General features: G+C 59.0%; 57 protein-coding genes (2 of these 57 running past the window's edge). 32 read left to right on the forward strand and 25 right to left on the reverse strand.

Annotation, left to right across the window (positions count from 1 at the left end; all coding sequences use genetic code 11):
• The 3 genes in view from WA922_RS07720 to WA922_RS07730 are tightly spaced (each overlapping or abutting the next) and all read right to left on the reverse strand, a layout consistent with a single transcriptional unit that may run on beyond the window.
• Nucleotides 1–80 carry the beginning of an N-succinylarginine dihydrolase gene (locus WA922_RS07720; RefSeq protein ID WP_424771118.1) on the reverse strand. It extends 1,168 nt beyond the left edge of the window, so the window shows 80 of its 1,248 coding nt (coding positions 1–80); it begins with the start codon at nt 78–80; its stop codon lies off the left edge, out of view.
• Nucleotides 77–1,093: an arginine N-succinyltransferase gene (locus WA922_RS07725; protein WP_424771119.1), complete on the reverse strand. Its 1,017-nt coding sequence runs from the start codon at nt 1,091–1,093 to the stop codon at nt 77–79. The genes WA922_RS07720 and WA922_RS07725 overlap by 4 nt, the downstream gene beginning before the upstream one ends.
• Nucleotides 1,090–2,301, reverse strand: coding sequence for a hydrolase (locus WA922_RS07730; protein WP_424771120.1), 1,212 nt, complete (start codon nt 2,299–2,301; stop codon nt 1,090–1,092). The genes WA922_RS07725 and WA922_RS07730 overlap by 4 nt, the downstream gene beginning before the upstream one ends.
• Before the next feature lie 187 nt (nt 2,302–2,488).
• Here WA922_RS07730 and WA922_RS07735 point away from each other — a divergent pair, with 187 nt between their 5' ends.
• Nucleotides 2,489–4,588 (forward strand): malate synthase G, encoded by a 2,100-nt coding sequence (locus tag WA922_RS07735; protein ID WP_424771121.1) that lies wholly within the window; start codon nt 2,489–2,491, stop codon nt 4,586–4,588.
• A 269-nt stretch (nt 4,589–4,857) separates the two neighbouring features.
• Here WA922_RS07735 and rsmA read toward each other — a convergent pair whose 3' ends face one another.
• The 4 genes from rsmA to WA922_RS07755 all read right to left on the reverse strand — a co-directional run bounded on the left by rsmA (nt 4,858) and on the right by WA922_RS07755 (nt 10,607).
• Nucleotides 4,858–5,685: a 16S rRNA (adenine(1518)-N(6)/adenine(1519)-N(6))-dimethyltransferase RsmA gene (gene rsmA, locus WA922_RS07740; protein WP_424771218.1), complete on the reverse strand. Its 828-nt coding sequence runs from the start codon at nt 5,683–5,685 to the stop codon at nt 4,858–4,860.
• Nucleotides 5,678–6,685 carry a 4-hydroxythreonine-4-phosphate dehydrogenase PdxA gene (gene pdxA / locus WA922_RS07745; protein ID WP_424771122.1) on the reverse strand — a complete coding sequence of 336 codons (1,008 nt, stop codon included), beginning with the start codon at nt 6,683–6,685 and terminating at the stop codon, nt 5,678–5,680. The genes rsmA and pdxA overlap by 8 nt, the downstream gene beginning before the upstream one ends.
• Nucleotides 6,682–8,046, reverse strand: coding sequence for a foldase protein PrsA (locus WA922_RS07750; protein ID WP_424771123.1), 1,365 nt, complete (start codon nt 8,044–8,046; stop codon nt 6,682–6,684). The genes pdxA and WA922_RS07750 overlap by 4 nt, the downstream gene beginning before the upstream one ends.
• Nucleotides 8,047–8,273: 227 nt before the next feature.
• Nucleotides 8,274–10,607, reverse strand: coding sequence for an LPS-assembly protein LptD (locus WA922_RS07755; RefSeq protein ID WP_424771124.1), 2,334 nt, complete (start codon nt 10,605–10,607; stop codon nt 8,274–8,276).
• A gap of 113 nt (nt 10,608–10,720) precedes the next feature.
• Between WA922_RS07755 and WA922_RS07760 the strand changes: the two genes are divergently transcribed.
• The 4 genes from WA922_RS07760 (at nt 10,721) to ndk (ending at nt 13,321) form a co-directional block, all read left to right on the forward strand.
• A complete protein-coding gene (locus tag WA922_RS07760; RefSeq protein WP_424771125.1) occupies nt 10,721–12,181 on the forward strand; it encodes a leucyl aminopeptidase in 1,461 nt (486 codons plus the stop codon).
• Nucleotides 12,182–12,202: 21 nt separating this feature from the next.
• On the forward strand, nt 12,203–12,364 hold the full coding sequence (locus WA922_RS07765; RefSeq protein WP_424771126.1) for a DUF2256 domain-containing protein: 162 nt from the start codon (nt 12,203–12,205) through the stop codon (nt 12,362–12,364).
• Nucleotides 12,325–12,798: a DNA polymerase III subunit chi gene (locus WA922_RS07770; RefSeq protein ID WP_424771127.1), complete on the forward strand. Its 474-nt coding sequence runs from the start codon at nt 12,325–12,327 to the stop codon at nt 12,796–12,798. Before WA922_RS07765 ends, WA922_RS07770 begins: the two co-directional genes overlap by 40 nt.
• Before the next feature lie 100 nt (nt 12,799–12,898).
• A complete protein-coding gene (ndk, locus tag WA922_RS07775; protein WP_424771128.1) occupies nt 12,899–13,321 on the forward strand; it encodes a nucleoside-diphosphate kinase in 423 nt (140 codons plus the stop codon).
• Between the two features lie 79 nt (nt 13,322–13,400).
• Here the strand turns inward: ndk and WA922_RS07780 are convergent, their stop codons facing one another.
• Genes WA922_RS07780 through purM form a run of 3 tightly spaced genes read right to left on the reverse strand, consistent with a single transcriptional unit; the run spans nt 13,401 to nt 16,735 of the window.
• Nucleotides 13,401–14,627, reverse strand: coding sequence for a sulfotransferase (locus WA922_RS07780; protein WP_424771129.1), 1,227 nt, complete (start codon nt 14,625–14,627; stop codon nt 13,401–13,403).
• Between the two features lie 7 nt (nt 14,628–14,634).
• Nucleotides 14,635–15,624 (reverse strand): phosphoribosylglycinamide formyltransferase, encoded by a 990-nt coding sequence (gene purN / locus WA922_RS07785; protein WP_424771130.1) that lies wholly within the window; start codon nt 15,622–15,624, stop codon nt 14,635–14,637.
• Nucleotides 15,617–16,735: a phosphoribosylformylglycinamidine cyclo-ligase gene (gene purM / locus WA922_RS07790; protein ID WP_424771131.1), complete on the reverse strand. Its 1,119-nt coding sequence runs from the start codon at nt 16,733–16,735 to the stop codon at nt 15,617–15,619. The genes purN and purM overlap by 8 nt, the downstream gene beginning before the upstream one ends.
• Nucleotides 16,736–16,806: 71 nt before the next feature.
• Here purM and WA922_RS07795 point away from each other — a divergent pair, with 71 nt between their 5' ends.
• The 4 genes from WA922_RS07795 (at nt 16,807) to WA922_RS07810 (ending at nt 19,902) form a co-directional block, all read left to right on the forward strand.
• The gene (locus WA922_RS07795; protein WP_424771132.1) at nt 16,807–18,105 is read left to right on the forward strand and encodes a heavy-metal-associated domain-containing protein; all 1,299 of its coding nucleotides are present in this window, start codon (nt 16,807–16,809) and stop codon (nt 18,103–18,105) included.
• Between the two features lie 19 nt (nt 18,106–18,124).
• A complete protein-coding gene (locus WA922_RS07800; protein ID WP_424771133.1) occupies nt 18,125–18,736 on the forward strand; it encodes an HdaA/DnaA family protein in 612 nt (203 codons plus the stop codon).
• Between the two features lie 87 nt (nt 18,737–18,823).
• Complete coding sequence (epsC, locus tag WA922_RS07805) at nt 18,824–19,528, forward strand: serine O-acetyltransferase EpsC (RefSeq protein ID WP_424771134.1); 705 nt, start codon at nt 18,824–18,826, stop codon at nt 19,526–19,528.
• Nucleotides 19,528–19,902, forward strand: coding sequence for a DUF2794 domain-containing protein (locus WA922_RS07810; RefSeq protein ID WP_424771135.1), 375 nt, complete (start codon nt 19,528–19,530; stop codon nt 19,900–19,902). The genes epsC and WA922_RS07810 overlap by 1 nt, the downstream gene beginning before the upstream one ends.
• Here the strand turns inward: WA922_RS07810 and WA922_RS07815 are convergent, their stop codons facing one another.
• The 3 genes from WA922_RS07815 to WA922_RS07825 form a co-directional block, all read right to left on the reverse strand.
• A complete protein-coding gene (locus WA922_RS07815) occupies nt 19,903–21,045 on the reverse strand; it encodes a hypothetical protein (RefSeq protein ID WP_424771136.1) in 1,143 nt (380 codons plus the stop codon). It lies immediately after the preceding gene.
• 72 nt (nt 21,046–21,117) lie between these two features.
• Nucleotides 21,118–22,053, reverse strand: coding sequence for an SDR family NAD(P)-dependent oxidoreductase (locus WA922_RS07820; protein WP_424771137.1), 936 nt, complete (start codon nt 22,051–22,053; stop codon nt 21,118–21,120).
• A 139-nt stretch (nt 22,054–22,192) separates the two neighbouring features.
• Nucleotides 22,193–22,897, reverse strand: coding sequence for an HAD hydrolase-like protein (locus tag WA922_RS07825; protein WP_424771138.1), 705 nt, complete (start codon nt 22,895–22,897; stop codon nt 22,193–22,195).
• 62 nt (nt 22,898–22,959) lie between these two features.
• On the opposite strand from WA922_RS07825, the gene glmU reads away from it, so the two are divergent.
• From glmU to WA922_RS07840, 3 genes are read left to right on the forward strand one after another with little or no spacing between them, the layout of a single operon-like run.
• Complete coding sequence (glmU, locus tag WA922_RS07830) at nt 22,960–24,315, forward strand: bifunctional UDP-N-acetylglucosamine diphosphorylase/glucosamine-1-phosphate N-acetyltransferase GlmU (RefSeq protein ID WP_424771139.1); 1,356 nt, start codon at nt 22,960–22,962, stop codon at nt 24,313–24,315.
• Nucleotides 24,315–24,983: a hypothetical protein gene (locus tag WA922_RS07835; RefSeq protein WP_424771140.1), complete on the forward strand. Its 669-nt coding sequence runs from the start codon at nt 24,315–24,317 to the stop codon at nt 24,981–24,983. The genes glmU and WA922_RS07835 overlap by 1 nt, the downstream gene beginning before the upstream one ends.
• Complete coding sequence (locus WA922_RS07840; protein WP_424771141.1) at nt 24,980–25,270, forward strand: HNH endonuclease; 291 nt, start codon at nt 24,980–24,982, stop codon at nt 25,268–25,270. Before WA922_RS07835 ends, WA922_RS07840 begins: the two co-directional genes overlap by 4 nt.
• Nucleotides 25,271–25,320: 50 nt before the next feature.
• Here the strand turns inward: WA922_RS07840 and WA922_RS07845 are convergent, their stop codons facing one another.
• From WA922_RS07845 to WA922_RS07865, 5 genes are all read right to left on the reverse strand, one after another.
• The gene (locus WA922_RS07845; protein ID WP_424771142.1) at nt 25,321–25,578 is read right to left on the reverse strand and encodes an ATP synthase F1 subunit epsilon; all 258 of its coding nucleotides are present in this window, start codon (nt 25,576–25,578) and stop codon (nt 25,321–25,323) included.
• Nucleotides 25,579–25,583: 5 nt separating this feature from the next.
• Entirely contained in the window at nt 25,584–27,041 is a 1,458-nt protein-coding gene (atpD, locus tag WA922_RS07850) for a F0F1 ATP synthase subunit beta (protein ID WP_424771143.1), read from the reverse strand.
• A gap of 128 nt (nt 27,042–27,169) precedes the next feature.
• On the reverse strand, nt 27,170–28,039 hold the full coding sequence (locus tag WA922_RS07855) for a F0F1 ATP synthase subunit gamma (RefSeq protein ID WP_424771144.1): 870 nt from the start codon (nt 28,037–28,039) through the stop codon (nt 27,170–27,172).
• 26 nt (nt 28,040–28,065) lie between these two features.
• Nucleotides 28,066–29,592, reverse strand: coding sequence for a F0F1 ATP synthase subunit alpha (gene atpA, locus WA922_RS07860; protein WP_424771145.1), 1,527 nt, complete (start codon nt 29,590–29,592; stop codon nt 28,066–28,068).
• 30 nt (nt 29,593–29,622) lie between these two features.
• Entirely contained in the window at nt 29,623–30,192 is a 570-nt protein-coding gene (locus WA922_RS07865; protein ID WP_424771146.1) for a F0F1 ATP synthase subunit delta, read from the reverse strand.
• Nucleotides 30,193–30,487: 295 nt separating this feature from the next.
• Here WA922_RS07865 and WA922_RS07870 point away from each other — a divergent pair, with 295 nt between their 5' ends.
• Nucleotides 30,488–31,318 carry a TauD/TfdA dioxygenase family protein gene (locus WA922_RS07870; protein ID WP_424771147.1) on the forward strand — a complete coding sequence of 277 codons (831 nt, stop codon included), beginning with the start codon at nt 30,488–30,490 and terminating at the stop codon, nt 31,316–31,318.
• Nucleotides 31,319–31,743: 425 nt separating this feature from the next.
• On the opposite strand, the gene WA922_RS07875 is transcribed toward WA922_RS07870, so the two are convergent.
• Nucleotides 31,744–33,315 carry a trypsin-like peptidase domain-containing protein gene (locus WA922_RS07875; RefSeq protein WP_424771148.1) on the reverse strand — a complete coding sequence of 524 codons (1,572 nt, stop codon included), beginning with the start codon at nt 33,313–33,315 and terminating at the stop codon, nt 31,744–31,746.
• Between the two features lie 116 nt (nt 33,316–33,431).
• Here WA922_RS07875 and WA922_RS07880 point away from each other — a divergent pair, with 116 nt between their 5' ends.
• Nucleotides 33,432–34,499, forward strand: a complete 1,068-nt coding sequence (locus WA922_RS07880) for a bifunctional transcriptional activator/DNA repair enzyme AdaA (RefSeq protein WP_424771149.1) — start codon at nt 33,432–33,434, stop codon at nt 34,497–34,499.
• 122 nt (nt 34,500–34,621) lie between these two features.
• A complete protein-coding gene (locus WA922_RS07885; RefSeq protein ID WP_424771150.1) occupies nt 34,622–35,518 on the forward strand; it encodes a CPBP family intramembrane glutamic endopeptidase in 897 nt (298 codons plus the stop codon).
• A 19-nt stretch (nt 35,519–35,537) separates the two neighbouring features.
• Here the strand turns inward: WA922_RS07885 and WA922_RS07890 are convergent, their stop codons facing one another.
• From WA922_RS07890 to WA922_RS07900, 3 genes are read right to left on the reverse strand one after another with little or no spacing between them, the layout of a single operon-like run.
• Entirely contained in the window at nt 35,538–37,103 is a 1,566-nt protein-coding gene (locus WA922_RS07890; protein ID WP_424771151.1) for a cryptochrome/photolyase family protein, read from the reverse strand.
• 35 nt (nt 37,104–37,138) lie between these two features.
• Nucleotides 37,139–37,777: a glutathione S-transferase family protein gene (locus tag WA922_RS07895; protein ID WP_424771152.1), complete on the reverse strand. Its 639-nt coding sequence runs from the start codon at nt 37,775–37,777 to the stop codon at nt 37,139–37,141.
• Between the two features lie 12 nt (nt 37,778–37,789).
• Nucleotides 37,790–39,955 carry a primosomal protein N' gene (locus tag WA922_RS07900; RefSeq protein ID WP_424771153.1) on the reverse strand — a complete coding sequence of 722 codons (2,166 nt, stop codon included), beginning with the start codon at nt 39,953–39,955 and terminating at the stop codon, nt 37,790–37,792.
• A 57-nt stretch (nt 39,956–40,012) separates the two neighbouring features.
• On the opposite strand from WA922_RS07900, the gene WA922_RS07905 reads away from it, so the two are divergent.
• The 10 genes from WA922_RS07905 to WA922_RS07950 all read left to right on the forward strand — a co-directional run bounded on the left by WA922_RS07905 (nt 40,013) and on the right by WA922_RS07950 (nt 50,789).
• On the forward strand, nt 40,013–40,702 hold the full coding sequence (locus WA922_RS07905) for a DUF4197 domain-containing protein (RefSeq protein WP_424771154.1): 690 nt from the start codon (nt 40,013–40,015) through the stop codon (nt 40,700–40,702).
• A 95-nt stretch (nt 40,703–40,797) separates the two neighbouring features.
• Nucleotides 40,798–41,451 carry a fructose-6-phosphate aldolase gene (gene fsa / locus WA922_RS07910; protein ID WP_424771155.1) on the forward strand — a complete coding sequence of 218 codons (654 nt, stop codon included), beginning with the start codon at nt 40,798–40,800 and terminating at the stop codon, nt 41,449–41,451.
• Nucleotides 41,452–41,460: 9 nt separating this feature from the next.
• Nucleotides 41,461–43,284, forward strand: coding sequence for a cobaltochelatase subunit CobT (gene cobT / locus WA922_RS07915; protein ID WP_424771156.1), 1,824 nt, complete (start codon nt 41,461–41,463; stop codon nt 43,282–43,284).
• Nucleotides 43,285–43,836 (forward strand): hypothetical protein, encoded by a 552-nt coding sequence (locus tag WA922_RS07920; RefSeq protein ID WP_424771157.1) that lies wholly within the window; start codon nt 43,285–43,287, stop codon nt 43,834–43,836.
• Nucleotides 43,837–43,840: 4 nt separating this feature from the next.
• A complete protein-coding gene (locus WA922_RS07925; RefSeq protein ID WP_424771158.1) occupies nt 43,841–44,515 on the forward strand; it encodes a nitroreductase in 675 nt (224 codons plus the stop codon).
• 26 nt (nt 44,516–44,541) lie between these two features.
• A complete protein-coding gene (gene cysS / locus WA922_RS07930) occupies nt 44,542–46,011 on the forward strand; it encodes a cysteine--tRNA ligase (RefSeq protein ID WP_424771159.1) in 1,470 nt (489 codons plus the stop codon).
• The gene (locus tag WA922_RS07935; protein WP_424771160.1) at nt 46,008–46,466 is read left to right on the forward strand and encodes an RES family NAD+ phosphorylase; all 459 of its coding nucleotides are present in this window, start codon (nt 46,008–46,010) and stop codon (nt 46,464–46,466) included. Before cysS ends, WA922_RS07935 begins: the two co-directional genes overlap by 4 nt.
• Entirely contained in the window at nt 46,463–47,401 is a 939-nt protein-coding gene (locus tag WA922_RS07940) for a D-2-hydroxyacid dehydrogenase (protein WP_424771161.1), read from the forward strand. Before WA922_RS07935 ends, WA922_RS07940 begins: the two co-directional genes overlap by 4 nt.
• A gap of 133 nt (nt 47,402–47,534) precedes the next feature.
• Entirely contained in the window at nt 47,535–49,193 is a 1,659-nt protein-coding gene (locus WA922_RS07945; protein ID WP_424771162.1) for an acetolactate synthase large subunit, read from the forward strand.
• Between the two features lie 153 nt (nt 49,194–49,346).
• Nucleotides 49,347–50,789 carry an aldehyde dehydrogenase family protein gene (locus WA922_RS07950; RefSeq protein ID WP_424771163.1) on the forward strand — a complete coding sequence of 481 codons (1,443 nt, stop codon included), beginning with the start codon at nt 49,347–49,349 and terminating at the stop codon, nt 50,787–50,789.
• Between the two features lie 9 nt (nt 50,790–50,798).
• Here the strand turns inward: WA922_RS07950 and WA922_RS07955 are convergent, their stop codons facing one another.
• Together WA922_RS07955 and WA922_RS07960 are read right to left on the reverse strand one after the other, a co-directional pair.
• Nucleotides 50,799–51,191: a hypothetical protein gene (locus tag WA922_RS07955; protein WP_424771164.1), complete on the reverse strand. Its 393-nt coding sequence runs from the start codon at nt 51,189–51,191 to the stop codon at nt 50,799–50,801.
• Nucleotides 51,181–51,327: a hypothetical protein gene (locus WA922_RS07960; protein WP_424771165.1), complete on the reverse strand. Its 147-nt coding sequence runs from the start codon at nt 51,325–51,327 to the stop codon at nt 51,181–51,183. Before WA922_RS07960 ends, WA922_RS07955 begins: the two co-directional genes overlap by 11 nt.
• Nucleotides 51,328–51,512: 185 nt before the next feature.
• Between WA922_RS07960 and WA922_RS07965 the strand changes: the two genes are divergently transcribed.
• The 3 genes from WA922_RS07965 (at nt 51,513) to WA922_RS07975 (ending at nt 53,644) form a co-directional block, all read left to right on the forward strand.
• The gene (locus WA922_RS07965; protein ID WP_424771166.1) at nt 51,513–52,172 is read left to right on the forward strand and encodes a S24 family peptidase; all 660 of its coding nucleotides are present in this window, start codon (nt 51,513–51,515) and stop codon (nt 52,170–52,172) included.
• A gap of 10 nt (nt 52,173–52,182) precedes the next feature.
• On the forward strand, nt 52,183–52,917 hold the full coding sequence (locus WA922_RS07970; RefSeq protein ID WP_424771219.1) for a class I SAM-dependent methyltransferase: 735 nt from the start codon (nt 52,183–52,185) through the stop codon (nt 52,915–52,917).
• Nucleotides 52,918–53,002: 85 nt separating this feature from the next.
• Nucleotides 53,003–53,644 (forward strand): MBL fold metallo-hydrolase, encoded by a 642-nt coding sequence (locus tag WA922_RS07975; protein ID WP_424771220.1) that lies wholly within the window; start codon nt 53,003–53,005, stop codon nt 53,642–53,644.
• A gap of 18 nt (nt 53,645–53,662) precedes the next feature.
• On the opposite strand, the gene WA922_RS07980 is transcribed toward WA922_RS07975, so the two are convergent.
• Nucleotides 53,663–54,055, reverse strand: coding sequence for an MAPEG family protein (locus WA922_RS07980; RefSeq protein WP_424771167.1), 393 nt, complete (start codon nt 54,053–54,055; stop codon nt 53,663–53,665).
• Nucleotides 54,056–54,301: 246 nt separating this feature from the next.
• Between WA922_RS07980 and rpmF the strand changes: the two genes are divergently transcribed.
• The 4 genes from rpmF to WA922_RS08000 all read left to right on the forward strand — a co-directional run.
• The gene (gene rpmF, locus WA922_RS07985) at nt 54,302–54,481 is read left to right on the forward strand and encodes a 50S ribosomal protein L32 (RefSeq protein ID WP_424771168.1); all 180 of its coding nucleotides are present in this window, start codon (nt 54,302–54,304) and stop codon (nt 54,479–54,481) included.
• 24 nt (nt 54,482–54,505) lie between these two features.
• The gene (plsX, locus tag WA922_RS07990) at nt 54,506–55,552 is read left to right on the forward strand and encodes a phosphate acyltransferase PlsX (protein ID WP_424771169.1); all 1,047 of its coding nucleotides are present in this window, start codon (nt 54,506–54,508) and stop codon (nt 55,550–55,552) included.
• On the forward strand, nt 55,549–56,514 hold the full coding sequence (locus WA922_RS07995) for a beta-ketoacyl-ACP synthase III (protein ID WP_424771170.1): 966 nt from the start codon (nt 55,549–55,551) through the stop codon (nt 56,512–56,514). The genes plsX and WA922_RS07995 overlap by 4 nt, the downstream gene beginning before the upstream one ends.
• A gap of 164 nt (nt 56,515–56,678) precedes the next feature.
• Nucleotides 56,679–56,877 carry the 5' portion of an integration host factor subunit alpha gene (locus WA922_RS08000; protein ID WP_424771171.1) on the forward strand. It continues 104 nt past the right edge of the window, so only the first 199 of its 303 coding nucleotides appear in the window; its start codon is at nt 56,679–56,681; its stop codon lies off the right edge, out of view.

Raw genomic sequence — 56,877 nt, forward strand, 5'->3', positions numbered from 1 at the left:
GCCAGATTGCCCAGGCTTAACCCGGCGTAATTATGGCTGGGGCCGACAATACCGTCAAAATTTATTTCAACCGCGTTCACCGGGCAATGCTCCAGACCGTATCGCCAACCGCCACATCCAGCGTGTCTGCTGCGCAGGAATCAAGCGCGACGCTGCCATCCTCCAACAGCTCCCTCGCACCGTAGCAGCAGCGGAAATCGCCGAGATTGCCGGCCGCAACCAGAGCTTTCTCACCGGTCTTAAGAGCGATTGAGGACACGGTTGCACAGCGTGAACCGGCGATGCTTTTCACGGCATCAGTGCGCGCGGTCATAGTCGGACCGCCATCGAAAATATCGACATAGCCTTCAGCGGCAAAGCCCTCATTTTCAAGCATTCGCATGGCCGCCCGGCCCGTAGGGTGGGGCAGGCCGATCACGCTGCGCGCATCGTCTGATACCATCGCGATATAGACCGGATGTTTTGGCATCAGATCTGCGATAAACTGATTGCCATTGATGGCGTTGAAATAATCCGCTTCCTGAAAACTCATCCCGAAAAACCGGCCAGCGACACCATCCCAGAATGGCGATCCGCCGCGGTCGTCGATAATACCGCGCAATTCGGCAAGAATACGGTCAGCAAAACGCGCGCGGTGCATGGCAATGAACAGATAGCGGCTGCGCGCGAGAAGCAGACCGAGCCCGCCGGCGCGTTCATTGGGGTGTAGAAACAGCCCGCCAACCTCGCTCGCGCCCTCCAGATCAGTGACCAGGCTGAGCATTTCTGCACGGACTGTCCGGTCCAGTTCCTGCGAGTGCTGGGTCAGGGTGGTCATCCGGTAGGAGTAGAATGGCCATTGCTGCCCGACCTGAGTGAACAGTTGACAAGTCCCGCGCACGCTGCCCGTCTCGCGGTTTTCCAGAACCAGCACGAATTGATCATCGCCCAACTGTCCATCATCGCGGCCAAAGGCACTGGCTGCGCGTTCCAGTTTTGCCGCGAGCGCGGTCCGGTCTGCTGGCAGGTTGGTGAAGCCGCCGCCGGTCAGTTTCGCCATTTCGTAAAGCGGTTCCAAATCGGATGCGCGGGCGGCGCGAAGGCGGAAACTCACAGGCTTTCTCCTGATGCGAGGCGGTGGATGACAAGCGCGGAGAGCGCCGCCCGTTCGGGCAAGGAGGAGACGATCATAAACTCGTCAGGCGAATGGATCGATCCGCCGCGCACGCCCATCGTGTCGACCACTGGCACACCGCAGGATGCGATATTATTGCCATCACACACCCCGCCGGTGGATTGCCAACGAATATCCTGGCCAAGCGAGGCACCGCAATCGCGCACCAGATCAAACAGCGCCTGGGCTTTGCGATCAACCGGTTTGGGCGGACGCGAGATACCGCCATGCAGATGGATCGATACCTCCTGCGCCTGCTGGATATCGCCAATCAGTGCGGCAAGCGCGCTTTCAAAATCGGCAGCGGCAGCGGGGCTTTTGGGGCGGATGTTGAACCGCAAAACTGCATGGTCAGGGACCACATTATTGGCCGCGCCGCCTTCAATCTTGGCGGGGTTGATCGGGCATTGATCGGTCTGCAATTGCTTGAGGCCGAGCACCAAAGCCGCCGCTGCCACAATCGCATTGCGCCCGTCCTGAGGGTTGCGGCCTGCATGGGCCGATTTCCCCGTGATCGTCAGTGAATAGTTTCCGCTACCGCCGCGTGCGTGGGCTAAGGTGCCGTCGGGCAGCGCGCTTGGTTCATAAGTGAGCGCCGCAAATTTGCCCCGCGCCATCGCCTCAATCAGCGGAGCCGACGCTAGCGAGCCGGTTTCCTCATCCGAATTAATCAGAATATCATAACCGATTTTGTCCGCTACACCGCTACGCTCAAATGCGCGCAATGCGTGAAGAAAAACCGCAATCCCGCCTTTCATATCCGCCAGGCCGGGGCCGTTCAGCCTATCCTCATCCAGCCATGTCTGGTCTTGAAATGTATGATCTGCGGGAAAGACGGTATCCATATGTCCGGTAAACAGCAGCCGCCGCTCCGCATCAGGACGCACGCTGACGGTGAGATGCTGACCATGCTGTTTTTCAAAAATCTGACCGTCTGCACCCATTGCGGTGACCGGCGCCGGATCAACCAGAGCTATGTCACCGGGCAGAGCCGCCATTGCATCGCAGAGCAGCGCCGCTTGTCTGGCCAGGCCCGGCAGGTTGGCAGAACCGGTATTGACCGCGCTCCAGCTCTGCGCGTCAGCGAGCATTGCGCTGCCATCAATGGGTTCGATCAGACCTGCATGAACTGGATTGAGCTGTGACATGCGGCCACGCTTAGCCCGGCGAACGAGGCTGTCCAACCCTGTATATCCGCTTGGGGACGTATGGCTTGCCAAAGCTGTTGCATTCTGGTGCTTGGCCAGCCATATCAAACGGGTCCTCCCCAGACTTACACATTCAAAATAGCGCATCAGCATGACGGTGCCGTGCGCCCCCTATCTGTGAGGATTTATGAGCGATATCGCGACACGTGCCGGATTGACAATCGACCGCAAACTGGCTGAATTTATGGAGCGCGAGGTTCTTGGCCCGCTGGGCCGCGATGTCGATGCCTTTTGGGATGGATTTGCGGCTTTGCTGGCCCGTTTTGCGCCGCGCAACAGACAATTGCTGGTCAAACGTGATATGCTACAGCGCCAGATTGATAGCTGGCACAGGCAGCATCGCGGACAGCCTCATGATGCGGGCGCGTATAAAACCTTTCTCGAAGAAATCGGCTATCTGGTCCCCGAACCGGGTGATTTTGTGGTCGGTACGCAGAACGTCGATGCAGAAATCGCGACAATGGCCGGGCCGCAACTGGTCGTGCCTATTCTCAATGCCCGCTTCCTGCTCAACGCTGCCAATGCGCGGTGGGGCAGTTTGTATGATGCGTTTTACGGTACAGACGCGCTGGAGGATGCCCCTGCCGCCCAGCAAGCGGGATATTGCCCCGTTCGCGGCGCGGCGGTGATTGCGGCGGGGCGCAAATTCCTGGACGAGGCTGTGCCGCTGGCAACCGGCAGCTGGACGGACAGCACTGATGCTGCCTCGGCCGTTTTGCAGAATAGCGGCCAATATGTCGGCACCACCGGCAAAGGCCCGTTATTCATCAGCAACGGTCTGCATATTGAGGTGGTGGTCGATCCAGCCAGCCCGATTGGCGCGACCGATGGCGCTGGTATCGCAGATATCAATCTGGAAAGCGCGCTCACCGCAATTGCCGATTGCGAAGATTCGGTTGCGGCAGTCGATGCGGAGGACAAGCTGCTTGCCTATACCAACTGGCTGGGCATCATTCGCGGGGATCTGCAGCAAAGCTTTGAGAAAGGCGGCACGACGCACACACGCACATTGGCGGCGGACAAGCACTTTACAGCAGCAGACGGCACCCCGGGCACGCTGTCCGGGCGTAGCCTGATGTTTGTGCGTAATGTCGGACATCTGATGACCAACCCGGCGGTGCATCTGGCCGATGGCAGCGAAATTCCCGAAGGCATAATGGATGCCGTATTCACCAGCGCGATCAGCACCATTGATGTCGAGGGCAAAGCTGCATTCGGCAATTCAAGACATGGCAGCATCTATATCGTGAAGCCCAAAATGCACGGGCCAGAAGAATGCGCTTTTACCAATGATCTGTTCGATGCGGTGGAGGATCTGCTGGGGCTGCCGCGCCACACCATAAAAGTGGGCGTGATGGATGAGGAACGCCGCACCAGCGCCAATCTGGGCGCGTGTATCCATGCGGTGAAAGACCGGATCGTATTCATCAATACCGGCTTCCTTGACCGGACGGGTGATGAAATCCATACCTCGATGCACGCCGGGCCAATGGTCCGCAAGTCAGAGATGAAATCGTCGGCATGGCTGACCGCTTATGAGGCGCGCAATGTCGGTATCGGTTTGCGCCACGGCCTGTCGGGCAAGGCGCAAATCGGCAAAGGGATGTGGGCGGCCCCTGATCTGATGGGGCAGATGATGCGCGAGAAAATCGGGCATTTGAATGCAGGCGCGAACACTGCGTGGGTTCCTTCACCAACCGCGGCAACGCTGCATGCGCTGCATTATCATCAGAAGAACGTGTTCGAAGTGCAGAAGGAGCTGGGTGATGTGCCCGGTTTGGAACCCTTGCTTTCCATACCGCTGGCCGGGGGCACCAATTGGAGCGCGGCGGACATCCGCGAAGAGCTCGACAATAACGCACAGGGGCTGCTCGGTTATGTTGTCCGTTGGATCGATGCCGGTGTCGGCTGTTCCAAAGTGCCGGACATTAACGATGTGGGTTTAATGGAAGACCGCGCGACATTGCGTATCTCCAGCCAGCATATGGCCAATTGGCTGCTCCACGGCGTGTGTACGCAGGACCAGATCATGGACAGCCTCAAACGGATGGCGGAAACCGTGGATGCGCAGAATGCAGGCGATCCCGCTTATGAACCGATGACCGGCAATTGGGACGGAGCGGCTTTCACCGCTGCATGCGATCTGGTGTTCAAAGGTGCCGAGCAGCCCAGCGGCTATACCGAGCCCCTGCTTCACCAATGGCGTCTGCGGAAAAAAGCAGGGTGACAGTTGCTTGACACAATTGACACTGTGTCAAGCGCGCGAATAGACTATAAATTATTGATATTAAACAAAATAATTAATTAATGCTTCAGCTGTCCGGGCAGTATCCCCCCCGGGGGGGGCGGCGCTGATTGAGAGGTCACCCGATGTTTGTCCGATAGCCGGTTTTTGCGGTGTAGGAAAATGTCCCGTTATCATGTTGCCATATACGAGCGGTAACGGGCGATATGGCCGGGGCGCAGACGGTCTGCGCCAATCGAGATGTTGCCCGGCTATTGGCGCGCCGATAATATGCGCGCAATCTGCATGAATTCGTCCACGGTCAAGGTCTCTGCCCGGCGCGTATCGTCAATAGCGAGATCGGCCAGCGCATCGAGCGCACCGGGGATGGTTTTCACGCTTTGACGCAGCATTTTACGCCTTTGCCCAAAGGCGGCGGCGGTCAGCTGCTCCAGCAATTTTGCAGATATGTCATCTGGCATGTCGGACGGCGTGACATGGACGATCGCGCTCATAACTTTGGGCGGCGGTGTGAAGGCGCTGCGATGCACTTTCATGGCGAGCACGGCTTTGGATCGCCACTGTGCCAAGATGGCGAGGCGTCCAAAGGCACTGCCGCCGGGCTGCGCGGTGATCCGCTTGGCCACCTCGTGCTGGAACATCAATGTCAGCGAGGTCCATTGCGGCGGCCATTGTTGCCCGCCAAGCCATTTAACCAGCAGCGCGGTGCCGACATTATAGGGCAGATTGGATGCAATGGCGTAAGGCTCGGACAAGAGCGCGTCATGATCGAGTTTCATCGCGTCGCCATGAATAACCGCCAGCTGCCCCGGAAAGGCAACCTCCAGCTCGGCCAGTGCGGGCAGACAGCGTCCATCCATCTCGATAGCGGTAACCCGCGCCCCGGCACGCAGCAACGCGCGGGTCAGGCCGCCCGGACCAGGCCCGATCTCCAGCACTGCCTGGCCCTGCAAATCACCAGGAATGGCCGCGATCCGGGCAAGCAGCTGTTCATCAAACAGGAAGTTCTGGCCCATCGCTTTGGACGCGCTCAAACCGTGGCGCGCGATCACTTCGCGCAAAGGCGGCAGGTCAGCCATTGCGGCGCGCGGCACATGCACCTGCCATCTGGATCGCTGCAATCATTGCGCCCGCATTGGCAACCCCCTGACCGGCTATGTCAAACGCGGTCCCATGATCGGGCGAAGTGCGGATAATCGGCAGGCCCAGCGTGACATTGACCCCCTTGTCGAAATCGAGAGCCTTCACTGGGATCAGCGCCTGGTCATGATACATGCACAGCGCCGCATCATAGCCAGGCCGCGCATGCGGCGCAAACAGCGCATCGGCGGGATGCGGCCCGCTTGCGCATATGCCAGCAGATTGCAGCGCCGCGATTGCCGGAGCGATATGGTCAATCTCTTCCTTCCCGAACGCGCCATTTTCCCCTGCATGCGGATTGAGCCCGGCAATGGCGATATGCGGATGTTTGATCCCGAAATCGCGGCGCAGCGCAGCATCGGCAATGGTCGCCCGGTGAACAATCCTGTCTGTCGTTATCATGCCTGCAACATCGGCCAGCGCGCAGTGCACGGTGAGCGGAATGGCGCGCAATTGCGGCCCCGCCAGCATCATCACAGCATCACCGGGCGGCACGGCGCAGCTATGCGCGAGATATTCGGTCTGCCCGGCATGTTCAAAACCGATATCTGCCAGCTGCGTCTTACTCACCGGGGCGGTGATCATCGCGGGTACCTCGCCGCCAAGCGCGAGTTGTGTCGCGCCTTCGAGCGATGCCAGGGCCAGCTTTGCGCCATGTTGCGATGGGTGGCCCGCAGTAAAGGGTTCATCCATCGTACCAAAGACGGGTAAATGCGTCTCAAAAATATCTGCAGCTTCGGCGAGCGAAGCGACCGCGCGCACGGGGACATCCAGCCCGCACGCCGTGGCGGCGGCAGCCAGAACGCCCGCTCCGCCGATCACACAAAATGGCGGCAAATCCGCCTGCACGCGCTGCGTCCAGGCCCGCGCGATAATTTCCGGTCCAATACCGGCCGGATCACCCAGTGATACGGCAAAGACACGCCGCAAGGTGGTCAATTATATTCGATATATGCGTCGTTACGCAGATCGCGCAGGAACCGCTGGGCGCGCTTCTGGACGCGCTCTTCCTCAAGATTGGCCATAATCTGTTCAAGTTCCGGCCCGCTATCCTGGGCAGCATCGGTCCGTCCGCATAACATCAGGACGCGCACCCCATCGGTGACTGAACCGAATGGCTGGGTCGTCTGGCCGATTTGCATAGCCAGCAGCGGAGCTTGCAATTGGTCTGGCAGAGTTCTCGCCTGGACGGAATTTGCATTCACTTCGGCCCCGATTGACGCGCCCACCGTTTCCGCATCGGCGCAGCTGCGCATGGACGCGATCGATGCATTGAAACGCTCCACACCGGCTTCAAACGCCGCCTGGTCAGTCCCGTCAGGAAAGCTGACCGAAATTTGCTTCAGATCGAGGATCGCATCGCGCGGATCAGCCATCAGAACCTGCCGCTTGTCGATCAGCAACATGACCATGATCCCGCCAGGGATGGCGAACGGGCCGCGCAATTCGCCCGGTTGCATCTGGCGGGCCTGTTCCACCATCGCGGCCGGCAGGGTCTCCAGACGTACAAAGCCCAGATCACCACCAACCGATGCGGTGGAGGATTCGGAGAATTGGCGGGCATAGGCCACAAAGCTGCCGCCCTGCTGCAATTGCTGCACGATCTGCCGTGCGTTCTGCTCAACAGCCGCGCGATTTTCGGTTGTGGCATTCAGGTAAATTTCGCCAATCCGGTATTCTTCGGTTCCGCGCGATGCCTCCATCCGCTCCTTTACTTCGCGGGCTTCCTCTTCAGAAACATTGACAAAGGGCGAGATATTGCGCCGGATCAGATTATTCCAGGCCAGCTCGCCGCGTATCTGCCGTTTAAGCGATGCGGGGGAGGAGCCGATGCGGAGCAGATAAATGTCCATCTGATCAGGGTTGGAGCCGAAATTCTGTGCTGCCAGGCTGTTGTAACGCTGTTCCACCAGCGCATTGTCAACCGGCATCTCCTGTGCCTCGGCCGCCTGTATCTGGATGGTTTCGTCAATCAGGTTGCGCAAAACCTGCTCTTTCACGCGCTGCAATTCGGCGGGCGGTAATTCGCCTTCGGATGCCGCGACCAGCAAAGCCACACGGTGGTCGATATCGGTTCCGGTGATGACCGTGCCGTTCACGACTGCGGTTGGTATCCGCATATTCGGGTTGTTATTGCCGAGCAGCTTCACGTCGGCGGGAATATTAAGGGCTGGCGCGCCTTGTTGCGGCGCAGCCTGGGCCAGCGTCGCCACCGGGCTCAGCGTCAGACCAAGAGCGGCGACCGTGCAGGCCAGTGCCGCCGGCGCTTTTTTCAATACGTAACGGGTCGAAAAGATCATAAAACTCACATCTATACCGGGTTATATATGGTGTTAATAAAGCGGAAGCCCGCAATGCATATCTGTTTTAATGTGACAGTTCCGGCTTAACCGAAGCTGAGCGCGTTTGAGCGTTAGCCTGTTTCCATGATCCTGCCAATCATTTGGCTGGGTGATAGATAAGGCTGGGTGATAGGCAAGGCTGGGTGATAGATAAGGCTGGGTGAAGCGCGGCACGCAGAGCGCAATCAGCGGAACCCAAGATTGCGCAAGGCGAAAAACAGCTGAAATGTATTTCCGCGCTCCGCATCACCGGTTTCGGAATAATCGCGCCGCCAGGTCAGGCCGAGTTCCAGGCAATCATCGCGATATGACACGCCCAGCCGCGTCCGGATCGGCTCGAAGCCGTCAGAGGTGAGAGTCGGGTCTTCCTCAAAATCGGTGAGATTGATAATCCCGGCGCCAAAAATCGACCAGTATTTCGCGAAAGCAACACGGGTGGCGAAGCGCAGCTCCTCCCGGTCCTGCAAATCCTCGATACCCTCGGCAATATTCCGGTTGAGACGCAAATAGCCGATCTCGGCATAGGTCCGTTTGTCACCAATCGTTGCATCAAATTCGTTACGGCGAACGGCGAAATTATCCTTGTCGAGCCGGTATCGGTGGGTAATGCTGATCATATCACGGAAGCGCAATTCGGTGCGCCCGACGAAATCGGACACGCGCTCGCGAATTCCGGTACCGCCAATCAGAGCCGTCTGGTCATTCTCCAGCCGGTATGACTGGCCAAGCGATGATTTGAACCGCCAACTGGGGCGCTGCACTTCCCAATCCAGCCCATAAGTTAACCGGATACCGTCCTCAAACCGGTCATAGCCAGGAAACCGGTTGAGCGAGAACAGATTGGAATCCTCAAGGTCGATTGCGCGCGAATCCTCGTTCGGGACTGCGAGATTGCGTATTGGCGGAGTGGCGACCAGTTGCACGCGCGGCGTTACAATCTGCGTTCCGCCAAACGCTTCGCCGATAAACGGCCATTGCACATCCACCGCGCCCACGGCGATGGCCCGCGTTTCCCAGCCGGGATTGCCGCGATAAATAGCCGTCGCCGTCAGTCCGTTATCCCCTGAATGATAGACATCACCGCGCACCAGCCCGGTCACCGTGACGATCTGGCCCAGATCGGTTAGGCGGCTTAGCCGCCACTGGGCGCTGCCGAATGCGCGCTGCGTATCCTGCCCGTCGCGGCGGGTAATCGCGAGCGTATTGCCCTGCAGTTCCAGCGTGCCGCCAAATCCAGCCGGATCATCGAACCGCTTGCGGTAATCGATCACCGGCAGGGCGAGGGGAACTTCGCCTTGCGGTGCATTGATCCGCATGGTCTGGGTGGCCCAGCCGGCAAGTGAGAAATATGATGTGCTGGATATGCGCTCGAGATTGACTGTCGAGCGCAGCCGATCGTCGCGGCTTATATCGTATCGGCGCAGAAAAGTCCGGTCGCTGGCACGGCGGATGGACCCGGTAACGCTCCATTTCGGATCGAACTGGAACTTGCCGTTTGCCGCGATGTATCCGCGCGGGTCGCGTTCCGAGGTCGGCGTTGCGCCGAAATCGCTGATGCGGTTGCTGGCGGTGGCATAGCCGGTGATCTGATACGCGCCCCGGCTGGTCAGATGCCGCCACTGGGCGGACACCATTGGCGGTGCCTCGCTATACAGATAACCGCGCACGGTGAGATCGCGATTGTCGCCAGCTCGCCAGTAATATCCGCCTTCGATCTCGACCCCGTTGGACTGCGAAACGCGCAAGTCCGGGATCAGCACGCCCGATACCGCGCTGCCATCTGTGCGAACCGACAGGCCCGGCATCGGCAGCACTCTGGCCCCAAACAGTTCAAGATAGGCCCCGTCAAACCGAATCTTTCTGTCGTCCGGGTCATAGGTCACACGCTCGGCCGTGACGCGCCAGCTCGGGCTTTTCTGACAGCCTTCGGGATCAACCACCGCGCAGGCGCTGTAAGCGGCAGTGGTCAGCACGATGGACCCATCAGCCTGACGTTCCGCGCTGCGCGCAGCCAGCCTTCCGCCTTCGCGCAGCGCAAGCAGCAGATCATCCATCGCGCCCGCTTCAAATTGATCGGTCAATTCAATCCGGTTGGTGAAAATCTGGCTGCCATCCTGATCGACAAAACGGACATTGCCCGATGCCTCGATCTGCCCGGTCGCGCGGTTCCAGATCACCTGGTCAGACCGCAGGGACCGGTCCTCGCTGCGGAGCAGAACCGATCCGCTGGCGGTGATGATGTCCTGCTGGGAATCATACGCCAGATCATCAGCTTCGAACATGATCCTGCGGCTCTCAGCCGCGCTGTTGATTACAGCTGGACCGCGCGCGTCCACCGGTTCGGCAGGAGGGGCGGGATCTGCTGGTGCTGCGGTCTGGCCATCGGCGCGGACAGTTTGCGCTGCGGCAGTGTGCGGCATGGCCAAAGCAACCAGCACAGCGCCGCCCGTGGCCGCAATCGCCGGAACAAAACGCCGCTTTCGCGATACGGTGGGTATGGAATATGGCGGGGCGCGCATGACTTGCCTATCGCACCGCCCGCGCGTAATCGCAATTCCATTCGCGGGCACAATCTTTGCAGCCCAACGCATCACGCGCACATAGCGGCGCAATCTTTTCTTCTGGAGTTCCCATGCAGGTCAATTTTTCCGCCACCCGCCCTTCTGATGCGCGCCTCGTCGCCTATGTTGCCAATAAGGGCAAAATGCCAGAAGAATTGGAGAAATCGCTGACCGAAGGGGCCAATGCCGCCCGTTTCAAGGGCACCCCTGCCCAGATATTTGAAAGTTTCGTCGAACGCGGGGGACATGTCATCCGCGTGGCGATTGCCGGTGCGGGCGAACCCGCCGCAGACAACCGTTCGCTCAATCTTGAAAAAGCCGGCGCTGCTCTGGCCGCGAAATATCTGACATCGGGCGAGACGCATCTGGTGCTCGATCTCACTGCCAGCGGGCTTGATGCCGGTGCAGCCGCGTCGGTACTGCTGGGCCTGCGGCTACGCAGCTGGCGGCATGACGCCTACCGCACGAAGCTGAAAGAGGAACAGAAGATATCGCTGACCAAGGTGTCCGTGATCGGCGCAGCGGAGGGCGCTGAAACAGCCTGGGCGGATGCCGCCGCCATTGCCGAGGGGGCCGAGTTCACCCGCGATCTGGTCGCCGAACCGGCCAACACGCTGTTTCCGGTCAGTTTTGTTGAACGCTGTCAGGAAAAATTCGCTGGCACCGGTGCGGAGCTGATTATCCTGGATGACGCGCAAATGGAACAGCTGGGCATGGGGTCACTGCTGTGTGTCGGTCTGGGGTCAGAGCAACCCTCGCGCATGCTGGCGATCCGCTGGAATGGCGGCGCTGATGACGATGCGCCCACCGCCTTTGTCGGTAAAGGGGTCACCTTTGACACAGGCGGCATCTCGCTCAAGCCGGGGCCTGGCATGGGCGATATGAAATGGGATATGGGCGGCAGCGGCGCTGTTGTCGGCGCAATGCTCACTCTGGTCAAACGCAAAGCCAAAGCCAATATTGTGGGGGTCGTGGGTCTGGTGGAAAACATGCCTGATGGCAGGGCGACCCGGCCCGGTGATGTGGTGACGTCAATGTCCGGCCAGACGATTGAGGTGTTAAACACGGATGCAGAAGGCCGGCTGGTGCTTGCCGACGCGCTGCATTGGACGCAGGTCGAATTCAAACCCAAACAAATCATCGATTTCGCCACGCTGACCGGCGCCATGATCATCTCTCTCGGCAGCGAGCATGGCGGTGTATTTGCCAATGATGATACGCTGGCAGACAGCTTGCTTGCGGCGGGCAAATCCAGCGGTGACAAATTGTGGCGTTTCCCGCTGTCGCCCGCTTATGACAAGCTGATCAACAGCCCGATTGCCGATATGCAGAATATCGGTCCGCGCGGTGCCGGTTCCATCACTGCCGCGCAGTTCCTCAAACGTTTTATCATGGATGACACCCCGTGGGCGCATTGCGATATTGCGGGCATGGTGTGGGCGGACAAAGCGGGCGCGACCTGGGACAAGGGCGCAACCGGATACGGCGTGCGGCTGATTGATAATTTCGTCCGCGAAACACTCGAAGCCTGATCCGGTAGACGGGGGTAAACAATGGCCCGCATGCGCAAGAAAGCCGACTTGCCGAGCAAGCTGTGCAAAGCATGCGGGTTGCCATTTACATGGCGCAAGAAATGGGAACGGGACTGGGATAATGTCCTGTATTGTTCGGAGCGGTGCCGCCGCAATCCGTCCGCCAATGGAACCGCGCGGTGAAAGTCGATTTCTGGCAACTGAGCCGCGATCCGGCAGAGCGGGTGGTCGCACTGATCGCACAAAAAGTCTGCGGCGCGGGTGACCGGTTGCTGGTCGTCTCCTCTGATCCGGCGCAGCTTGCCGTGATTGGCAAAACCCTGTGGGAAACGGCGCCCGAAGCATTCCTGGCCAATGGGACATCGAACGAACCGGGGGCAGACCGTCAGCCGATCCTGCTGTCCGGTGAGTGCAGAGCCGTAAATGGCGCCTCCCATATCATCTTCGCCGATGGTCAATGGCGCGATACGGCAGAGGGTTTCGACCGGTCATTCCTGCTATTTGACGCCGCCACGCTGGATGCTGCGCGCGCATGCTGGCGCGGGCTGGACGGTCGGGACGGGGTGGAGCGCAGTTTCTTCCGGCAGGATGGCGGAAAATGGGTAAAAGTCGCGTGAGCGCGATGGCCCTATAATACTTGCGAAGCGGGCGATGCGGCGCTAACTCCGCGCGCAATATTATTACAGCCCAATCTCGATATGACATAAGGAATTTTTCATGGCGGTTACCCGCACTTTCTCGATCATCAAACCCGACGCGACCCGGCGCAATCTGACCGGCAAGGTTACGCAAATGCTGGAGGATGCGGGGCTGCGCGTGGTTGCATCAAAGCGTATCCATATGAGCCGCGCGCAAGCCGAGGGCTTTTACGCAGTGCATAAAGAGCGCCCTTTCTTTGGCGAGCTGGTTGATTTCATGATCAGCGGCCCGGTTGTCGTCCAGGTGCTCGAAGGTGAAAACGCCATGCAGCGCAACCGCGACATTATGGGCGCGACCAACCCTGCTGACGCAGCGCCGGGCACCATCCGCAAGGAAGTGGCCGAAAGCATCGAAGCCAATTCGGTTCACGGCAGCGATAGCGATGAAAACGCGGCTGTTGAAATTGCATTCTTCTTCGGCGAAGACGAAATTGTCGGCTGACCGCCCGCGAGCCGGCCGCTCGCGAAATGTGACACAAAAGGGCTTCCGGAGCGTTCCGGGAGCCTTTTTTGTGTGAAGGTCAATGCGGCGGGCCGGATGTGCTGCGATCACCGAAACTGGCCAGCTGCGGGCCATGCTGATGGTGGGCGGACCGCGAATTGGCGCTCTGTTCCTTGTGCATCGCTGCAAGCGCCTGTTTCGTCAGGCGCAGGCCGAGTGTCTTGTACAGGCGGGTGATCTCCTCCACCCAATTGTGCCCCAACCGGTCAAAATCAAGCTCGGCAACCGGGCCAGCATAATTCGCCAATGATCGTGACACTCTGCTTTCGCGCAGCGCAATCTTGCGCCGCCATTCCTGTTCGATCCGCTCCAGGCTGACATCGTCTGACTGGATCGCCATCTGGTTGGCAACCAGGGAGACAGAGCTTTTCAGCGTATCATCGTCGCTCCGGCGGGAGACGATGATTTTCGCATGCGGAAGTTCGCCGAGCAAAGCATCGAGATCTTCGGTAAATTGCGGGACTTTGAGGATCCGCGGTTTGGCCGCACTGCCATGATGCGCGGCGTCGGTTCGCAAAATACGGGCAAATTCGCGATAGATCGGCGCGGGGTCACGCGCTTCACTAAACGCTGTGTAAGACGGGATGTGCCACTGCGCTTCATAGGCGCAGTGGCTCAGCGCGCACGCCAACCAGCCCAGCTCCTCATCAGCGCGCGCAGCCCCGAACGGATGCAGCGCATCAATCCAGGGATCGAGCATCCGCGCTGCGGCCAATGCCACCCCGCCGATCAGCGGCCGTATATCGGGGCGCGCCGGGACGGCATGCCAGCTGTCGCAGAACCGCGTGGCACTATGGGCCGGGTCTGATGCGAGCAACCGATGGATACGTGTTGTGCCAGAGCGCATCTGGCCAACCACGATAATCGGCGGGGCAATTTGCGTCACGACCAGCTGCGGCTGTTTGCGCCACACCGCGCCAAGCGCCAATCGCTGGTGTATCGCGCGGCTGAGCAGACCGTAAGCAAATGCATGCCCAACCGCGTTCAGCTTTGCCTCGCTCTTTACCGAGGCGCATAATCTATGCAGCCTCTGGGTGAAATCGGCGACATCGTCATCAGCGCGGCCAGCGGCCAGATCGGCTGTGTCATATCCCTTGAAGGCCCGAGCCAGCAATTCGTCTGCATCCAGCGGGACGCGGGGCAACCATCCGTTATCCCATGCCCTGTTCAGCCCCGTATCGAGCCGGTCTACCCAGCGCGCACGCGCCAGCGGATGCGGCCGGGGTGGGTGCCGGGGTGGGGACATGTCCGGCCTAAAACTCGCTGGCCGCGGCAAACAGCCGGCTAAGCCGTTTGGGCGCGGCGGATTGCCAGCTTCGCTGTAGCCAGTAGGTTACCTGATCCCAGTCAAGACCGGGCCGGTTGAGGATTATGCCAACCCAGCCGCTGGCACCGTAATAGGCCGGACGGAAAAATGCATCAGGATCATTGTCTATCAATGCCCCCAGCTCGTCCTGTCCGCCGGTTTTCACCAGCAGCGCGACATGCGGTACCCCGTGATGGCGGTCAGCGAAATGGGCGAAATATTTACCGCTTTTCCCGCCGGTACGCCAAGCGGGTGCGCCGTGGCTTTCGCGTTCTTCGGTTTCCGGCATTTGCAACGCCATGCGCCGGATCTGTGCCAGCAACCATCCCGCGTCATATTGCCGCGCGACGTAACGGGCGACAATTTGCGGATAGAGCTGATGTTCGGCAATCCGGATGCGCCTGGCCAGACTGTCTGCGCTGTCACCGGGCTGGACTGTCACCGCGATCTGGCCCAGAATTTCCCCCGCATCCAGCTCGGTTGAAACAAGGTGCACCGTCGCGCCCGCTGTTTCGTCCCCCGCATCGATCGCGCGCTGATAAGTGTCAAGACCGCGATATTTGGGCAGCAGCGAGGGGTGGATATTGAGCATTCGCCCGTGCCAGCGGCGAACGAATTCATCCGAGAGGATCCGCATATAGCCTGCGAGTATGATATAATCGGCACGCGCCCTGATCGCGGCGGCTTCCATCACCTGATCATGCGCGGCGCGGTCCATGCCTTTATGCGGCTGGCTGAACGTGGCTATCCCTTCACTTTGCGCCAGCGCCAGACCGGTGGCAGCGGGCTGGTTACTGGCCACCAGCACCACTTCATATGCGGCACCGGGCAACCGGCTGGCATAGAGCAGCGCCGCCATATTGGTGCCTGTGCCTGAGATGAAGATGGCAACCCTGGCTTTTGGCGGACCGGGGTGTTCAGGCGCGGTATCAGCCAAAATGTTCTGCTTTCCAATCGGTTTTCGCGGCCCATGTTCCCGCTGATCCGTGGACGGTGCAGCCGGTTTCGCCTTCGCCTATAGTACCGATGGCGAAGACGGTTTCGCCCGCCGCCTCCAGCTCGGCAGTCAGCGCAGGGACATGCTCGGGCCGGACCGCCAGGACCATGCCGATACCGCAATTGAATGTCCGCGCCATTTCTTCGGGCTCGATATTGCCCTGCGCCTGAAGGAACGCCATCAACCGCGGCTGATCCCAGCTATCGGCATTCACCGCCGCATGCGCCCCGCCGGGTAATACGCGCGGTATATTCTCCAGCAATCCGCCGCCGGTAATATGCGCGAGCGCGGCAATTCTGCCCGATCGTATCGCAGGCAGCAGACTTTTCACATATATGCGTGTCGGTTCGATCAGCGTATCAATCAGCAGCCTGTCGGGATCAAACAGAGCGGGCCGGTCCAGCTTCCACCCCTTATCCGCCGCCAAGCGCCGGACCAGCGAATATCCGTTGGAATGGATACCCGAGCTGGCCAGGCCGAGCAAAACCTGTCCGGGAGCAACCGCATCGCCGGTCAATTGCTCGCCGCGTTCGACAGCGCCGACACAAAAGCCCGCCAGATCATAATCACCGGCCTGATACATGCCCGGCATTTCCGCTGTTTCGCCGCCGATCAACGCGCATCCTGCATCTTTGCAGCCATCGGCAATGCCCGCCACGACGCGTTGCGCTATACCTGTTTCCAATGTCCCGGTGGCGAAATAATCGAGGAAAAATAACGGTTCCGCGCCCTGGACGATCAGATCATTGACGCACATCGCGACCAGATCAATTCCCACGGTGTCATGCCGGCCTGCGTCAATCGCCAGCTTCACCTTGGTGCCGACACCGTCATTCGCGGCGACCAGCAACGGGTCTGTATATCCCGCCGCCTTGGGATCAAAAAAGCCTCCAAAACCGCCAATTTCCGATGCCGCACCGGGCCGCGCCGTCGCCTTTACCAAAGGCCCGATGGCACGCACGAGAGCATTGCCGGCATCAATCGATACGCCGGCTTTGGCATACGTATAACGTTCCGGCTGAGCGGAAGTGATATCTTTATCTTTTGACATGGGCACTGGCTTTAGCCATTCGCGCTTGGAATTCCACGCACCTTTCGGCAAAAGGCCCAAAGTTTTCCCCGATGGCCCATTATCTCGCCTCTTTACCTCAATCGCGCAAAGCGATCTTGCTGGCCGCAGCAGCGGTGATGGCCGCGCTATGCGCAGTGCTCGCCGGCCACCTGTTGAGCGCGCAGGTGGACGGCAACCGCGGTATCGCAGCGGTGGTCAGCAGCAGCGATATTGACGTTGGCGGTATCGACGTGGATGTGCGCGGAGACAGTGCAGAGGATGCGCGAGAGAAAGGCTGGCGGCAGGCACAGCGCGATGGCTGGGCCAAGCTGGGTGGCCCGAAAATCTCTGATTCTCAATTGCAATCAATGGTTTCTGCAATTGTAATCGATAAGGAACAGATTGGTCCGCGCCGGTATATTGCCCGATTGGGGGTCATTTTCGATCGCTCCCGCGCGAGCCGGTTTCTGGGATCGTCGGGCCAGCGGGCACGGTCTGCGCCAATGTTGCTTATGCCGGTCACATTCAGCGGCGGATCGCAGCTGGTTTATGAACGGCGCAATCTTTGGCAGCGCGCCTGGGCGGAATATCAGGCCGGGTCGAGCCGCATCGATTATGTCCGCCCGTCAGGCGCGGCGGGCGATTCGCTCTTGCTGACATTTGGGCAGACCGGCCGCCGCAGCCGGATCTGGTGGCGCAACATCCTCGACCAGTTTGAAGCTGCCGACGTTCTGGTGCCAATTGCCAGCCTGGATTATCAGTGGCCCGGCGGGCCGATCGATGTCACGTTTACCGGTCGCTACGGGCCGGACAGTACCTATCTTGACAGTTTCACCATGACGGCGCGAGGCTATTCGGATTTACCGCGCTTATACAGCGAAGCGGTGCAGCGTTTCGATGCCATGTTCGAACAGGGGCTGGCGGACGGGAAACTGCGCCCCAACCCGACCTTGACGGGCGGGTTGACCGATGCAGACCCGGCTTTGCAGCGCCTGATTGAGGCAGGGCGCGCTGCCGATGCACGCGACAGAGCAGCGCAGGCTGCGGCTGAGGCGGCGGAACGCGGCGAGCAAAGTACCGCGCCCGAAGCTGCCCCGGCGCCGCCTTCGACAGACGCTGCGCCGGTGGCGGTGCTGTCCAGCTATACCATCCAGTTCGCCAGCCCCGATGCCGGAACGATCGATGCGACGCTGGCGGCAGTGCGCGCGACAGCCGGGGTTCGCGGTGCCGCCACCAGCAGTCTGGCAATTGGCGGAACATCGGTGATGAGCGTGACCTATGGCGGCAGCCTGTCCGAACTCGCCGGGGCATTGCGCGCGCGCGGCTTTACCGTCAGTCAGGGTGCAGGGGCACTCGCCATCAGCCGCTAGGCCGCCTAGTCTCATAGTGATGTCGCAGATTGCTTTGCCATTACAGAGTGCGCGCGCGGGCGATCCCGAGCGGATTGTCGTTGGCAATGCCAATGCCGATATAATCGAAAGCCTGAAGCGCGCTGATAGCTGGCCGTTCAAAACCGCCATCCTGACGGGCGAGGCGCGCAGCGGAAAATCGCTGCTGGGCCGGTGGTTTGCGGCGCAAGGCAGCGGCGAGTGTATTGATGGGGCGGACCAGCTTGCAGAAACCGAGTTGTTCCACCGGTGGAACCGCGCGCAGGAAAGCGGCACGTCCTTATTGCTGATCTGCGATGGTGCGGGCTGGGACATTGCCTTACCCGATTTGAAATCTCGACTGGGCGCAGCGATGCACCTTCAAATGATGGCCCCGGATGATGATATGGCAGCTGCCCTGATACACAGCCTTGCGGCGCAGCGGGGGCTTGCGCTGGGCGAGGGCGCGCTTACCTATCTTGTACCGCGCGCGGAAAGAAGTTTTGCCGCACTGGAACGTCTGGTCGATGCAATTGACCGTCTGACTTTGGAGCGCAAGGCGCCTGCGACTTTGGGCATTTGGCGTGACGCACTGGATGCGGTTCTGGGGTCAGAACAGCCCGATTTGTTCTGATCTGTCATCTGCCGGGCTTGCGTGTGTGCAGGATTGGTGGAAAATATACCATTCCCGTGGGGGCGGGCTAGAAAGGAATGAGTGCCTATGTTTTCCGGCCTCACCGCATATCTGGATTCCATCAGGGCGCGCGATCCGGCGGCCCGTTCGCGTTGGGAAGTGCTGTTCTACCCCGGTGTACTGGCGCTTGGCCTCCACCGTGTGGCGCATTGGCTGTTTCAGGCGCGCCTGTATTTTCTCGCGCGGATCGTGAACCATTTTTCACGCTTTTTGACCGCCATTGATATTCATCCTGGGGCGAGTATCGGAAAAAATTTCTTCATCGATCACGGCTTTACTGTGATCGGGGAAACTGCCGAGATTGGTGATGATGTCACGATCTATCAATGCGTGACGCTGGGCGGAACAAACCCCACCAACGGGATTGGCGGCAAACGCCATCCGACATTGGAAGACCATGTCATCATCGGGTCAGGCGCCCAGATTATCGGCCCGATTACGATACGCAAGCGGGGCCGGGTGGGTGCCAATGCGGTGGTGACCGATGATGTGCCGGAAGGTGCCACGATGGTCGGCATGAAGGCGCGCTCGACACTGGTCCCGGCGGAGGAATGGATTAAGGATTTCATTCCCTATGGGACACCGTGCGATGAACCCTGCGAAGAACTGATAGAAACGGGCGCGGGCCGAATTGCGGCACTGGAAAGTCAGGTGGCGCTTATGCAGGCCGAACTGGAAGCGATGAAATCACCCAGTGCCAAGCCGGTCACGCGCAGCGGAACTGACGATTGATGGCAGCGGGTTCAGCAGGAAATAATGGCAGCGGCGTTGACAGGATCATCGCGTTTCCGGGCCGCGCGGCGGCGCAAGTGGCGTTTGATCGCGACGAGCTGCAGCGGATACTGAACCTTTATGGCCGCATGGTATCCGCCGGTGAATGGCGGGATTACGCGATGGATTTTACCCGAGATACGGCCGTGTTCTGCGCCTTCCGCCGCGCCGCTGAACGTCCGCAGGCGCGGATCGAAAAGCGTCCTTCCCTGCGCAACAAGCAAGGTATGTGGACATTGTTTGGCGAACACGGCCAGGTGTTGAAGCGCGGTCATGAGCTCGCCGGCGTGCTCGCGCCGATGGAACGGCGGTTGATGAAAACGGTCGACGGCTGATCAGCCGATAATCGGCAGTTTCTCCTGCACCGATCCGGGCAATCTTGTCACAATGAATCTGCGGATCGGGGTCCAGAAAGCGGATAGGGTCAGCAAGGCAGAGCCGATCACCAGAGCGGTCAGCGCGACATTAAGCTCCACCGCCCCGAACCGGTCAAACAACCAGGTCAGCGTTACCAGGACATAGGCCAAAGCCGATACAAGCAAAGCGCGCCGGTCGATCGTGAGCGCGATCAATCCCATCGCGATATAGACGGCAAGGACAGCGATGGCCGCAACTGCGCCGATTTCGCGGCCGTTTGTGACACCGATTATGTAAAAGAGCGGGTGCGCGATCATCGGTGCGGCCAGCAAATGAAGCCAGAAGGCCACATCGCTGCGGCGCGTTTGGCGGGCGCGGTCGCTGATATCCCAGCGCATGGCGAGCGCGAATATTACAAGACCGGCAATGAACACCAGCGCGAGCACGACATCGCCATTATCATTAAAAGTGTCAGGGCCGATTGCGGCCACTAGCAAGGCGATCATCGTTACCGTTGCAGCGCCAGCCCCAGCCGCGACGGTGATCGGCACTTGGAACCGCTTCCAATGAAGCCACGCAGCAGCGGCGGCCACCAGACCTGCGCCGCCGATCAACACCGCGACTAACCGGTCGTCAGCATTATAGGCAGCGCTTAATGTTGCAAGACCGGTGACAGCGGCAAAGATACCGCCCACGAATGCCAGCAGCAATATGATGCTGGGCAATGCCATGCGGCGTTTACGGGTAAAGAATTCCGCCAATGGCCAAGCGATCACTGCAACCAGCGCACCAGCCAGGCACAGACTTATCGCGGAGGAGATTTGATTTTGCAGCATCGCCGCGTCGCGTTCGGCCGCGGTTATCAGATCGTAATCGATCCAATCGAATTTGGACCGGAATGAAGCACCGATTGCCTGACCAATCGCGCCGGCAGCAAACAACATGATCACCGCGCCTATCGCGACGAAGATGTCATTAAAGCTGTTGATCAGGCGGAAATTTTCTTCGTCCCCTGTCGGGGCTGAACGCGAACGGCGCACAAAATTGCGTAACGAGTCCGCTGCATCGGCGCTGACGGCGCCGGACTCGACGGCCAGACGTAGATCATCTTCACTATACATTGGGCCTACTCCCTACCCCTGTCCGGGACAGATGTAGGCCCAGTGTATTAGTAGGTCAATACAGTGCGGACGTTATCCCCGCGCGCTGGAGGGCGCTGCGTCCGCGCCGAGCACGTCTTGCATGGCCTTGAGGATAGCGCCGCTTTGCTCGCTGCCCGATTGCGGGGCGATCAGGTTGGTCATGCTGTTGATGTCGTCCCAGCGCGCGGCGAAGCCTTCGACAGTGCGCTCGCCATCTTTCAGCCAAACCGCGTCATTCATGGTCACCCATGCGCTGTGGAAGCCGCCCGCGCCCGCGCCAACGATCTGGTTGGTCGGGGCATCTTCGCTGACCAGATAGAGCGCAGCCGGGGCCACATTCTCTGGCGAAAACAGCTTGAATGCCTCTTCGGGGAACAGATCTTCAGTCATGCGCGTGCCCGCAACCGGTGACAGCGAGTTACAACGGATATTATATTTCGCGCCTTCAAGGTGGAGCGTTTTGGTCAGGCCCGCCAGGCCCAGTTTCGCCGCGCCATAATTGGCCTGGCCGAAATTACCGAACAGCCCGGTGCTGCTGGACGTCATTAGAATGCGGCCATAGGCTTGCTCGCGGAAAGTTTCCCAGCATGCCTTGGTGGCATAGGCGGAGCCGAGCAGGTGAACCTTGACCACCAGCTCGAAATCTTCCGGGCTCATTTTGGCAAAGCTCTTATCGCGCAAAATGCCTGCATTATTGATCAGCACATGCACGCCGCCCCATTTCTGCTTGGCGTCAGCAACCATCTTTTCCATCTGGTCATACTCGGTGACCGAAGCGCCATTGGACATCGCTTCGCCGCCAGCTTTTTCGATTTCCTCAACGACCTGCGCGGCTGCATCCGAAGTGCCCGTGCCATCGCGCGCTCCGCCAAGGTCATTGACCACGACTTTTGCGCCGCGGCGCGCCAGTTCGAGCGCATATTCACGGCCCAGGCCGCCACCGGCACCGGTGACGATTGCGACGCGGTCTTTGAATGAAATGGTCATGAAACTCTCTCCGATTGGATATCTGTTGCTTTACGTTGCCGTAAACGTGAGCCATGAATTGGCAGGTTATTGCGCGTGTTGCAACTGCGAACAGGGCCAGCCGCGATTCCGTAGCGTTACTACGGCATTGGACGGCACATTACTGACCGGAAAGCCGCTCCAGCGCGCCAATCAGCTCGCCAGCCGATTCAATCACAGCATCCGCACCCAGTTCATGCGCGGGCATGTCGCAATAGCCATAGGCGCACGCGACCACGGGCACACCGGCTGCTTTGGCGGCGTTTACGTCGTAAGAGCTGTCCCCGACAAAGGCGAATGCTTCGCCGCCGCCGTGAACAGAGCATCGCTTTCGCGCTTCGAGGATCGGGTCCGGTGCCGGTTTGGCCCGGTGTTTCCCATCGGCGCCTTTACCCATCGTATCGCCGCCAATGATCGTTACAAACCGGTCCGCCAGTTTGAGCTGGTTCAAGATGCTGGTCGCGAAGCTTTCAAACTTGTTCGTGACCACAGCGATTGTGACATTGCGGGCCGCCAATTCGTCCAGAACCCCGATCATGCCGGGGTAGGGGCGTGAATGAACTGCGTTATTCTCCGCATAATAGCCCAGCATCTGCTTATACAATGCGTGAAAAGCATCCCGGTTCATGCCGCCCTGGCTGTCTACGGCCTTTGATAGCATCATTTTGGCGCCGCCGCCGATCAGGTCTTTCGCGCTGTCCACTGGTACCGGGTCCAACCCGCCCAGTATCAGCGCGTGGTTGACCGCCGCGCCCAGATCCTGGTGGGTATCCAGCAATGTCCCATCAAGATCAAACCCGACGGCAGAGAACGGAAATGTGGCCATAGGCGGTCCTGCGTGGCGGAACCTTCTTCAAACCGCAAGCATTTGGTGGCATGGGGCACGGTATGACGAAATTCGCAGCAATAATCCTCGCCGCGGGCAAAGGCACCCGCATGAAATCCGATCTGCATAAAGTGCTCCATCCGATTGGCGGCAAGCCGATGCTGTTCCATCTGCTTGACAGCTTTGACGCGCTGGAGCCTGCGCATATGGTGGTGGTCGCCGGCGACCGGCATGAACAATTGCGTGATGCCGTGGCAGACCGCAATGTGACGGTTGCCATGCAGGAACCGCAACATGGCACCGCCCATGCGGCATTGATGGCGAAGGATGCACTGGCCGGCTTTGACGGTCTGGTGATGGTCGCCTTTGGTGACTGTCCGATGGTGAAATCGGCGACCGTGCAGAAATTATGCGATGCGCTGGATGATACGGCCAAGGTCGCAGTGCTTGGCTTTCGCCCGGATAATACGCTCGCTTATGGCCGCGTGATTGCGGATGCGGACGGCACGGTCAGCAAAATGGTCGAGCATAAGGATGCGAGCCAGGAAGAGCGCGCCTGTACCCTGTGCAATTCCGGCGTGCTGATCGCACATAGCCGGGATATCTGGCGGCTGCTGGAAAACGTCGGCAATGATAATGCGCAAGGCGAATATTACCTGCCCGATGTCGCAACCAACGCAATTGCAGAGGGCAGCCGCGTGGTGGCGGTGGAAACCGCCCCCGATGAGGTTGCCGGGATCAATTCGCGCGCTGAACTGGCCGCCGCCGAAGCGGGGTGGCAGCAGTTTAAACGCGAAGAGGCAATGGCGGCGGGTGTATCCCTGAAAGCGCCTGAAACGGTGTTTTTCAGTTGGGATACGAAGCTTGGGCGTGATGTGGTGGTTGAACCCAATGTGGTGTTTGGCCCCGGCGTCACGGTGGCCGATCACGCGACGATCCGCGCCTTCAGCCATCTGGAGGGCGCCACGGTCGGCGAGCATTGCAGCGTTGGCCCCTATGCCCGCCTGCGCCCCGGTGCGGTGCTTGAAGAGGGCGCCTTTATCGGCAATTTTGTCGAAATGAAAAAGGCCACTTTGGGCAAAGGCGCAAAGGCCAGCCACCTGACCTATCTGGGCGATACGACCGTCGGCGCGCATGCCAATATCGGCGCGGGCACCATTACCTGCAATTATGACGGGTATTTCAAGCACCAGACGACAATTGGTGAACGGGCTTTCATCGGCAGCAATTCAGCCCTGGTGGCACCGGTCACTATCGGCGCAGACGCCATTGTGGCTGCGGGCAGCACGGTCAGCCGCGATGTTGCCGCAGGCGAATTGCGTATGGTTCGCGCCGAACAATTGGTGAAACCGGGCTGGGCCGACCGATTTCATGACACGATGAAAAAGAAGAAAGCGGCAGCCACGGACAAGGCATAATGCGGGCACCCCATGCGATTGTTCTGGTACTGTTGGTCGCAGCATGCCGCAACCACGAGGCACCTGGACCGGACAATGGCAATCCGCAGACTGCGGATACCGGGCATGCGGTTTCGCTATCGCAAGCTTCCACAGCGGAGCGGGAAAATCGGGCGGGCGCGCTGCCGGTTTCGTCGGGCGGCGCTGCACCCCCCAAGCCGGGTGCGCGCGCCGGGCAGCTCGCCCCTGTGTGCGGCGCAGATGAACAGGTGATCTTCGCCTGCACCATGAAAAGCGGCAAGAAGGCCTCGGTCTGTGTCGCGGATAAAGGTGGCACCCCGTTCGCCCAATACCGTTTTGGCCCGGCGGACAAGCCAGCAGAACTTGCATGGCCCATGTCACCTACCGATGGCCGCTTGGCATTCAAGTCTGTCCCCTATTCGGGCGGCGGTGAGGCGCAGATCAGCTTTACCCGGGGCGATACACGCTATGTTGTTTTCAGCCGGGTCGTGCGGACCAATTTTACGGCTGGTGAGCCCAATTATCCGGCGATTGATGATGGTATAATGGTTCTGCGCGGTGGCAGCGCGCTGGGCGCGCTTATGTGCGCCGATGTGGCCATGCCGATCCAAACTGCTTTGGCGGAAAAATATTCAGACCCCGCAGCGGATATGTTCTACGCCGAATGATCGCCCGCCAGCCCAACACTGCCACCTGCTGGCTGTGCGGACGCGGGTTCGCAACCAAAACCCAATGGCATCATACCGTGCCCAAATCAAAGAAAGGCAAGGCCACGGTACCGGTCCATCCGATCTGTCACAAAACCATCCATCTGCACTTCTCCAACGCAGAGCTGGCGCGGTTTGGAGAGGACCGGGATGCTTTGCTCGCCAATCCCGCGATCGAAAAATTTGTCTGCTGGGTGCAAAATAAACCGGCAGACTTTCACGCCCGGGTACGGCGCAGACGCCCATAAAAAAGGGCGACCCTTTGGCCGCCCTTTTACTGCCGTTTCTGTTTGAGAGTTTACGCTTCGACGTGTTCCGCCAGAACTGTCAGGCCGTTATCGCCAACCTCGGCAAAGCCGCCGCGCACTTCGATTGTTTCAGGAGTGCCGCCTTCGGTTTTGAAGACTTGCACTGCGCCGTCGCGAATGGTGGACATGAACGGCGCATGGCCTTCCAGCACACCAAATTCGCCTTCCGCGCCGGGGACGACAACCATATGCACGTCTTCAGAACGGACCAGCCTGGCCGGTGTTACAAGTTCAAAGTGAAGAGCCATCGTGCTTAAGCGTCCTCAGCCATTTTCTGCGCTTTTTCCACGACCTGCTCGATACCGCCAACCATATAGAAGGCTTGCTCCGGCAGGTGATCATATTCGCCGTCCACAACCGCCTTGAACGATGCGACCGTATCTTCCAGCTGGACAAAGACACCGCTGATACCGGTGAAGACTTCGGCAACGTGGAAGGGTTGAGAGAGGAACTTCTGGATTTTCCGCGCACGGGCCACGGTCAGCTTATCTTCTTCGGACAGCTCGTCCATACCCAGAATGGCGATGATGTCCTGCAGCGACTTGTATTTCTGCAAGGTTTCCTGGACTTTACGCGCAGTTTCATAGTGCTCGTTACCGACAACGCGCGGTTCAAGGACGCGTGATGTGGAATCGAGCGGGTCGACCGCCGGGTAGATACCCAGCTCCGAAATTGCGCGGTTCAGTGTGGTCGTCGCATCGAGGTGAGCGAATGACGTTGCCGGGGCCGGGTCGGTAAGGTCATCGGCAGGAACGTAAATCGCCTGAACCGAAGTGATCGAGCCCTTGGTGGTCGAGGTGATGCGTTCTTGCAAGTTACCCATGTCGGTCGACAGAGTAGGCTGATACCCCACCGCTGAAGGGATCCGGCCCAGCAGCGCGGACACTTCCGAACCGGCCTGTGTGAAGCGGAAAATGTTATCGACGAAGAACAGAACGTCCTGACCCTCCTGATCGCGGAAATATTCCGCCATTGTCAGACCGGACAGAGCAACACGGGCGCGCGCACCTGGCGGCTCGTTCATCTGACCGAAGACGAGCGCAACCTTGGAACCTTCCGATGTCGCAACACCGTTGGCATCCTTGGCGATAACGCCTGCGTCGAGGAATTCGTGATACAGATCGTTACCTTCGCGGGTCCGTTCCCCCACACCGGCAAACACCGAAACCCCGCCGTGACCCTTCGCGATGTTGTTGATCAGTTCCTGAATGAGAACGGTCTTACCAACACCGGCACCGCCGAACAGACCAATCTTGCCGCCCTTTGCATAAGGGGCGAGAAGGTCGATCACTTTAATCCCGGTGACCAGAATGGCGCTTTCGGTGGACTGGTCCACAAATGGCGGCGCTTCTGCGTGAATCGGCATGACCTGATCGGCGCCGATCGGGCCAAGCTCGTCAATCGCTTCGCCAACCACGTTCATAATGCGGCCAAGTGTTTTCGGGCCAACAGGCACAGAAATCTGACGGCCTGTGCTGATCACTTCCTGCCCGCGTGTGAGGCCTTCGGTCGCGTCCATCGCAATGGTGCGAACAGTGTTCTCACCCAGGTGCTGGGCAACTTCGAGAACCAGCGTGTTATCGCCGTTCTTGGTTTCCAGAGCCGAGAGAATTGCGGGCAATTCACCTGGGAACGCCACATCGACAACAGCGCCGATGATCTGGGCAATGCTGCCGTTAGTTGATTGGTTTAGGACTGGGGCGGTAGCCATTTTTGTATCCTTGCCTTCTACTGTATCTCGTTTTCCCAGCGCCCATCACAATAGGGGCCGGGATCGTTAATTTCGGGTCGTCTTTGGCGCAAAGCCACCCTGGCTATCGCCGGGTTGACGACGATGGGTTACAGCGCCTCCGCGCCAGCAATAATTTCAATCAATTCGGTAGTAATCGCGGCCTGACGGCTGCGGTTATATTGTACGGTGAGCTTGTTGATCAGATCGCCCGCATTGCGCGTCGCGTTGTCCATCGCCGTCATCGAGGCGCCCTGTTCGGAGGCCATGATTTCCAGCAGCGCACCAAAGATCTGCGTCTTCACATAGCGCGGCAGCAGCTCTTCAAGAATTTCTTCTTCGCCCGGCTCATATTCCACCACAGCGTCGGTTTCGGCGGTGGTTGCTGGCGAGGGAACGGGGATGATCTGGTCGATCGTCGGTTCCTGCGCCAGCGCCGATTTGAAAGTCGGATAGACCAGATGGGCAATATCAAACTTGCCCGCTTCGTACAGTTCAACCAGTTCCTCAGCGATGCCGGCGGCTTCTTCAAAGCCCGGCGTGCGCACATCGCTGGTATCGAAATGATGGCCGATTTGACTGGGGAAGGCACGCTTCAATGGTGCGCGGCCTTTCCTACCCACGAGGTAGAATTCAACATCCTTGCCCGCCGCGGTCAATTCGCGTGCTTTTGCAGCCGCCGTACGCACGAGGTTTGAGTTCAAACCGCCGCACAGGCCCTTGTCCGTATTGACAACGACCAGCAGATGGCGCTTGTCCGACCCGGTACCGGCCAGCAATTTGGGCGCATCATCGCCGGAAACCTTGGCGGCGAGGGCGGCCATCACCGATGCGAGACGTTCGGCATATGGGCGCGCTTGTTCGGCTGCGGCCTGCGCCTTGCGGAGCTTGGCAGCGGCGACCATTTGCTTGGCCTTGGTGATCTTCTGGGTCGATTTAACCGACCCGATCCGATCCTTGAGTTCTTTTAGGCTTGCCATGCTGGCTCCCTATTTCTCTCTCAGGCTTAAGCGAATTGCTTGGCGAATGTGTCGAGGGCTTTCACCACCCCGTCCTTGGCGTCATCGAATTTGCCGCTGGTCCGAATATTTTCCAGAATATCGGCGTGTTCACTGCGCATGAAGCTGAGCATTGCGGCTTCATATTCATTTACCCGGTCCACCGCGATAGCATCGAGATAGCCATTGGTACCGGCGAAGATCGATACGGTCTGCTCTTCAAACGGCATGGGTGAAAACTGGGCTTGCTTGAGCAATTCCGTCAGCCGCGCACCGCGGTTGAGCAATTTCTGCGTCGAGGCATCAAGGTCTGAACCGAACTGCGCAAAGGCCGCCATTTCACGGTATTGAGCAAGTTCGAGTTTGATCGAGCCTGAAACCTTCTTCATCGCTTTGGTCTGCGCCGCGCCGCCAACCCGGCTGACCGAAAGGCCCACATTGATCGCCGGGCGGATACCCTGATAGAACAGATCGGTTTCAAGGAAGATCTGGCCGTCAGTAATCGAAATCACGTTGGTCGGGATATAGGCAGATACGTCACCGGCCTGTGTTTCAATAATCGGCAAAGCGGTTAGCGAACCGCCGCCATTATCGTCATTCATCTTCGCCGCACGCTCCAGCAAACGGGAGTGGAGATAGAATACGTCACCTGGATAGGCTTCACGGCCCGGCGGGCGGCGCAGCAGCAGCGACATTTGACGGTAAGCCACAGCCTGCTTGGAAAGATCATCATACACGATAACCGCATGCATGCCGTTGTCGCGGAAGAACTCACCCATCGCGCAGCCGGTATAAGGGGCGAGGAATTGCAGCGGTGCGGGCTCGGAAGCGGTTGCGGCGACAACGATGGAATATTCCATCGCGCCGTTTTCCTCAAGGCTCTTCACGATCTGGGCAACGGTCGAGCGTTTCTGACCCACGGCAACATAGATGCAGTAAAGCTTCTTGCTTTCATCGTCACCCGCGTGACCGTGTTTCTGATTGATAAACGTATCGATCGCGACCGCTGATTTGCCGGTCTGACGGTCACCGATGATCAGTTCGCGCTGGCCGCGGCCAACCGGAACCAGGGCGTCAATCGCCTTGAGGCCGGATTGCACTGGCTCGTCAACCGACTTGCGCGGGATAATCCCGGGGGCTTTCACCTCAACCCGGCTGCGCTTGTCAGCCTTGATCGGACCTTTGCCGTCGATCGGGTTACCCAGGGCGTCAACCACGCGGCCCAGCAGACCCTTGCCAACCGGAACATCGACAATCGTGCCGGTCCGCTTGACCACATCGCCCTCTTTAATCTCTGCATCTGATCCAAAGATCACGACACCGACATTGTCAGCTTCCAGGTTCAGGGCCATGCCCTGAACACCGCCTGTGAATTCGACCATCTCGCCGGCCTGAACATTATCAAGCCCGTGAATGCGGGCGATACCATCACCAACCGACAACACTGAACCGACTTCGCTGACTTCAGCTTCGGTGCCGAAATTGGCGATCTGGTCCTTAATGACCTTGGAGATTTCTGCGGCGCGGATTTCCATCAAATTAGCCTTTCCTAAACGGCGGAGCCGTCAACCCTGTTTCATAGCGTGCGCGAGGGAATTTAATCGGGTGCGGATCGAACCATCTATGCGCTTCGATCCAATGGTTACGACGAGGCCGCCCAGAAGTTCCGGGTCGACATCGGCTGATAATTTTACCGTGCGGCCTTCGCTGGCGGTCAGCTTGTCTTTCAAAGTGGACAGCTGACTGTCCGATAATGGGTGCGCGCTGGTGACGTTGGCGGTCACTTCGCCGCGCTGTGCCGCTGCGATGGCGTTAAAGGCGCGGATCATACCGGGCAAATCACCAAGGCGGCGATTACCGGCGAGCACGCCCAAAAAATTATGCGTGAGGCTGGACAGTTTCAGTTTCTTGCCAACCGCCGCAATCGCCGCTGCGGCCTGATCGCGGCTGACTTGCGGATTGGAAATCAGATTGGTCAGCGCGTCTGATTCGTTCAACGCTGCATGCAGCTTGTCCAGATCGGCTTCGACCGCGCTCACACCGTCTTTTTTCGCGCCCGCTTCCGCAGCGAGATCAAACAGGGCAGACGCATAACGGCCTGCTAGGCTAGCCTGTATACCGGCGGAATTCTCCACGCGCTTTCGTCCTCTTGGGTTCGAAAAATTACGATGCATTACCCCCGTCTTACGGCGCAGCAAAAATATGCCTCCTGCAAGGATGGCGCGCCCCTATCACCCGTAATGCCGCTATGCAAGATGAGGATTGCGGAATCTTTGCCGGCGGCGGTGCATGGATGCGCCGGGCCCATGTTCCGGGCCCATGTTCCGGGCCCATGTTCCGGACCGCGTGAACACTGCGGCTTGAGCCTGATCACAAATACCGGCATACTGCCCGGCAAGCGGACGCAACATGATCCGCATCAAGGAGAGAATGATGCTGACAACCCCAATGGCCCCGAAATGCGGCGTAGAAGTGTCCGGCGTTCAGCTTGCCGAGGCCGGCGATGCCGTGATGGATGACATTCGCAGCACCATTTACGAGCACGGTGTCGCTGTATTTCGCGATCAGCAATTTTCGCCTGAAGATCACATCAAATTCGGTAAACGCTGGGGCGGAATTGATGTGAACAATTATTTTCCGCTGCAGGAAGATTTCAATGAAATTGCGGTGGTCAAGAAAGAACCCGATCAGCAAACCAACATTGGCGGTGCGTGGCATACGGACCATTCATATGACCAGATTCCCGCGATGGGGTCCGTGCTGGTTGCGCGCCAATTGCCGCCCTCTGGCGGCGATACCATGTGGGCGCATATGGGGGCAGCCTATGATGCGCTGTCGGACGAACTGAAACAGCGGATTGACGGTATGGAAGCCTATCACACCGCAGACCATGTCTATGAGGAAGGCGGCCTGTATGCACAGACCGATATGGGCGAAAAATTGCGCGGCCAGAATTTGAAGACGGGCGCGGTCCATCCCATGGTGATCCGCCATCCGCATACGGGCCGTAAACTGCTCTATGTAAACACCGCGTTCACGATCCACTTTGTTGGTCAAACGCGTGAGGAAAGCCTGCCGCTATTGACCGAACTGTGCGACGCCGCACTGACCCCGGACAATCAATGCCGTCTACAGTGGAAACCGGGCACAGTGGCAATCTGGGATAACCGGACATCATGGCACAATGCGCTGAATGATTATCACGGCCATACGCGCGAAATGCACCGCATCACGTTGAGCGGGGAACCGTTGGCGGCGTAACCCGCACAACTTAACTGGATGGGTAGGTGAGCAAGGAGTCGCCTTTATCAAACTCTTCCAGCAGTTAGGCTGCCACAGGCAGGGCCGCTTTCAGAATCGCACAGCCACGACTCCCCAATTTATCTACTCAACGAGGGCATCGCCGTCGTTTTTTGCCGGTGCTTGCATGCCCGCAATCTCCGGTGGTGATGGGCGAAGGTTATCTATTTAGATCCTCAGCTTCACCAATTTCATTGTTTGCTCAATATCTCTCCGTGCTGGCTATACTACCAAGTCGGGCATGACTTGTGAAAAGGTCAGGAAATACAAAAACTTTTTCAAGAAAAATTCCTTTCGACTTCCATCCGTTGAGATTTTCCATAGTTAGATTGTTCTTGTTATGTTTTCAAGGCTCTGGTCCAGTTTTCCACGACCATAATGTTCTTTTACTCCGCTTTCTCGGCGCAGCTATAGACCAGCCGTTCATTCGGGCGATCGGGCAGCAATTGCAGCACGGCGCCTTGCATGTCACCAAGCTTTGCCGCTGCATTGTCAACACTGCAGCCTGGCGGGGAATATGTGCCGCGCTGCGCGCGGGCATTATCCATCGCGCTGCGGCGCAGCAGATAGCGGTCGACTGTGTATGTGCGGCTCGCCGGATCAAACCGGTTTACCGAAACCGCGTCTTCCTGATTGGGAACAAAGGCCCGCGACCATGTGCCGCTGGCAAAACCATATTGCGTCCGGCCATTGACGCAGCCAGCGTCCGTCCAGCCAAATGCAATTTTGTTTTCGGGCGTGCCGGTGATCCGGCTGCGACCTGTTTCGAGCGTGCATATCAGCGCGCCAGAGCCGACATTCGCGGTTCCGCCACCAACCGCGTCAGGATCATCGTCAGCATCGTCATTACCGCCCGAAATGGCCGCGTTCACGCGCCGGTCAATCGCATCAAGGCCGGGGCGCGTGAACCATAATGCCAGCGCAGCAACAAGCGCGGTGGCTGCGATCGTACCTGAGATCATCATTGTCTTCTCGCCATTTTCCGCCTGTTTGGCATGATAAGCGGTGAAGGCTGCGGCGGCCCCGATCAGCAACAATATTGCGGCGATGGCCATCGCGTTTTCACGCTCTGTCTGAACCGCCAGCCCGGCTTCCTGCCGGATCCGCGCACGTTGTTCCCGGTCGGCCTCCGCCTTGGCGGCGAGCAGGCTGCGAGCCTCATTTTGCTCCGTCTCGGCCCGGCGTTGTTCGGCCTCCTCAATATCGGCGAGCGAGCGGCACGGCAAGGAATTGACGCGCGGGGAAACGTTATTCCGGCGCAGAAAAGGCAGCAATTCCCTGGTTGAAATGGCAAAGAAAAATTCGGCATCGGATGCGCCCCCGATCGCCCCAAAGGAATTGACCCCAATGACTTTGCCGCACGCATCCAGCAGCGGCCCGCCCGAATTGCCGCCCGCTATCGGCGCGGTATGCAGCACGGTGTCGAACTGCCGCGATGGCCGGACGCCGGACAGAAAGCCGCGACTTTTAACCGGCGGCTGCGAATTGAAATAATCGCGCATCTGCAGCCCTTGCGCCATATCGACATTTCCGGGATAACCGAGCGCAACCACCGCGCTGTTCTCATCTTCGATCCGGCCTGCGATGACCAATGCAGGCAATCGCAAATCTTCGGTGATTTCGATTAAGGCCAGATCGTTTTTCGGGCTGTAGTCAATCAAGGTCGCGAAAGAGCCATTATCCCCTTCGGACGGCACCACGCCGATCTTCAGCGTGCTGTCGCGCAAAACATCGCGCACGACATGGGCATTGGTCACTATCCGCGTGGGCGAAACGGCAAAACCGCTGCCATGACTGAGCAGGATATCCGCCGTACCGTCGGTGTCGATAATCACCACGCGCACCACGCTGCGGGCTGACGCATCGATATCGGCGGGGTCCGCGCGCGCAGGGGCAGACGTGAATATTATTGGCAGGATGGCGATAAGAGCGGCTATGGCGGGGGCGATGCGGTTCATGGATGGCTTTTTGACGTGATGTTGCATTGACCGCAAGTTTCGGGATGCGGCCTTATGCGTTTGCCCATAATTCACCGGTGACGGGCGCCGCGCGTCAGCGTACACAGGTAAAGAATATGGCCGAAATCATGGACGCGCAGACACTGACCGATGATGATCGCTGGCGCATCGCGCTGGCGAAAGACCGTAATTATGATGGTGCGTTCGTCACCGGCGTCCATTCGACCGGCATTTACTGCCGCCCCTCCTGCCCCGCGCGGGCACCGCATCGCAAAAACGTGACATTCTATGCGACATGCCGGGATGCGGAGGCGGCTGGCCTGCGGGCGTGCAAACGCTGCACACCCCAAACCGCCGCGCCGGATGAGCAGGCCGTGCAGGCGTGCCTGGATATTTTGCACGGCAGCACGGCCCCGGTCCCGCTTGAAGAATTGAGCGTCACCACCGGTTACTCGCCGAGCCATCTACAGCGCATCTTCAAGCGCGCTGCCGGTTTGTCACCGGCGGCCTATAGCCGTGCCTTGCGCCGCGAACGGGCTGGTGACGCCTTGTCACGCGGCGGGCGCGTGACTGATGCGCTCTATGATGCCGGTTATTCGGGCCCGTCCCGTTTTTATGCAGACATTAAGGGGAGGTTGGGGATGGCCCCATCAGCATGGAGTGATGGCGGACGCGGCACGGTGATCCATTATGCCGTCACCGAAACAGGTCTGGGCCCGATGCTGGTTGCCGCCACATCAAAAGGGGTGTGCCGGGTGTCATTCATGGAAGACCGCAGCGCGTTGGAACGGCGGTTCCCCAATGCCAGACTGGTTGAGGGCGGAGCCCGCTTTTCGGTCCTGCTGGCGCAAGTCGTGGCGGCGGCCGAGCGTCCCGCAACTGCGCCCAATATCCCGCTTGATGTGAAAGGCACCGCATTTCAGGAGGCTGTCTGGCAGGCGCTGCGCACAATACCGCCGGGGGAAACGCGCACTTATGCGCAGATTGCCGCCGCGGCTGGCCATCCCGGCGCGGTGCGCGCTGCGGGCAGCGCCAACGGGGCCAACGCGGTCGCCGTGCTGATCCCGTGCCACCGCGTCGTCCGCTCGGACGGTTCGCTCGGGGGATATGCTTATGGAACGGCAATCAAACAGGCGTTGTTGGAGCGCGAGCAGGCCGACGGGGGCACACTGAATTTTCCGTAATGCGCGGGCAAATTTTTACCGCAAATTAGGCGATGTGTGTCACAGCTGAGCCTGACCAGTGATTTGCACCCGATAGTCTGCCTGAAAACGATGCGTGTGCAGGCGGTGTTTTGAGGAAAACAATGCCGAATTCAACCACACATGTTTCTGTCGCCCGTACGTCTGCGGAAACGCCCCTGTGGCGTCAGATTTGGGAATTTCCGGTAATCGCGATGGTTGCGGCGCTGGCCGTGCTCGCGGTTACCGAATTTGCCTTCTCAAAACTGGCCGGGTTGTTGCCCGGCATTATCGATGGCGATGGTGCCGTGGTCATCGGCGGCATTCTCGCGCTCGCTCTCATTGTGGCGGTCAATAAACTCGTTTTCGCGCGGCTGGGATATGTGAAGCATGATGATCTTCCCGGTGACAGCGCCGTCGGCGATAGCATGCTGGGGATATTTGTCGGTTCGGCGGTATTGTCGGCGATTGTCGGCTTGGCCGCGGCGTTTGGGCTATACCGCGCGCAGACCTATGGTGCAGCGGGTGATTTCGCCGCGATTATCGTGCAGGGTGCGCTGGTCAGCGCAGTGTTTCAGGAAGTTCTGTTCCGCGGCATAATCCTGCGCCTGCTGGTACCGATCACCGGCAGCCTGCTTGCGCTGTTGCTTAGCTGCGCCGCCTATGCAGCGTTTTTCGCCGGCACGACCGGCGCGGACTGGCCGGTTGCCATCATGGTGGCTGTATCGACCGGCCTGCTGTTTGGTGGCTGTTACCTGCTGACAGAAAATCTGTGGCTCGCCATCGGCGCGCATATCGGGTGGAATTTGGCGCTTGGCCTGGTGTGGGGCATGCCAATCATGGGGGTTCAGTATCAAGGGTTCCTTGACGCGGCTGTCAATGGCCCGCTTTGGCTAACCGGCGGCTATCTGGGATTGCAAGCATCGGCTCTGGCGCTGATTGTGGCCGGTGCAGCGGGTGTCTGGATGATCCTGCAAACGCGTGGGGAAGACCGGTTAATCGCGCCATTCTGGTCACGCTGAGCCCCATCATCCATACCGCTCATCCAGACCGCGCCCAGCCTTCGCTGGCGGGTGTCAGGCCCTCCAGAAACGTCTCTGCCGTATCCAGATAATCGCGCCGCTTATCTGCATCCATCCGGTCCCAATTGGCGTAAATCCGGCCGATCCGGTGATTTGATTGCAATCTATCGCGGTGCCGTTCCATAAAATGCCAGTATAGCGGCCCGAACGGGCACGCATCCTCGCCAGTCTTGACCGATGGTGAATAGCGGCACTTCTTGCAATAATCGGACATTTTATTGATGTAATTGCCGCTCGCGGCGTAGGGTTTGGACGCCAGCTTGCCGCCATCGGCATATAGCGCCATCGCCGCCACATTGGGCAGCTCCACCCACTCAAATGCATCCGCATAGACGACCAGGAACCAGTCCTCCACAGCGCGCGGATGAATGCCCGCTATCAACGCGAAATTGCCCAGCACCATCAGCCGCTGGATATGGTGTGCATGCGCATTTTCCCGGGTTGAGCGGACACTGTCGGCGATACAGCGCATATCGGTTTCGCCGGTCCAGTAAAATTCGGGAAGGCTGCGCTGTGCATCCATTGCATTATCGCGGGCCAGACCGGGCATGTGATACCAGTAAAACCCGCGAACATATTCGCGCCAGCCAATGATCTGGCGGATGAAACCCTCGACTGCATTCAGCGGCGCGTCCCCATCGTGATAGGCCTTCTGTGCTCGCTGGCATAATTCCATCGGGTCCAGCAGACCGATATTGATCGATGTGCTGAGCATCGAGTGGAACAGATCATCCTCACCGTGGACCATTGCATCCTGATAGGTACCGAAATCCGCAAGCCTCTCGGCGAAAAACCGGTCGGCGGCCTCTTCTGCCTCTTCGCGTGTTACGGGCCAGCGAAACGGCTCCAGTTCTCCAAAATGATCGGCAAATTTTTCGGCGACCAGTTCCAGCACTTCGCGGGTTATGGCGTCGGGCTCCGGCTTGAACCGCTCCGGTGCGCTCAACCCCTTCTTAGGTGGTTCGCGGTTTTCGGCGTCATAATTCCATTTGCCGCCCTCCGGTTTGCCATCCACCATCAGCAAGCCGGATTTCTTGCGCATTTCCTGATAGAAATTCTCCATCCGCAGCGTTTTGCGCCCGTCCGCCCAATCACGGAATTCTGCGATGGAAGCGATGAAGCGGTCATCGGCGAATATCTCGACATCGCAGGCAAATTTGTCGGGCCATTCTTCCACCGCCTGCCTCACGCGCCATTCGCCGGGTTCGGTTATATGGATCGCGCGCGGATCATGCCGCTCGGCCGCGCGGGCGACTTCGCCGGTAAAGCTATGCGCATTATCGGGATCGGTCAGCGTGATGTAATCGACGCTCCACCCCGCATCGCGCAGATCATCCGCAAAATGCCGCATGGCAGAAAAAATCAGTGCGATTTTCTGCTTGTGATGTTTGACATAAGTGGCCTCGTCCCAGACTTCCATCATCAGGATCACGGTGTCGTCTTTCGCGCGGCCGCGCAGGCTTGCCAAAGTGCGCGTCAGCTGATCGCCCAGCACGGGAACGAGTACGGGTTTTTTACCTGCCATGCCGGTGTAATGCGCGGGACGGCAATCGGTGCCTGTCAATCCAGTTTGGGCGGCATCCCCGGTTCGCATTTGGCCCAGGCGGCCTGATAGGCAGGCCGTTCACCAATGCGTTTCAGATAATCGGCAGTGTTGGGTTTATCATCCAGCGTCACCCCGCCGGACAGGCGTGCCGTCGTCAGGCCGAACAGCATCATGATATCCGCCGTGGTCAGCTGCCCGCCGCCGAAAAATTCCGCCTCGGCCAATCGCTGTTCAATCATCATCCATGCTTTCGCCGTCCGGTCGCTCACATAAGCCATCGGGCCGGGATTGTTCGCATCGGCCCGCGACAGCATCAATTGCATCATGCCGTTGGTCATCACGGTGCCATTGGCGAAGTGGAACCAGAACAGATGATCCGCAAAATCTGCATGCCCCGGATCGGGCGAATGCATCGAGCCGCCATATTTGCGGTCGATATAATCGCAAATTGCGCCGCTTTCCCCCAAAATCAAATTACCATCCTGAATTACCGGTGCCAGACCCATCGGGTGGAGCGCCTTATATTCATCAGGCGCGAGATTATTGTCGGCGCGGCGGTTGTACCGTTTGAAATCATATTCGAGCTGGAGTTCCTCGCACAGCCAGACAATCCGTTCCGATTGTGAAATTCCCAAATGATGGACCGTCAGCATGCATTTACTCCGTTAGACAAAACTATAGGGATCGATATCGACGCTTACGCGCACTCCGCGGGGGAAGTCGAGCGTTCCCAGCCATGCGCGTATAACATCTTGTATCTGAACGCTGCGCCGGGCATTGATCAGCAGGCGGTAGCGGTATCGCCCGCGTAACAAGGCCATTGGCGCGGGTGCCGGGCCCAGAACCATCACGTCGCTCAACCTGGGCTGCGTACCGCCGATCGCACGGGCGGATTCCTTCGCTTCATTCTCGTCCTCGCTCGATATGATGATTGCGGCCCAGCGGCCAAAGGGCGGGGCACCGGCGCTGCGCCGCGCCTCGGTTTCGGCGGCATAGAACGCATCGCGGTCGCCCGCTTCCAATGCGGCAATCACGGCAGCCTCACGGTGGCGGGTCTGGATCAGGACTTCGCCCGGTTTGCTGCCGCGACCCGCGCGGCCCGCAACTTGGGCGACTTGCTGGTAAGTACGTTCTGCGGCCCGCAAATCACCGCCTTCCAGGCCCAGATCAGCATCAACCACGCCGACCAATGTCAGATCGGGGAAATGAAAACCTTTGGTCACGAGCTGCGTGCCGACAATCACATCGATCGCCTTGGCTTCGGCCTGGGCGACGAAATCAGCGGCTTTCTCTGGCGTGTTGAGCGTGTCCGAGGTAGCGACGGCGATGCGCGCTTCGGGCAGGATTTCGGCCACCTCATCGGCAATGCGTTCCACCCCCGGGCCGCAGGCGACAAGGCAATCGGGCTCACCGCATTCAGGGCAGCTGTCAGGCGGCGCGGTTTCATGGCCGCAATGATGGCAGGCGAGACGGCGGCTGAAACGGTGTTCAACCAGCCATGCCGTGCAGTTGGGGCATTCAAAACGGAACCCGCAATTGCGGCAGAGGGTAAGCGGTGCGTAACCCCTGCGGTTAAGAAATAACAAGGATTGTTCATTTTTGGTTAAACGATCCCTAAGTGCTTCAACCAGCTCTGGGGCGAGCCAGCGTCCGCGTTCTGGCGGGCTTTCGGTAAGATCCAGCGCAGTGATATGGGGCATCGTCGCGCCGCCAAACCGGCTCGGCAATTCAAGCCGTTCATAAATCCCGCTCTCTGCCATTTGCAGGCTCTCCAATGCCGGTGTCGCACTGGCCAGAACGATTGGAATTTTTTCAAATTGTGCGCGCATCACTGCGACGTCGCGTGCATTATAGCGCACGCCTTCATCCTGTTTGAAACTGATCTCGTGCGCTTCATCCACGATGATCAGGCCGAGGCGGGCATAAGGAAGGAACAATGCCGATCGCGCGCCGACCACGACCTGCGCCTCTCCGCTGGCAATCGCACGCCATGCGCGGCGCCGTTCGGTCGATTTCAGGCTGGAATGCCACACGATAGGGCCTGCGCCGAAACGCTGCGCAAACCGCTTGAGAAACGCCTCGGTCAGCGCAATTTCCGGCAGCAGAACCAAAACCTGGCGGTCGCCCTGCAGGGCAGCCGCAATTGGTTCAAAATACGTTTCAGTTTTTCCCGATCCGGTTACACCGTCAAGCAGAAAGGGGGCAAACTTACGGGCGTCCACGGCCTCGACCAGCCGGTGTGACACCGATTTCTGCTCGGGGCTCAAATCAATCGTCACGTGTCCGGCATCGGCACGCGGATAGGGACTGTCAATATTCACTTCCACCGGCTCCAGCACGCCCTGGTTCGCCAATCCGCGCAAAACGGCGTCGCTTACGCCGGCGCGCTCTGCCAATTCGCGGATGGTCGCCTGTTCGCCTTGCAGAGCGTCCATTGCGGCTGCGCGTTGCGGGGTCATCCGCTCCGGTTCCGCTCCCGACAGGCGGTACTCTGTCATCGTGCTCGGCCCGCGCATTGCGCCGCCTGATGACAGCACCATCCGTGCCACCGATGCGAGCGGAGCGCAGTAATAATCCGCCGTCCATTCCATCAGACGCCGCAGTTCGGCGCGCACGGGCGGGATCGGCACGATTTCCAGCAAAGGCCGCAATTTTGACGCAGCCACACGGTCACCGGGCAGCCGGTCCTCCTCCCACACGATCCCGACAATCTGGCGCGGGCCCAAGGGTGCAGCCACCACCGATCCATACTCCACCGCCATGCCGTCCGGCACCGAATAATCAAGCGGGCCAAGTGCTGCGTTAAATATGATGAGGCGGACACGTTTCATGATATAGCGGCAATATGGGGGCAGTCGGCGCCCCCCGACAAGGTAAGGAATGCCAATATGACCGATTTGTTCACTCAACACCCAGGCCGCCGTGCGTTCATCGCGGGGGCCAGCGCCGCCGGTCTGATGGGACTGACCGGGTGCGCCGCTTTGCCGGGATTGGGGCTGACCGATGCGGTTCGCCGATTGCTGATGCTGTCGAGCGAACGCGCTTTTGCGCGCATGACGGCGGATGGCGGTTTTTGGGATCAGCAGGTCGCGCGGATCGGTCTGGCCGATATTATGGGCGTGCGGGGCAATCTGCTCGCAGGGATACTCACCTCGGCCCTGTTCAAGAACCAGCTGGAAAGCGCCTTTGCCGGTGTCGCGGTGCGCGGCGCAGAGCGGGCTGCACCATTGGTGGCGGATGCGGTGCGGATCGCCGGGTTTCAGGCGGCACAGCAACTGGTGCGCGGCGGGCCAACCGCAGCAACCGCCTTTTTGCGCGGCGCAATGGGCAGCAGCCTGGTCGAGGCTATGGTTCCCGAATTGAACACGGCCATCCGCCTCGCCAATGATCCCGTTATCGGAGAGGCTCTATCGCGACTATCGGGCGTGGATGTGGCAGGTGTATCCAACCGCCTTTCGGGCCAGATCAATGATACCATCTGGACTGAGATCGGGATTGAAGAAGCCGCCATTCGCCGCGATCCGCAAAGCACCAATGATCCATTGCTGATCGGCGTGTTCGCCCTGGGCGGGCGATGATTGCGGGGCATTCGCACGATCTGCGCGGCTGGCGGGCTGGCGTCACATAGGCTCCCCGCATATACCTTGCGCCGAATCGCTAACCGGAGCTGCACATGAAATTTTTCGCTGACACTGCTGACATTGATGACATCAAGGAACTGGCGGCGACCGGCTTGCTGGACGGTGTCACCACCAATCCCAGCCTGATTGCCAAATCGGGCCGTGATTTCATGGAAGTAACGCGCGAGATTTGCGGCATCACCAGCGGGCCGGTCAGCGCCGAAGTGGTCGCTCTCGATCATCCCACCATGATGAAAGAGGCAGAGGTGCTTCGTAAAATCGCGGATAATGTCTGCATCAAGGTCCCGCTGACGATTGATGGCCTTAAAACCTGCAACGCGCTCACCGCAGATGGCACAATGGTCAATGTCACTCTGTGTTTCTCTGCCAATCAGGCTCTGCTTGCGGCCAAGGCTGGTGCGACATTTGTCTCTCCATTTGTGGGCCGCCACGATGATAATGGGTCAAACGGCATGGATCTGATCCGTGACATTCGTGTGATCTATGACAATTACCAATATGACACCGAAATTCTGGTCGCGTCGGTCCGTCACGCCACGCATGTGCTGGAAAGCGCATTGATCGGCGCGGATGTGATGACCGCGCCGCCCGCCGTGATCAAGGGGCTGTTCAAACATATCCTGACCGACAAGGGGATTGAGGGGTTTCTGAAAGACTGGGAAACAACCGGGCAAAGCATCATTTGATTACAGGCGATGGCGGGCGACACACCTCTTGATCTGTTCAAACAGGCGCTGACCGGCGCAAGCCGGGCTCTTTCGCGTGAGGCAGAGGTGGAGATCGCGTGGAGCGCCGATGCGCCGTCGAGCGCGGGCAGCAATTTCAGGGTGCCCTTGCCAGGCCGCAATCTGCCAGCCACACAGGCGCAGGAAGCGCGCGGCTTTGCCGACAGTTTCTCGCTCAAACTGCGCCACCACAATGAAGGGCTGCACAGCCGCAACGCCCCGTCCGAACCGTTGGCGCGCGCCTGTTACGATGCCGCCGAGCTGGTCCGGTACGAGGCGCTAGGCTCCAACAATTTCAGCGGTATGCGCGATAATCTCGATGCGGCACTGGGGGTCAGGATGGGCGCGGACCCGATTACCCGTGCGCAGGACAGGGATGAAGTACCGGTGCAGGGCGCGCTGGCACTGATGCTGCGTGAGAAGCTGACCGGACAGGCCATACCCGATGCGGCAGTTCCTGCGGTGGATATGGTGCGTGACTGGATCGAGGAACGCGTCGGCGATGGTTTTGAATCGCTGGCGCTATCGCTCGATGACCAGACAGGTTTCCAATCGCTCACGCTCGACATGCTCCGCAATCTCGACCTGATCCGCGAGGAAAACGATAGCGGTTCGGATGATGAGAATGGCGAGGATGAAGAGGGCCAGGACGAAAACGAGCAAGAGGACGATGATGGCGAGTCCGAAGGCTCTGACCAGCAGACGACCGAGATGGCCGGCGAGGCCTCCGAAGGCGATGATACTGGCGAAAGCGATACCGAGCAGTCTTCCGACGAAGAAATGAGCGATGGTGAGATGGGCGATGAGGGTGAGGAAGGCATGATGCCGGTCCGCCCGAACCGGTCATGGGCCGATATTCCAGGCGATTTCGACTATAAATATTTCACCAACACATTCGATGAGGAAATCGAAGCGCCCGAATTGTGCGACACAGATGAGCTCGACCGGCTACGCGCCTATCTTGATAGCCAGCTGACCGGTCTGCAAAGCATTGTCACGAAACTCGCCAACCGTTTGCAGCGCCGCCTGATGGCGCAGCAGAACCGCGCGTGGGATTTTGACCAGGAGGAGGGATTGCTCGATGCCGCGCGGCTTGCCCGGGTCGTCACCATGCCCGGCCATGCGCTGAGCTATAAGATGGAGCGCGACCAGGAATTTAAGGACACAGTCGTTACGCTGTTGATCGACAATTCGGGATCAATGCGCGGGCGGCCGATTTCCATCGCCGCGATCAGCGCGGATATCATGGCGCGCACGCTGGAACGCTGCGGCGTGAAAGTAGAAATTCTGGGCTTCACTACGCGCGCTTGGAAAGGCGGCCAAAGCCGAGAGGCGTGGCTGGCCGATGGCAAACCGACCGCGCCCGGCCGCCTCAACGATCTGCGTCATATCATCTACAAGAAGGCGGACGAGCCGTGGCGCCGCGCGCGCCGCAATCTGGGCCTGATGATGCGCGAGGGGTTGCTCAAAGAAAACATCGATGGAGAGGCGCTGATGTGGGCGCATCAACGCCTGCTGGCGCGGCCCGAAGACCGCCGCATATTGATGGTGATTTCCGACGGTGCGCCGGTCGATGATTCGACGCTCAGTGTGAATAGCGCGGGCTATCTCGAACAGCATTTGCGCCGGGTGATCGAATGGATCGAGAAAAGCAGCCCCGTGCAATTGGCTGCCATCGGCATCGGCCATGATGTGACGCGGTATTACAAGAAGTCGGTCACGATTATGGATGTCGAGCAATTGGGCGGCACGATTATCGAGCAGCTTGCCGGGTTGTTCGAGGCGAAGGGGTGAATGGCAGCTGAGACCTCCAGTGCACTGATAGCCGCCGGTGCAGCCATCGGCGGTGTCGTCATAGCGTGGATTCTCAGCCAAATGGGTTCATCTCTCGAGCATCGACGGAAAAAATCTGACGATCAAAAAAACTTCGATGAGCGAGTTCGCTCAGTTCTCTACGGGGCATTTGCTGTTTGCAATTTTCTAAATCGAGCGATTAACGAATGGGATGAGCAACGGAATGTTCCACAGTTGTCTCGTTTGGTTGTAGCTCAATCCTATTTGACTAAATTGATCGAGAGATCTCCGCATGAGAGTGAAACCCTGATGGTCGGACTGATCGATTTAGGGCTCCGACTAGAAAGTCTGCTTCATCTGGTCGAGTCGATCCCGGAATCGGGTGTCGGGGTCTCCATAGCAGGGGTCGATAGCGTAGAATTGTCCGTCGATGAGTTGGCTGCATCTGTCGAAGTGCTTTTGGTGATGCTTGATGGAGATAATGCGATGATCTCTGCTGACGAACTCGCGAAGATTGTAACGAATCCCGAGGATATTCCTTCTGAGGACTGAGCCAATGACCCCAACCGAAGCCATCCAATCGCGCCGCTCTGTCCGGGCATTCCTCGACACGCCGGTGGATCGGGCGATCCTTGAGCGGGTTCTGAAAACTGCGCAGCGTAGTCCTTCTGGTGGGAATACCCAGCCTTGGCACGCGCATGTTCTCACAGGCGAACCCCTGCACAATCTGTTCGCCAATGTGGCGGAGCAATTGCCCAAGGGTAAGGACGGTTGGTCGCCCGAATATGATATTTACCCAAAGGGGCTGGACGGTGCCTATGAACAGCGCCGCCGCGGTGTGGGGGAGGATTTGTACGGCGCGCTCAACATCCCGCGCGAGGATAAGATGGGCCGGATGATGTGGTTCGCGAATAATTTTCGCGGTTTTGGCGCGCCGGTGATGATGTTTGTGCACACGCCCAAATATATGGGGCCGCCGCAATGGTCCGATATTGGCATGTGGCTGCAAACCATCATGCTGCTGCTGCGCGAGGAAGGGCTGGATAGCTGCGCGCAGGAAGCCTGGGCGATGTATTCGCGCGAGGTGCGTGCGGCGATACCAATCCCCGATGATCATATCTTTTTTTGCGGCGTGGCCCTTGGTTACCGCGACCCTGATGCACCGGTAAACCAGTTTGAAGTGGCCCGTGCGCCGATCGACGAAACGGTGCGCTGGGAGGGTTGGCAGTAGGCCGCGCGCAAACTAATGCATCGGGCATGACCGATGCCTTGCCCAAAACCGGATTGCGCCTGTTCAATTCGCTCACCCGCCAGCTGGAAACCTTCATTCCGGTCCATGCCGATGAGGCGCGGGTCTATAGCTGCGGGCCGACGGTCTATAATTACCAGCATATCGGCAATATGCGCGCCTATGTGTTTGCCGATACTCTGGGCCGGGTGCTGCAATATAAGGGCTACACGCTCACCCATGTGATCAACATCACCGATGTCGGCCATCTGACGTCTGACGCCGATGAGGGCGAGGACAAGATGGAGCGGATGGCCGCGCGCGAAGGCAAAAGCGCGTGGGATATCGCAAGGTTCTATCAGGAAGATTTCTTGCGCGATCTGGCGCGGCTGAATGTACAGCCCAAACAGCACCCGCGCGCGACCGAGTTTGTCGAAGAAATGATCGACTGGGGCAAGCGCATGGCGGACAAGCACTGCTACGCGCTGGAGAGCGGGCTCTATTTCGATGTGTCGACGGTGCAGGATTACGGGCGGCTGGCACGTGCGGTGACCGAGGACGGGGCCGAAGAGATCAGAGGCCGTATCGAAAGCGTCGAGGGCAAACGCAACGCTGCTGATTTTGCAATCTGGCGCAAGACACCGGCGGGCGAGACGCGCCAGATGGAGTGGGACAGCCCGTGGGGGCGGGGCGCTCCGGGCTGGCACCTCGAATGCTCGGTCATGGGCGAGAAACTGCTGGGCTTTCCGTTCGACATTCACACCGGCGGGATCGACCACCGCGAAATTCATCACCCCAATGAAATTGCGCAGAACCAGGCCTTTTGCGGCTGCGGCGGATTGTCAGACGCGGAAAATTCGGGCGCGCGGATGTGGATGCACAACAATTTTCTCGTCGAACGATCAGGGAAAATGAGCAAGTCCAGCGGCGAATTTCTGCGGCTGCAATTGCTGCTCGATAAGGGGTATCACCCGCTCGCTTACCGGCTGATGTGCCTTCAGGCGCATTATCGCAGCGAGTTGGAGTTCAGCTGGGAAGGGCTGGGCGCTGCGCTCACCCGCCTGAAACGGATGGTGATGCAGGTTGAACGCTTGACAGATGCAGCGGCGGGCAATCCTGCCCATCAGAAATTCGCCCCGGCTTTGGAGAAATTTGATGCCGCGATGTCGGATGACCTGAACACCGCTATCGCCCTAACGGCGCTGGAAGAGGCGCTGGCAGTGAAGAAAGTGGATGCGGGCATCAAGCGCGCCGTGATCGAACGTATGGACGGTGTGCTGGGATTGAAGCTGTTCGATCTGGCGCGCACCGATTTGCGCATTCGCCCGGCAGCGGCAGCAGTGACCGAAGATGCGATCAAACAGGCACTCACGCGCCGCACAGCCGCGCGGGCCGAGAAAGATTTCGCTACCTCCGATGCAATCCGCGATGAACTCACCGCAAAGGGCGTCGAGATCATGGACGGCGACCCGCTCGGCTGGGACTGGAAGCTCGCTTGAAATTCTGGCGCCTCACCCGCGCGCCCTTTGTGGCGCTGGACGGGATGGGCGCCCAATTGCATGGGACGCGTTATACCGATCCGGGGATACCGCTCGTGTCCCTTGCCAGCGAGGCAGGCCTGGCGGTGTTGGTGGCGCTTCGTTATTTGCCGCACGAGTTGACGGAAATCCCGCAGGATTTCGTGCTCGGTTGGACAGAAGCTCTCGCCGCGCCAGAACGCGTGCCTGACAGTGACGACGCCGCCATCCGCGCATGGATAGCGGGCTGGCTTGCGATGCGCGGCTCGCTTTTATGCGCAGTTACGTCCAAAGTCCTGCCCGAGGCTGACGTGATCTACCTGAACCCGCTGCACCCCGATGCTGCACACATACGCCCCTTGACGACCCGCCCGTTCCGCTTTGAAGACTGTCTTCACCGCCCGCCCATGTTCGATGCCTTCGGGAGTAAACGATGACCATCGCCGTTCTTAGTTCTCTGATCCGCCCGATGGTGGAGCCGCATATTCCCGACGGCATCGACGCGCGTTTCTTTACCTCGGTAGAGGAATTGCACGCGCTCGCGCCAGAGGCGGAGATTGGCTGGTTTGATCTCGATGACAAGGAGCCGATGATCGAAGCGGTTCGGCGTGCGGACAAGATGAAATGGTTCAATTCGATCTATGCCGGGCTCGATTTCCTGCCGCTTGATCTGCTGCACCAGCGCGGCACGATGATCACCAATGGGGCGGGGATCAATGCGGTCGCGATTGCCGAATATGTGGTGATGGGCATGCTCAATATTGCCAAGGATTACCGCAGCGTCGTGCGCGCGCAGGAACGGCATGAGTGGTTGCTCGATTCACCGGGCAAGCTGGAGCTGGTCGGCACGCGCGCTTTGCTGCTCGGCTATGGCGCGATTGGACAGCAGGTGAAGCCGCGGCTGGAAGCCTTCGGGGTGGAAGTGGTGCCGGTACGCCGTTCTGCCGCCGATGGCGCGCTGGGGCCGGATGCATGGCGCAGCCGTCTGGGCGAATTTGACTGGGTTATACTGGCGGTTCCCGCGACCGCTGAAACCGATGCGATGATTGGCGCAGAAGAGCTGGCCGCGATGAAAGACAGCGCGGTACTGGTCAATGTTGCGCGCGGCACTGTGGTCGATCAGGATGCGCTCATCGCGGCGCTGCAGGCCAGATCGATCGGATCGGCATGGCTCGATGTGACCACACCCGAACCGCTGCCTGCCGATAATCCGCTGTGGAGCCTCGATAATGCGCATGTGACAATGCATCTTTCGGGCCGCGCGCAGGCATCGATGTTTCGCCGATCGGCGGAGCGGTTTGTAAAAAATCTGCAGGCCTATGTCGCTGGCCAGCCGCTGCACCCCTTATTTGATCCCGTGCGCGGATATTAGCCTGCATTCACGATGTGACTCTTCGGCAAGGGGCTGATAAGCCACATAAAACAGCCGGAAGCGATCAGGCTAAACCATAGCCGCGCGGCGGTGTCAGCAGTGCGCTTCGGCGTGCGACGAAGGATAAATACGCATGGCCGATACAAAAACGCAGAAAGCATCTGACCTGCTGGTCCAATGTCTTGAAGAGGAGGGTGTGGAATACATCTTTGGCGTTCCGGGCGAAGAAAACCTCGATTTCCTCGAGTCGCTGTCAACCTCCACGATAAAGCTGATACTGACGCGGCACGAGCAGGGTGCAGGCTTCATGGCTGCAACCTATGGCCGGCATACGGGCAAAACCGGTGTGTGCCTTGCCACGCTTGGCCCGGGCGCGACAAATCTCGTTACCGCCGCCGCGTATGCGCAGCTGGGCGGTATGCCGATGCTGATGATTACCGGCCAGAAACCGATCAAGAAAAGCAAGCAGGGCCGCTTTCAGATACTCGACGTGGTATCGATGATGGAACCGCTGACAAAATATACGCAGCAATTGGCCGCAGGTGACAATATACCCAGCCGCGTGCGCGAATGTTTCCGTCTGGCCGAAGAGGAAAAACCGGGCGCGGCGCATATTGAACTGCCCGAAGATATCGCCGAGGAAATGAGCGAAGCCCGCCCGATCAGGCCGTCCATCGCGCGGCGTCCATCGGCCGAGGCAAAAGCGGTGAAACAGGCGGTTGAAGCGATTGAACAAGCGGACCGGCCGGTACTGGTTATTGGCGCGGGCGCTAACCGGAAAATGACCAGCAAGATGCTGCTTCAACTGGTCGAGAAAACCGGTATTCCTTTCGTCACAACGCAAATGGGTAAAGGCGTGATTGACGAACGGCACCCGCTATTCTTGGGCTGCGCTGCTTTGTCAGCGGGCGATTTCTGCCACCGCGCGATCGAGGATGCCGATTGCATCGTCAATATCGGCCATGATGTGATCGAGAAACCGCCATTTTTCATGCAGGATGACGGCGTTACAGTGCTGCATCTATCGACCAAAACGGCGGAGGTGGATCCGGTCTATTTTCCGCAGATCGAAGTGATCGGCGATATCGCCAATGCCATCTGGCAGATCAAGCAAGGCATCACCAATCAGGACCATTGGGATTTTATTAAGATGCGCGAATATCGCAAGGCGGAACTGGCGCATACCGCGCTGCTGGCCGCCGATGCGCGGTTTCCGATATTTCCGCCGCATCTGGTCCGGCAAGTCCGCGATGCCTTACCCGAAGACAGCATCATCTGCCTCGACAATGGCATTTACAAAATCTGGTTTGCGCGCAATTATCCCGCCTATCTGCCCAACACCGTACTGCTCGACAATGCGCTCGCCAGCATGGGCGCTGGTCTGCCCTCCGCGATGATGAGCGCAATGCTGTATCCAGACCGCAAGGTCATGGCGATTTGCGGCGATGGCGGGTTCATGATGAACAGTCAGGAAATGGAAACCGCAATGCGGCTGGGCCTCAATCTGACCGTACTGATCCTGCGCGATGATGCCTATGGTATGATCCGGTGGAAGCAGGCCAATATGGGATTTGCGGATTACGGCCTGACCTATGGCAACCCGGATTTTGTTCATTACGCGCAAAGCTATGGCGCGCAGGGGCACCGCGTTGAAAGCAGTGCCCATCTGGCACAGGTCCTGGCCCATTGCCGCGATGTGCCGGGTGTCCATCTGATCGATTGTCCGGTCGATTATACGCAGAACGATCAGATCCTGAACCACGACATCAAGGAACTTTCCGCAGAGCTGTGATTTTTCAGATCAGCACCCCGGTCATGTTGCCCCGGTCATATGGCCCCGGTCATGTTGCCCCGGTCATCTTGGGGGGTCCCGCTTTCTACTCGCGGCGGGACAGAAATTAGCGGGGTCCCGGTTTCTGGTCCGGGAGGACAAAGGACATACGCCGTGACCACACTCAAAGACACCTATCCGCTCTATCTCAACAACAAGGCGGCCCAGCCCAACACCGATCTTGAGGTAACCGACAAATTCACAGGCGATGTCGCATTTCGCACCGCGCTGGCGACACCGGAGGTGATCGAGGAGGCGATTGCAGGGGCGCAGCGTGCAGCAGGGCCAATGGCGCAGATGGCCAGTTTTGAAAAACAGGCGGTTTTGCAGCACTGCGTCACGCGGTTCCGTGAACGCTATGACGAACTGGCGTATTCGCTGTGTGTAGAGGCGGGCAAACCGATCAACGATGCGGAAGGCGAAGTGGACCGCCTGATCGACACATTCAAAATCGCCGCAGAGGAGGCGGTGCGCAATTATGGCGAAGTCCAGCCGCTGGACATATCCGCCCGTGCCAAAGGATATATAGGCATGTGGAAGCGCGTACCGATCGGGCCATGCAGTTTTATATCCCCGTTCAATTTTCCGCTCAATCTGGCAGCGCATAAAATTGCGCCCGCGATTGCGGTGGGCTGCCCCTTTGTCATGAAACCGGCGAGCAAAACACCGCTTGGCGCGATCATGATGGGCGAGGTTTTGGCCGAGACCGATTTGCCCGAAGGCGCATTTTCCATCCTGCCCGCCAGCCGCGACGGGGCCGATCTGTTCACCACTGATGAGCGCCTGAAACTGTTGAGCTTTACCGGATCACCCGGCGTAGGTTGGGCGCTGAAAGCCAAAGCCGGTAAGAAGCCGGTTATTCTGGAACTTGGCGGCAACGCGGCCGTGGTGGTCGATAGGGATGCTGACCTTGATCATGCGCTGGAACGGATAATATTCGGGGCTTTTTACCAGTCCGGGCAAAGCTGCATCGGCGTGCAGCGGATTATCATTCACGAAGATATTTACGACACATTCAAAGCGATGCTGGTCGAAAAAACGCGGTCGCTCGTGTCGGGCGATCCCAAAAGCCGGGACACGTTCATCGGCCCGATGATTTCGCATGATGAGGCACAACGTCTGAAAGGTTGGATTGACGATGCTATGAAGGGCGGCGCAGCGTTGCTGTGCGGCGGCGGCTGCGACGGCAATATGCTGGAGGCGACGCTGCTTGAAAATGTTGACAGATCAGCCGATGCCTACCGCGAAGAGGCATTCGGACCGGTGGCGCTACTCAGCGCGTTCAGCACGTTTGAAGATGCGCTGGATGAGGTAAACGATTCCAAATTCGGCCTTCAGGCGGGTGTCTTCACGCGCGACATTCACAAAGTTCTTGATGCGTGGGATAGGCTCGATGTTGGCGGGGTCGTGGTGAACGATGTGTCATCCTACCGGGTCGACAATGTGCCTTATGGCGGGGTGAAAGATTCAGGGCTGGGCCGCGAAGGCATTCGCTTCGCGATGGAAGATATGTCCGAGATACGCAATCTGATCATCCGCCGCGAGCAGGCCGGCTAGGCCTGCACGTCAGCTATTGACCAACAGCAGCAATTCACATTCCACGATCATGCACGGTTCGGGAAGCATGGTGCTATCGACACTGATAATCGCTGCATCCGCGACCAGTTGACCCGGAATGGTAAATTCATGCTCTGCCAATTCGGCGATGAAATGTTCACCCGCATCGCAGGCTTCATGGCCCGAAAATTCCACAATGACATGATGCCGCGTGCCGGTGAAGGTTATACTCGCCCATGACCGTTCGCGGTGCTGGGTGAGCCGGCCATGTCCGCCCGCCAGTGTCATCAGCGAATCGCGCAGATGGTCGCGCGGGCCGCGCCGGATGCGGCGGCGTGTATCGCTGGCGGCGCGGGCCTGCGCATGGTCCGCAGCGAGGCGGGCGACCGGTTCAGCCGACATGGGCATTCCCTTCATATTTGAGCATGAAACCGTGGACTTTTTCCTCGGTACGCGGTCGCGGCATGCGGCCATTGCGCAGATCAAGCACGAACCGCGGATCATGCGCTGCGAGCCGACCGAATTTGGTGGCTGGCATTCCGGTGCGACGAAGAAATTTCTCGATAGAACATATCAACATATTAAACCTCACCGTTTGAAGGGCTGTGTCGGCCGGACGAATATGATTCGCCTGACGCATCGAGTCGTCGCTGGCGAAATCCTACTTGTCTAGGAAAAATACTTCGTATACGTAGGAAAAAATATCGACAATGAGGACAGATTATGTCGAAGGCACAGGAACGTTTGCTGGAACTGACTCAGGAACGGGGCAGCTCTCTGGCCCGATTATCCGAGATGATCGGTAGAAATCCAACGTATTTACAGCAATTTATTCGTAAAGGCAGTCCGCGAAAATTGGAGGAGCATGATCGGAAAATGCTCGCCGATTTCTTTCGCGTGCCCGAATCGGAACTGGGCGGTTCAGCCAAAGCGTCGGAGGATAAATCCTATAATGCGCGTACAGCCTTGCCGCTGGAGGCGGGATGGGTCGATGTCCCGCGGCTGGCGATCAGTGCATCGGCGGGACAAGGCGCTGTGGTCGGGGCCGAGGCCGCTTTCGACAATTTTCGCTTTTCCAGAAAATGGCTGCGCGAACAGGGGCTTGAAGGCGCGCAATTATCCGCGATCCTGGTCGAGGGCGATTCGATGGAGCCGTTACTGCGCGCGGGCGATGAAGTGCTGGTCGATTTACGCCCGCTGCCGTTTCGCGACGGGATTTATGTCGTGCGGCTGGAGGATACTCTGCTGGTAAAGCGGGTGGCGGCACAGGGCGGCGGGCGTTTATCACTTCTTAGCCAGAATCTTGCATATCCTCCGCTGAACGTAAGTGTGGATGCTGTCGAGATAATCGGCCGCGTTGTATGGAAGAGCGGGAAATTGTGATCCGGTGAGCATGACCAAGGCCAGCTATGACCTGACTGCCGCGACTTACGGCCACTCGCGCAAAACAGAACCGCGCATCGCGGCCATGATCGACCGCGCGCTTGGGTCTGCCGAAACCGTGCTGAATGTGGGCGCCGGTACCGGTTCCTACGAACCGGCGGGCCGCCATGTGACCGCGCTTGAACCATCGCAGCAGATGATAGACCAGCGTCCGGCAGGGGCGGCCACGGCCATCTGCGCCAGCGCGGAAAAGCTGCCTTTTGAAGATAACGCGTTTGATGCCGCGATGGCGATCCTGACTGTCCACCATTGGCGGAATGTGCCGCGCGGCATGGCGGAACTGCGCCGCGTGACATCAGGGCGGATCGTGATACTGACCTTCGACCCGTCATTCCAAAAATTCTGGCTGACCGATTATGTCCCTCAACTGGTCGCCTTTGACGCCCAGCAGATACCGCCGATGCATGACTATGCAAAATGGCTGGGCGCAGTGGAAATTCGCCCGGTACCCATACCGCATGATTGTGCCGATGGCTTTCTTGGTGCCTATTGGCGGCGGCCGGGTGCCTATCTCGATGCGAGCATTCGCGCAGGCATGTCGCCATTCCACGCGCTGGGTGATGTATCGCAGCAGCTCGCCCTGCTCAAAGCCGATATGGAAAGCGGTATCTGGGAAGCCCGCTATGGCCATCTGATGCAAAAAGACAGTCTGGATTGCGGATACCGGCTGGTCGTGACAGTGTAGCAAAGCCCTTGCGAACGGGCGCCGCAGCCGCCACATCACCCGCATGACCGATACCGCCAGTACCTCCCCAAAGGCGCCACCGCCCATGCGTGCAGCCATCATGCCCGTCACCCCGCTGCAGCAGAATTGCAGCCTGATCTGGTGCACCAAAACGATGAAAGGTGCGCTGGTTGATCCCGGCGGCGATCTGGCCAAGCTGAAATCGGGCGTTGCCAAAGCGGGCGTGGAACTGGAGAAAATCCTGATCACGCACGGCCATATCGACCATTGCGGGGAAAGCGGCATTTTGGCGAAGGAGCTTGGCCTCCCGATCGAAGGCCCGCATGAAGGCGACCGGTTCTGGATTTCGCGGCTTGAGGAAGATGGCAGGAAATACGGTATTCGCGGCGAAGTGTTTGAACCGGACCGCTGGCTGAATGATGGGGATACGGTAACCGTCGGTGATCTGGCGCTTGATGTGATCCATTGCCCCGGCCACACGCCCGGGCATGTGGTATTTTATCATGGGCCCAGCAAATTCGCGATTGTTGGCGATGTCCTGTTCCAAGGCTCGATCGGGCGAACCGATTTTCCGATGGGTAATCACCAGGATCTGCTGGACGCAATCACTCAGAAACTATGGCCGCTGGGCGGCGATGTGACGTTTATTCCCGGGCATGGGCCCACCAGCACATTTGGCCAGGAACGCAAAACCAATCAATTCGTCAGCGATTACGCGCTGGGCTGAACTGGCAGAGCGCGGGGCCTATACTGTTCCGGTCGCCACCAGCACGGCGACTGTGGCCAGCCCAAGGAATGTCAGCATGGTGATGAGCGTGCCGATCAGGCGGCCCTTGGCAAATGCGTTCTCGTCCATCCCGAAGGCGTGGGCGATCCGGCCCAGAATGAACACGCCTGCAATGTAAGGCAGCCACACCGCGCCTTTCCCGGCGATTTCGATGGCAGCGATCAGCGCGAGCGCAAACGGCATCGTTTCGACGAAATTGGCATGCGCACGCATCCGGCGAATGACTTTATCATTTCCGCCATCGCCCACGCTTACCCCTTCTGATCCGCGAACCTGACCGACCCGGATCATGAGCCAGAGCGCCAGAATTGCGGCAGCGGCAGCGGTGCACAGTGTCACTGGTAAAATCATTATCGTCCCCAAATGGCTGGATCCCCCGCAGAACCGCGCGGCGGATTGATTGAAATGGTTTTCATCGGGCGGCGTAGTCCGTCCTGATGCGGGTTGCAACGGGGCTTGCAAAGGCGGCGTTTTTGGTTATGTAGCGCGGCTTGCCGTGAAGGTTTGGCCGCGATTCTGCGCACTTGTGCGTGTCGGTTGCTTCGCCTAGAGCGGGACATAACATCAGACCGTATTATTTAAGGAACAGGTGCCGCTATGGCTGTCCCTAAGAGAAAAGTATCGCCGCACCGTCGCGGAATTCGCCGTTCGCACGATTCGCTGAAGCCGGAAGCGTTCCATGAATGCTCCAACTGCGGTGAACTGAAGCGCCCGCACAATATGTGCCAGGCATGCGGTCATTATAACGGTCGCGAAATTATCGCTGTCGGTCTGTAAGACCGTTTTCAGGAGAACACGCCCATGATCCTCCCGCGTATCGCAATTGATGCGATGGGCGGTGATGAAGGCGTGCGCGTGATGATCGAAGGCGCTGCCGAGGCGCGCCGCCGCCATGACAAGTTCCAGTTTCTGCTGGTTGGTGACGAAACCCGCATCAAGGCCGCGCTGGAACATCATCCGCATATGCGCGGTGCATCTGAAATATTGCACTGCGATGATATTGTCGCTGGTGATGAAAAGCCGACACAGGCTCTGCGCCGTGCCAAGACAACATCGATGGGTCTTGCGGTAAACGCCGTAAAGCAGGGCGCTGCCGGTGCCGCTGTAAGCGCGGGCAATACCGGCGCATTGATGGCGATGAGCAAGCTGGCCTTGCGGACCATGCCAGGGATCGACCGGCCCGCACTTGCTGCGGTTATGCCGACCCTTGAGGATGACGATGTCATCATGCTTGATCTGGGCGCCAATACAGAGGCCGATGCGCGCAATCTGGTGCAATTTGCGATTATGGGTGCAGCCTATTCACGGATTATACTGGGCCGCAGGCCGCGCGTCCGGTTGCTGAATATCGGCACGGAGGAGAATAAGGGGTTTGACCGGCTGCGCGATGCAGCGGCGGAATTGCAGGAGGCAACCGGCCTCGACATGCAGTTTGATGGCTATGTCGAATCGGACAAGATCAATCGCGGCGAAGTGGATGTGGTCGTCACGGACGGGTTTTCCGGCAATATCGCGCTCAAAGCGATTGAGGGTACGGCGCGTTTCGTGACGGATCTGCTGCGCGCTGCCTTTACCAGCTCCATTCGTTCGAAAGTCGGCTTTCTTGTGTCTCGCCCGGCGACCGAACTGCTCAAGCACCATCTTGATCCCAATAACCACAATGGCGCCGTGTTTCTCGGCCTGAACGGCGTGATCGTCAAAAGCCACGGCAGCGCCACTGCTGGCGGTGTTGCGCACGCCGTGACAGTGGCGGCCAAACTGATCGAGGCGAAGCTGACCGACCGGATTACGGCCGATCTCAACGCATTACAGGGCCGGGCAGTGGCCTCGGATACATCGACAGAGTGATACGTTCGGTCATTCTCGGCAGCGGGTCAGCACTGCCCGGAGCTGCGGTGACCAACGCACAGCTTGCAGAGCGTGTCGACACAAGCGACGCATGGATTGTGGAACGCACCGGCATTCGTCAGCGGCATCTTGCCGGTGAGAATGATACCACCTCATCGCTTGCGACCACAGCGGCGCAGCGGGCATTGGCCGCCGCAGGGGTCGATGCGGCCGCGATTGATCTGATCGTGCTGGCGACGGCGACGCCGGACCAGACCTTTCCCGCGACCGCCACTATGGTGCAGAATAATCTGGGCTGTAATGGCGGCATCGCGTTTGATGTGGCGGCGGTATGCTCGGGCTTTCTCTATGCTCTGGGCACCGCGGATTCGATGCTGCGCACCGGCATGGCCAGGCGGGCGCTGGTCATCGGTGCGGAGACATTCAGCCGGATCCTCGATTGGGAAGACCGCACAACCTGCGTCCTGTTCGGTGATGGTGCCGGCGCTATCGTGCTGGAGGCGCAGGATGGAGCCGGGAATGATCGCGGCGTGATTACCACCAAATTACACGCAGATGGCGCGCATAATGAACTGCTCTATGTCGATGGCGGTCCCTCCACCACCGGCACGGTGGGCAAGCTGCGCATGCGCGGACCAGAGGTATTCCGTCACGCGGTTGTCAATCTGGCCAGCGTGCTCAAAGAAACGCTGGCATCGTCGGGCCACACGGCTGACGACATTGACTGGGTCGTACCGCATCAGGCCAATTCGCGTATTTTGGACGCAACCGCACGGAAATTGGGGCTGCCAGCGGAAAAAATCATCGTGACGGTGGACCAGCACGCCAATACTTCTGCCGCCTCGGTTCCGCTCGCATTTGATACCGCCATGCGCGACGGGCGGATTAAACAGAGCGATCTGGTGATGTTTGAAGCGATGGGCGGCGGCTTCACCTGGGGCGCGTCACTGGTGCGTATCTAGCGCGTATCTGGCGCATATCTGGCGAGTGGGCCATAGACCCGTACCGCGCTGCTTGCCCGCAAATATTGCCATTTCATTCAAAACATTGCCGAAGCTGAGGAATTTGCGTAAGAGCCGGGCAGATTTTTCAAAGCTGGGTCGCGCCAGAATTGAGGGGGAAGAGCATGTCGCGTTCCGTAAGCACGTTGACCAGAGCGGATTTAGCAGAAACGATCAATCGCAAGATGGGATTTTCGCGCGCGGAATCGCTGGATATGGTGGAATCCATATTGGCCCATATGTGCGAAGCGATGGGCGACGGGCAGAATGTGAAGATTTCCGGCTTTGGCAGCTTCATCTTGCGTGATAAGAAAGAACGGATCG

The sequence above is a fragment of the Pontixanthobacter sp. genome, from assembly GCF_049682855.1.
Lineage (GTDB): Bacteria > Pseudomonadota > Alphaproteobacteria > Sphingomonadales > Sphingomonadaceae > Pontixanthobacter.

Bases quoted from the DNA above. Each gene is read 5' to 3' on its own strand.
- cysS (WP_424771159.1), top strand. From the start codon at position 44,542: ATGACCGATGCCTTGCCCAAAACCGGATTGCGCCTGTTCAATTCGCTC.
- WA922_RS07825 (WP_424771138.1), bottom strand. From the start codon at position 22,897: ATGGCCACATTTCCGTTCTCTGCCGTCGGGTTTGATCTTGATGGGACA.
- fsa (WP_424771155.1), top strand. From the start codon at position 40,798: ATGAAATTTTTCGCTGACACTGCTGACATTGATGACATCAAGGAACTG.
- atpA (WP_424771145.1), bottom strand. From the start codon at position 29,592: ATGGAAATCCGCGCCGCAGAAATCTCCAAGGTCATTAAGGACCAGATC.
- glmU (WP_424771139.1), top strand. From the start codon at position 22,960: ATGACGAAATTCGCAGCAATAATCCTCGCCGCGGGCAAAGGCACCCGC.
- WA922_RS07810 (WP_424771135.1), top strand. From the start codon at position 19,528: ATGGCAGCGGGTTCAGCAGGAAATAATGGCAGCGGCGTTGACAGGATC.
- WA922_RS07855 (WP_424771144.1), bottom strand. From the start codon at position 28,039: ATGGCAAGCCTAAAAGAACTCAAGGATCGGATCGGGTCGGTTAAATCG.
- WA922_RS07945 (WP_424771162.1), top strand. From the start codon at position 47,535: ATGGCCGATACAAAAACGCAGAAAGCATCTGACCTGCTGGTCCAATGT.
- WA922_RS07925 (WP_424771158.1), top strand. From the start codon at position 43,841: ATGACCCCAACCGAAGCCATCCAATCGCGCCGCTCTGTCCGGGCATTC.
- WA922_RS07880 (WP_424771149.1), top strand. From the start codon at position 33,432: ATGGCCGAAATCATGGACGCGCAGACACTGACCGATGATGATCGCTGG.
- WA922_RS07965 (WP_424771166.1), top strand. From the start codon at position 51,513: ATGTCGAAGGCACAGGAACGTTTGCTGGAACTGACTCAGGAACGGGGC.
- ndk (WP_424771128.1), top strand. From the start codon at position 12,899: ATGGCGGTTACCCGCACTTTCTCGATCATCAAACCCGACGCGACCCGG.
- WA922_RS07905 (WP_424771154.1), top strand. From the start codon at position 40,013: ATGACCGATTTGTTCACTCAACACCCAGGCCGCCGTGCGTTCATCGCG.
- WA922_RS07900 (WP_424771153.1), bottom strand. From the start codon at position 39,955: ATGAAACGTGTCCGCCTCATCATATTTAACGCAGCACTTGGCCCGCTT.
- WA922_RS07800 (WP_424771133.1), top strand. From the start codon at position 18,125: ATGTCGCAGATTGCTTTGCCATTACAGAGTGCGCGCGCGGGCGATCCC.
- WA922_RS07970 (WP_424771219.1), top strand. From the start codon at position 52,183: ATGACCAAGGCCAGCTATGACCTGACTGCCGCGACTTACGGCCACTCG.
- WA922_RS07895 (WP_424771152.1), bottom strand. From the start codon at position 37,777: ATGCTGACGGTCCATCATTTGGGAATTTCACAATCGGAACGGATTGTC.
- WA922_RS07890 (WP_424771151.1), bottom strand. From the start codon at position 37,103: ATGGCAGGTAAAAAACCCGTACTCGTTCCCGTGCTGGGCGATCAGCTG.
- WA922_RS07750 (WP_424771123.1), bottom strand. From the start codon at position 8,046: ATGATCTTTTCGACCCGTTACGTATTGAAAAAAGCGCCGGCGGCACTG.
- epsC (WP_424771134.1), top strand. From the start codon at position 18,824: ATGTTTTCCGGCCTCACCGCATATCTGGATTCCATCAGGGCGCGCGAT.
- WA922_RS07795 (WP_424771132.1), top strand. From the start codon at position 16,807: ATGGCCCATTATCTCGCCTCTTTACCTCAATCGCGCAAAGCGATCTTG.
- WA922_RS07875 (WP_424771148.1), bottom strand. From the start codon at position 33,315: ATGAACCGCATCGCCCCCGCCATAGCCGCTCTTATCGCCATCCTGCCA.
- WA922_RS07780 (WP_424771129.1), bottom strand. From the start codon at position 14,627: ATGTCCCCACCCCGGCACCCACCCCGGCCGCATCCGCTGGCGCGTGCG.
- WA922_RS07735 (WP_424771121.1), top strand. From the start codon at position 2,489: ATGAGCGATATCGCGACACGTGCCGGATTGACAATCGACCGCAAACTG.
- WA922_RS07960 (WP_424771165.1), bottom strand. From the start codon at position 51,327: ATGCCAGCCACCAAATTCGGTCGGCTCGCAGCGCATGATCCGCGGTTC.
- plsX (WP_424771169.1), top strand. From the start codon at position 54,506: ATGATCCTCCCGCGTATCGCAATTGATGCGATGGGCGGTGATGAAGGC.
- WA922_RS07940 (WP_424771161.1), top strand. From the start codon at position 46,463: ATGACCATCGCCGTTCTTAGTTCTCTGATCCGCCCGATGGTGGAGCCG.
- WA922_RS07975 (WP_424771220.1), top strand. From the start codon at position 53,003: ATGCGTGCAGCCATCATGCCCGTCACCCCGCTGCAGCAGAATTGCAGC.
- WA922_RS07955 (WP_424771164.1), bottom strand. From the start codon at position 51,191: ATGTCGGCTGAACCGGTCGCCCGCCTCGCTGCGGACCATGCGCAGGCC.
- WA922_RS07980 (WP_424771167.1), bottom strand. From the start codon at position 54,055: ATGATTTTACCAGTGACACTGTGCACCGCTGCCGCTGCCGCAATTCTG.
- atpD (WP_424771143.1), bottom strand. From the start codon at position 27,041: ATGGCTACCGCCCCAGTCCTAAACCAATCAACTAACGGCAGCATTGCC.
- WA922_RS07815 (WP_424771136.1), bottom strand. From the start codon at position 21,045: ATGTATAGTGAAGATGATCTACGTCTGGCCGTCGAGTCCGGCGCCGTC.
- WA922_RS07755 (WP_424771124.1), bottom strand. From the start codon at position 10,607: ATGCGCGCCCCGCCATATTCCATACCCACCGTATCGCGAAAGCGGCGT.
- WA922_RS07765 (WP_424771126.1), top strand. From the start codon at position 12,203: ATGGCCCGCATGCGCAAGAAAGCCGACTTGCCGAGCAAGCTGTGCAAA.
- WA922_RS07840 (WP_424771141.1), top strand. From the start codon at position 24,980: ATGATCGCCCGCCAGCCCAACACTGCCACCTGCTGGCTGTGCGGACGC.
- rpmF (WP_424771168.1), top strand. From the start codon at position 54,302: ATGGCTGTCCCTAAGAGAAAAGTATCGCCGCACCGTCGCGGAATTCGC.
- purM (WP_424771131.1), bottom strand. From the start codon at position 16,735: ATGTCAAAAGATAAAGATATCACTTCCGCTCAGCCGGAACGTTATACG.
- WA922_RS07835 (WP_424771140.1), top strand. From the start codon at position 24,315: ATGCGGGCACCCCATGCGATTGTTCTGGTACTGTTGGTCGCAGCATGC.
- WA922_RS07870 (WP_424771147.1), top strand. From the start codon at position 30,488: ATGATGCTGACAACCCCAATGGCCCCGAAATGCGGCGTAGAAGTGTCC.
- rsmA (WP_424771218.1), bottom strand. From the start codon at position 5,685: ATGGCTGACCTGCCGCCTTTGCGCGAAGTGATCGCGCGCCACGGTTTG.
- WA922_RS07845 (WP_424771142.1), bottom strand. From the start codon at position 25,578: ATGGCTCTTCACTTTGAACTTGTAACACCGGCCAGGCTGGTCCGTTCT.
- WA922_RS07760 (WP_424771125.1), top strand. From the start codon at position 10,721: ATGCAGGTCAATTTTTCCGCCACCCGCCCTTCTGATGCGCGCCTCGTC.
- WA922_RS07820 (WP_424771137.1), bottom strand. From the start codon at position 22,053: ATGACCATTTCATTCAAAGACCGCGTCGCAATCGTCACCGGTGCCGGT.
- WA922_RS07920 (WP_424771157.1), top strand. From the start codon at position 43,285: ATGGCAGCTGAGACCTCCAGTGCACTGATAGCCGCCGGTGCAGCCATC.
- cobT (WP_424771156.1), top strand. From the start codon at position 41,461: ATGGCGGGCGACACACCTCTTGATCTGTTCAAACAGGCGCTGACCGGC.
- WA922_RS07885 (WP_424771150.1), top strand. From the start codon at position 34,622: ATGCCGAATTCAACCACACATGTTTCTGTCGCCCGTACGTCTGCGGAA.
- WA922_RS07730 (WP_424771120.1), bottom strand. From the start codon at position 2,301: ATGTCACAGCTCAATCCAGTTCATGCAGGTCTGATCGAACCCATTGAT.